At 71.1% G+C, this 55,430-nt stretch carries 42 protein-coding genes; 17 read left to right on the forward strand and 25 right to left on the reverse strand.

From position 1 onward, the window contains the following. Positions 1-83 precede the first annotated feature (83 nt). On the reverse strand, positions 84-872 hold the full coding sequence (locus ACFVZW_RS13905; protein ID WP_384520597.1) for a putative protein N(5)-glutamine methyltransferase: 789 nt from the start codon (positions 870-872) through the stop codon (positions 84-86). A gap of 189 nt (positions 873-1,061) precedes the next feature. Further along, complete coding sequence (locus ACFVZW_RS13910) at positions 1,062-1,547, reverse strand: glutathione peroxidase (RefSeq protein ID WP_384520599.1); 486 nt, start codon at positions 1,545-1,547, stop codon at positions 1,062-1,064. 129 nt (positions 1,548-1,676) lie between these two features. Between ACFVZW_RS13910 and ACFVZW_RS13915 the strand changes: the two genes are divergently transcribed. Together ACFVZW_RS13915 and ACFVZW_RS13920 are read left to right on the forward strand one after the other, a co-directional pair. After that, complete coding sequence (locus tag ACFVZW_RS13915; protein ID WP_384520601.1) at positions 1,677-2,234, forward strand: TetR/AcrR family transcriptional regulator; 558 nt, start codon at positions 1,677-1,679, stop codon at positions 2,232-2,234. Next, the gene (locus tag ACFVZW_RS13920; protein ID WP_384520603.1) at positions 2,231-2,689 is read left to right on the forward strand and encodes a DUF6463 family protein; all 459 of its coding nucleotides are present in this window, start codon (positions 2,231-2,233) and stop codon (positions 2,687-2,689) included. Before ACFVZW_RS13915 ends, ACFVZW_RS13920 begins: the two co-directional genes overlap by 4 nt. Here the strand turns inward: ACFVZW_RS13920 and ACFVZW_RS13925 are convergent. Together ACFVZW_RS13925 and ACFVZW_RS13930 are read right to left on the reverse strand one after the other, a co-directional pair. Then, entirely contained in the window at positions 2,626-3,489 is an 864-nt protein-coding gene (locus tag ACFVZW_RS13925; RefSeq protein WP_384520604.1) for an acyl-CoA thioesterase, read from the reverse strand. The two genes, ACFVZW_RS13920 and ACFVZW_RS13925, sit on opposite strands and share 64 nt — an antisense overlap. A 13-nt stretch (positions 3,490-3,502) precedes the next feature. Continuing rightward, positions 3,503-6,076 carry a DEAD/DEAH box helicase gene (locus tag ACFVZW_RS13930; RefSeq protein WP_384520606.1) on the reverse strand — a complete coding sequence of 858 codons (2,574 nt, stop codon included), beginning with the start codon at positions 6,074-6,076 and terminating at the stop codon, positions 3,503-3,505. A 71-nt stretch (positions 6,077-6,147) separates the two neighbouring features. Between ACFVZW_RS13930 and ACFVZW_RS13935 the strand changes: the two genes are divergently transcribed. Continuing rightward, positions 6,148-6,939: a metal-dependent hydrolase gene (locus ACFVZW_RS13935; protein ID WP_384520608.1), complete on the forward strand. Its 792-nt coding sequence runs from the start codon at positions 6,148-6,150 to the stop codon at positions 6,937-6,939. A 184-nt stretch (positions 6,940-7,123) separates the two neighbouring features. Here the strand turns inward: ACFVZW_RS13935 and ACFVZW_RS13940 are convergent, their stop codons facing one another. Then, positions 7,124-8,905: an ABC transporter ATP-binding protein gene (locus ACFVZW_RS13940; protein ID WP_384520610.1), complete on the reverse strand. Its 1,782-nt coding sequence runs from the start codon at positions 8,903-8,905 to the stop codon at positions 7,124-7,126. Beyond that, on the reverse strand, positions 8,902-10,752 hold the full coding sequence (locus ACFVZW_RS13945) for an ABC transporter transmembrane domain-containing protein (protein ID WP_384520611.1): 1,851 nt from the start codon (positions 10,750-10,752) through the stop codon (positions 8,902-8,904). Before ACFVZW_RS13945 ends, ACFVZW_RS13940 begins: the two co-directional genes overlap by 4 nt. 166 nt (positions 10,753-10,918) lie before the next feature. Between ACFVZW_RS13945 and ACFVZW_RS13950 the strand changes: the two genes are divergently transcribed. Together ACFVZW_RS13950 and ACFVZW_RS13955 are read left to right on the forward strand one after the other, a co-directional pair. Further along, positions 10,919-12,523 carry a peptide-N4-asparagine amidase gene (locus ACFVZW_RS13950; protein WP_384520613.1) on the forward strand — a complete coding sequence of 535 codons (1,605 nt, stop codon included), beginning with the start codon at positions 10,919-10,921 and terminating at the stop codon, positions 12,521-12,523. A gap of 220 nt (positions 12,524-12,743) precedes the next feature. Next, positions 12,744-14,087 carry a cation:dicarboxylate symporter family transporter gene (locus ACFVZW_RS13955; protein ID WP_384520702.1) on the forward strand — a complete coding sequence of 448 codons (1,344 nt, stop codon included), beginning with the start codon at positions 12,744-12,746 and terminating at the stop codon, positions 14,085-14,087. Between the two features lie 86 nt (positions 14,088-14,173). Here ACFVZW_RS13955 and ACFVZW_RS13960 read toward each other — a convergent pair whose 3' ends face one another. The 3 genes from ACFVZW_RS13960 to ACFVZW_RS13970 all read right to left on the reverse strand — a co-directional run bounded on the left by ACFVZW_RS13960 (position 14,174) and on the right by ACFVZW_RS13970 (position 19,197). After that, on the reverse strand, positions 14,174-15,589 hold the full coding sequence (locus ACFVZW_RS13960) for a Gfo/Idh/MocA family protein (protein ID WP_384520615.1): 1,416 nt from the start codon (positions 15,587-15,589) through the stop codon (positions 14,174-14,176). A gap of 202 nt (positions 15,590-15,791) precedes the next feature. Continuing rightward, complete coding sequence (locus ACFVZW_RS13965; RefSeq protein ID WP_384520616.1) at positions 15,792-18,716, reverse strand: FAD-binding and (Fe-S)-binding domain-containing protein; 2,925 nt, start codon at positions 18,714-18,716, stop codon at positions 15,792-15,794. 37 nt (positions 18,717-18,753) lie between these two features. Further along, the gene (locus tag ACFVZW_RS13970; protein ID WP_384520618.1) at positions 18,754-19,197 is read right to left on the reverse strand and encodes a MarR family winged helix-turn-helix transcriptional regulator; all 444 of its coding nucleotides are present in this window, start codon (positions 19,195-19,197) and stop codon (positions 18,754-18,756) included. 95 nt (positions 19,198-19,292) lie between these two features. Here ACFVZW_RS13970 and ACFVZW_RS13975 point away from each other — a divergent pair, with 95 nt between their 5' ends. Further along, entirely contained in the window at positions 19,293-21,128 is a 1,836-nt protein-coding gene (locus tag ACFVZW_RS13975) for an ABC transporter ATP-binding protein (protein ID WP_384520620.1), read from the forward strand. A 321-nt stretch (positions 21,129-21,449) separates the two neighbouring features. Next, complete coding sequence (gene mltG / locus ACFVZW_RS13980) at positions 21,450-22,316, forward strand: endolytic transglycosylase MltG (RefSeq protein ID WP_384520622.1); 867 nt, start codon at positions 21,450-21,452, stop codon at positions 22,314-22,316. Position 22,317: 1 nt separating this feature from the next. On the opposite strand, the gene ACFVZW_RS13985 is transcribed toward mltG, so the two are convergent. From ACFVZW_RS13985 to ACFVZW_RS13995, 3 genes are all read right to left on the reverse strand, one after another. Then, the gene (locus tag ACFVZW_RS13985) at positions 22,318-23,421 is read right to left on the reverse strand and encodes an FAD-dependent oxidoreductase (protein WP_384520623.1); all 1,104 of its coding nucleotides are present in this window, start codon (positions 23,419-23,421) and stop codon (positions 22,318-22,320) included. Positions 23,422-23,541: 120 nt separating this feature from the next. Continuing rightward, positions 23,542-24,756: an LLM class flavin-dependent oxidoreductase gene (locus ACFVZW_RS13990; RefSeq protein ID WP_384520625.1), complete on the reverse strand. Its 1,215-nt coding sequence runs from the start codon at positions 24,754-24,756 to the stop codon at positions 23,542-23,544. Then, complete coding sequence (locus ACFVZW_RS13995; protein ID WP_384520627.1) at positions 24,756-25,559, reverse strand: ABC transporter ATP-binding protein; 804 nt, start codon at positions 25,557-25,559, stop codon at positions 24,756-24,758. Before ACFVZW_RS13995 ends, ACFVZW_RS13990 begins: the two co-directional genes overlap by 1 nt. Positions 25,560-25,983: 424 nt before the next feature. Here ACFVZW_RS13995 and ACFVZW_RS14000 point away from each other — a divergent pair, with 424 nt between their 5' ends. The 3 genes from ACFVZW_RS14000 (at position 25,984) to ACFVZW_RS14010 (ending at position 30,329) form a co-directional block, all read left to right on the forward strand. Then, complete coding sequence (locus ACFVZW_RS14000) at positions 25,984-26,400, forward strand: YjbQ family protein (RefSeq protein ID WP_384520629.1); 417 nt, start codon at positions 25,984-25,986, stop codon at positions 26,398-26,400. Positions 26,401-26,519: 119 nt separating this feature from the next. Then, entirely contained in the window at positions 26,520-28,262 is a 1,743-nt protein-coding gene (gene polX / locus ACFVZW_RS14005; RefSeq protein WP_384520631.1) for a DNA polymerase/3'-5' exonuclease PolX, read from the forward strand. 168 nt (positions 28,263-28,430) lie between these two features. Beyond that, positions 28,431-30,329: an FHA domain-containing protein gene (locus ACFVZW_RS14010; RefSeq protein ID WP_384520633.1), complete on the forward strand. Its 1,899-nt coding sequence runs from the start codon at positions 28,431-28,433 to the stop codon at positions 30,327-30,329. A gap of 115 nt (positions 30,330-30,444) precedes the next feature. Here ACFVZW_RS14010 and ACFVZW_RS14015 read toward each other — a convergent pair whose 3' ends face one another. Beyond that, positions 30,445-31,092 carry a TetR/AcrR family transcriptional regulator C-terminal domain-containing protein gene (locus ACFVZW_RS14015; RefSeq protein ID WP_384520634.1) on the reverse strand — a complete coding sequence of 216 codons (648 nt, stop codon included), beginning with the start codon at positions 31,090-31,092 and terminating at the stop codon, positions 30,445-30,447. A 277-nt stretch (positions 31,093-31,369) separates the two neighbouring features. Here ACFVZW_RS14015 and ACFVZW_RS14020 point away from each other — a divergent pair, with 277 nt between their 5' ends. Both ACFVZW_RS14020 and ACFVZW_RS14025 read left to right on the forward strand, forming a co-directional pair. Continuing rightward, complete coding sequence (locus tag ACFVZW_RS14020) at positions 31,370-33,061, forward strand: ABC transporter ATP-binding protein (protein WP_384520636.1); 1,692 nt, start codon at positions 31,370-31,372, stop codon at positions 33,059-33,061. Positions 33,062-33,134: 73 nt separating this feature from the next. Then, positions 33,135-34,871: an ABC transporter ATP-binding protein gene (locus ACFVZW_RS14025; protein WP_384520637.1), complete on the forward strand. Its 1,737-nt coding sequence runs from the start codon at positions 33,135-33,137 to the stop codon at positions 34,869-34,871. A gap of 75 nt (positions 34,872-34,946) precedes the next feature. Here the strand turns inward: ACFVZW_RS14025 and ACFVZW_RS14030 are convergent, their stop codons facing one another. The 4 genes from ACFVZW_RS14030 to ACFVZW_RS14045 all read right to left on the reverse strand — a co-directional run bounded on the left by ACFVZW_RS14030 (position 34,947) and on the right by ACFVZW_RS14045 (position 39,397). Beyond that, positions 34,947-36,167, reverse strand: coding sequence for a PP2C family protein-serine/threonine phosphatase (locus tag ACFVZW_RS14030; protein WP_384520639.1), 1,221 nt, complete (start codon positions 36,165-36,167; stop codon positions 34,947-34,949). Between the two features lie 103 nt (positions 36,168-36,270). Then, positions 36,271-37,035: an IclR family transcriptional regulator gene (locus ACFVZW_RS14035; protein ID WP_384520641.1), complete on the reverse strand. Its 765-nt coding sequence runs from the start codon at positions 37,033-37,035 to the stop codon at positions 36,271-36,273. 111 nt (positions 37,036-37,146) lie between these two features. Further along, positions 37,147-38,094 carry an NmrA/HSCARG family protein gene (locus ACFVZW_RS14040; RefSeq protein ID WP_384520643.1) on the reverse strand — a complete coding sequence of 316 codons (948 nt, stop codon included), beginning with the start codon at positions 38,092-38,094 and terminating at the stop codon, positions 37,147-37,149. A gap of 130 nt (positions 38,095-38,224) precedes the next feature. After that, positions 38,225-39,397, reverse strand: a complete 1,173-nt coding sequence (locus tag ACFVZW_RS14045) for a low temperature requirement protein A (protein ID WP_384520645.1) — start codon at positions 39,395-39,397, stop codon at positions 38,225-38,227. 410 nt (positions 39,398-39,807) lie between these two features. Between ACFVZW_RS14045 and ACFVZW_RS14050 the strand changes: the two genes are divergently transcribed. Next, positions 39,808-40,608 (forward strand): hypothetical protein, encoded by an 801-nt coding sequence (locus ACFVZW_RS14050; protein ID WP_384520647.1) that lies wholly within the window; start codon positions 39,808-39,810, stop codon positions 40,606-40,608. A gap of 66 nt (positions 40,609-40,674) precedes the next feature. Here the strand turns inward: ACFVZW_RS14050 and ACFVZW_RS14055 are convergent, their stop codons facing one another. The 3 genes from ACFVZW_RS14055 to ACFVZW_RS14065 form a co-directional block, all read right to left on the reverse strand. Then, positions 40,675-41,349: a DUF4389 domain-containing protein gene (locus ACFVZW_RS14055; protein ID WP_384520649.1), complete on the reverse strand. Its 675-nt coding sequence runs from the start codon at positions 41,347-41,349 to the stop codon at positions 40,675-40,677. A gap of 116 nt (positions 41,350-41,465) precedes the next feature. Further along, a complete protein-coding gene (locus ACFVZW_RS14060) occupies positions 41,466-42,812 on the reverse strand; it encodes a nicotinate phosphoribosyltransferase (protein WP_384520651.1) in 1,347 nt (448 codons plus the stop codon). Between the two features lie 83 nt (positions 42,813-42,895). Beyond that, positions 42,896-44,866, reverse strand: a complete 1,971-nt coding sequence (locus tag ACFVZW_RS14065; RefSeq protein WP_384520653.1) for a serine hydrolase domain-containing protein — start codon at positions 44,864-44,866, stop codon at positions 42,896-42,898. 114 nt (positions 44,867-44,980) lie between these two features. On the opposite strand from ACFVZW_RS14065, the gene ACFVZW_RS14070 reads away from it, so the two are divergent. Further along, entirely contained in the window at positions 44,981-46,789 is a 1,809-nt protein-coding gene (locus tag ACFVZW_RS14070) for a sensor histidine kinase (protein ID WP_384520654.1), read from the forward strand. 7 nt (positions 46,790-46,796) lie between these two features. Here the strand turns inward: ACFVZW_RS14070 and ACFVZW_RS14075 are convergent, their stop codons facing one another. Beyond that, positions 46,797-47,405 (reverse strand): DNA-binding response regulator, encoded by a 609-nt coding sequence (locus tag ACFVZW_RS14075; RefSeq protein ID WP_384520656.1) that lies wholly within the window; start codon positions 47,403-47,405, stop codon positions 46,797-46,799. Between the two features lie 134 nt (positions 47,406-47,539). Next, a complete protein-coding gene (locus ACFVZW_RS14080; RefSeq protein WP_384520658.1) occupies positions 47,540-48,013 on the reverse strand; it encodes a VOC family protein in 474 nt (157 codons plus the stop codon). 364 nt (positions 48,014-48,377) lie between these two features. Here ACFVZW_RS14080 and ACFVZW_RS14085 point away from each other — a divergent pair, with 364 nt between their 5' ends. Continuing rightward, complete coding sequence (locus tag ACFVZW_RS14085; RefSeq protein ID WP_384520659.1) at positions 48,378-48,563, forward strand: CsbD family protein; 186 nt, start codon at positions 48,378-48,380, stop codon at positions 48,561-48,563. Between the two features lie 83 nt (positions 48,564-48,646). Here the strand turns inward: ACFVZW_RS14085 and ACFVZW_RS14090 are convergent, their stop codons facing one another. Further along, positions 48,647-49,060: a hypothetical protein gene (locus ACFVZW_RS14090; protein ID WP_384520661.1), complete on the reverse strand. Its 414-nt coding sequence runs from the start codon at positions 49,058-49,060 to the stop codon at positions 48,647-48,649. 216 nt (positions 49,061-49,276) lie between these two features. Here ACFVZW_RS14090 and ACFVZW_RS14095 point away from each other — a divergent pair, with 216 nt between their 5' ends. Next, entirely contained in the window at positions 49,277-50,146 is an 870-nt protein-coding gene (locus ACFVZW_RS14095; RefSeq protein ID WP_384520663.1) for a GyrI-like domain-containing protein, read from the forward strand. 57 nt (positions 50,147-50,203) lie between these two features. Here ACFVZW_RS14095 and ACFVZW_RS14100 read toward each other — a convergent pair whose 3' ends face one another. Further along, a complete protein-coding gene (locus ACFVZW_RS14100; RefSeq protein WP_384520664.1) occupies positions 50,204-52,726 on the reverse strand; it encodes a DUF4332 domain-containing protein in 2,523 nt (840 codons plus the stop codon). 357 nt (positions 52,727-53,083) lie between these two features. Further along, a complete protein-coding gene (locus ACFVZW_RS14105) occupies positions 53,084-53,269 on the reverse strand; it encodes a hypothetical protein (protein ID WP_384520666.1) in 186 nt (61 codons plus the stop codon). Between the two features lie 148 nt (positions 53,270-53,417). On the opposite strand from ACFVZW_RS14105, the gene ACFVZW_RS14110 reads away from it, so the two are divergent. Next, positions 53,418-55,286, forward strand: coding sequence for an APC family permease (locus ACFVZW_RS14110; protein WP_384520668.1), 1,869 nt, complete (start codon positions 53,418-53,420; stop codon positions 55,284-55,286). The last annotated feature ends 144 nt before the right edge of the window (positions 55,287-55,430 follow it).

Genomic DNA, 55,430 nt, shown 5'->3' on the forward strand with positions numbered 1-55,430 from the left:
AGACAGCCCCGCCGCCGCCCCCCGCGCCCGCCCCCGCCCCGGGCGGCCCGCGGGGCGGGCCGCCGGCCCCCCCCCGCCTCGGGTCAGTGACGCGTCGCGACGACGACCGTCGCGTACAGCTCGTCCGACGTGACCAGACGCGGCGTCAGGCCGTGTCCGGAGAGCGCCTCGACGGCGTGGCCGGCCTGACGTTCGCTCGTCTCGACCAGCAGATGCCCGCCCGGTGCCAGCCAGTCGGCGGCCTCGGCCGCCACCCTGCGCAGCACGTCGAGGCCGTCCGAGCCGCCGTCGAGCGCGACCAGCGGCTCGTGCTCGCGCGCCTCGGGCGGCAGCAGGCCCACCTCGTCGGTCGGCACGTACGGCACATTGGCGACCAGCACCTCGACCCGGCCACGGAGCGCCCGCGGCAGCGGGGCGAACAGATCGCCTTCGAAGACCTTGCCGCCCCGCGGCTCGACGTTGCGACGCGCGCAGCGCACGGCGGCGGTCTCGATGTCCGAGGCGTACACCTCGGCGCCCTCCACGGCCGAGAGCAGCACGGCCCCCGCGGCGCCGGAGCCGCAGCACAGATCGACGCACAGCGCCCCGGGCCCGGCCAGGCCCACGGCGTGCTCGACGAGGAACTCGGTCCGCCGCCGAGGGACGAAGACCCCGGGGTCGACGGAGATCCGCAGCCCGGAGAAGGCCGCCCACCCCACGACGTGCTCGATGGGCAGACCGGCGGCGCGCCGCTCGACCATCGTGTCGAGTTCGTCGGCGCTGTGGGCGGTGGAGAAGAGAAGCTCCGCCTCGTCCTCGGCGAACACGCAGCCTGCGGCGCGGAGTCGGGAGACGGTGGTGGAGCGAAGGGAGAAGGACGGGTCGATCGACATGGAAACCTTCCGGGAAGCCGAAGGGGCTCCCGTGGTCACCTCTGTCGGGTTGACCACACGGTCGTCGAGGGGGAGCACCCTGCCTGCATGGCGTTGATGGGTCCCACCTCCTCGGTCGTCCACGGAACTGCTGGAGCCGGACACATTACATGATCGGCACCGTGTGGATCATCCGGCAGGGCCGCCGACTCAGGCGGTCAGCTGCGCCTCGATCGCCGCGACGACCTCGGGGGCCTCGGGCTCGGTACGCGGACGGAAGCGGGTGATCCGCCCGTCCTTGCCGATCAGGAACTTCTCGAAGTTCCACTGGACGTCCCCGGACTCGCCCTCGGCGTCGGCGATCTGCGTCAGCTCGGCGTAGAGCGGGTGACGGTCCTCGCCGTTCACGTCCGTCTTCTCCAGGAGCGGGAACGTCACGCCGTACGAAGTGGAGCAGAAGGTCTGGATCTCCTCCGCGCTGCCCGGCTCCTGCCCCAGGAACTGGTTGCAGGGCACACCGAGCACGGTGAAGCCCTTCTCCCCGTACTCCTTCTGCAGCCGCTCCAGGCCCGCGTACTGCGGCGTCAGACCGCACTTGGAGGCCACATTGACGACCAGGACGGCCTGGTCGCGGTAGTCGGCCAGCGAGATCGGGTCGCCGGACAGCGTGCGCAGGGGGATGTCGTACACACTCATGAAGAGCTCCTCGTCGAGAATCAGGCTGCGATCACAACACGAGTGAAGAACCACTGGCAATCGCCGTCGATTCCACCCCGTCCAGGACTGGGTGCCGGCCATACCATTCCGTATGGTACGGTCGTGGCCATGGCAAGCAGACGGGACTGGCTGCAGACCGGACTCACCGTGCTGGCGCAGGACGGCGCGCGAGCCCTGACCATCGAGCGGCTGTGTGCCGAGCTCGATCTGACAAAGGGCTCCTTCTACCACCACTTCAAGGGCATCGCGGGCTTCAAGACGGACCTGCTCGCGCACTTCGAGGCGGAGCACACCAGCCAGTTCATCGCCGGCGCCGAGAGCGCCGGCGCCCCCGCCCTGAGCAGGCTCCGGCGCCTGCTCGACCTGGTCCTCGACGACAAGAGCGACGGCGACGAGCTCGAGATCGCCATCCGCGCCTGGGCCCTGCAGGACGGGGAGGTCCGCGCCCTCCAGGAGCGCGTGGACCGCTTGCGCACCGACTACCTGCGCACCCTGTGGCGCGAGCTCGACGGCCCGGAGGCCGACACCGCGCCCATGGCCCGACTGCTCTACCTGATCCTCGTCGGCGCCCAGCAGGTCGTGCCGCCCCTGTCCGCTCCCGAGCTGCGCGCCGTCTACGGCCTGGCCATGCGCCTGGCCCCGCACGACTGGGAGGACGGCCCGTGAACGCACTCGCCCGATGGGTCCCGCGGCTGATCATCGCGACCGCGTCACTCCACTTCGGCTGGGCCTTCGCCCAGCCCCACGCCTGGAGCGGCATCGCCCGCGACGGCTTCTTCCGCAGCGTCGTCGACACTGGGGCAGCCGACTACTTCGCCCGCGAGTTCAGCGTCTGGTTCATGCTCTCCGGCGTCGTGCTCCTCGCCCTGGGCACGCTGGCCCGGCACGTCGTCCGTACGACAGGCCACCTGCCCGCGCAGGTCGGGTGGTACCTCGTGGGCATCGGGGTACCCCTGTGCGTCATCTACTTCCCCGTCACCGGCGGCTGGCCGGTGCTCGCCATCGGCATACTCGGCCTCGTCGCCGCCCGCCGCACCCGGACCGCGCCCATGACGGGCTACAGCTTCCGGAACAGTCCCTCCTGCACCACCGACACCAGCAGCCGGCCCTCGCGGTCGTAGATCCGGCCGCGGGCCAGGCCGCGGCCGCCCGTGGCGATGGGGGACTCCTGGTCGTAAAGGAACCACTCGTCCGCGCGGAAGGGCCGGTGGAACCACATCGCGTGGTCCAGCGAGGCCATGTCGAAGCCCCGCGGGCCCCACAGCGGCTCCACCGGGATCCGTACCGCGTCCAGAAGCGTCATGTCGGAGGCGTACGTCAGCGCGCAGGTGTGCACCAGCGGGTCGTCTCCGAGCGGGCCCACCGCGCGCATCCACACCGCGCTGCGCGGGTCCGCGTCCGTGACCTCGCCCTTCGTCCAGCGCAGCCGGTCCACGTACCGGATGTCGAAGGGCTGGCGGCGGGCCATCCGCTCCAGGGCCTCCGGCAGCGTGCCCAGGTGGTCGCGGATCTCGTCCGCGAGCCTCGGCAGCGTCTCCGGATCCGTCATGTGCCGCGGCGGCAGCTGGTGCTCGATCCCGGCCTCCTCCGGCAGATGGAAGGAGGCGGTCAGGTTGAAGATCGTCCGCCCCTGCTGGATCGCGGTGACCCGGCGCGTGGTGAAGGAACGCCCGTCGCGCACCCGCTCCACCTGGTAGACGATCGGGACGCCCGGCCGGCCCGGGCGCAGGAAGTAGGAGTGCAGCGAGTGCACAGGCCGGTCGCCCTCCGTCGTGCGCCCGGCCGCGACCAGGGCCTGGCCGGCGACCTGCCCGCCGAAGACCCGTTGCAGCGACTCCTGCGGGCTCTGGCCACGGAAGATGTTGACCTCGATCTGCTCCAGATCGAGCAGGTCGACGAGGCTCTCGGCGGGGTTGGTCACCGTCTTCTTCTCCTTAGAGCTGTCCCACGGACGTCACACGGACGATCGCCCGCCCCTCCTCGTCGGAGGCGGCGAGATCCACCTCCGCGCTGATGCCCCAGTCATGGTCGCCGTTCGGGTCGGCGAAGGTCTGCCGGACGCGCCACAGGCCGTGCGCCGCGTCCTCCTCGATCGACAGGAGCTTCGGGCCGCGCGCGTCCGGACCCGTCCCCAGGTCCTCGTACTCGTCCCAGTACGCGTCCATCGCCTCGCCCCAGGCGTCCGCGTCCCAGCCGGACTCGGCATCCATCTCGCCCAGCGCGTCCACGTTGTCCAGGGCCGCCAGCTCCACCCGGCGGAACATCGCGTTGCGCACCAGGACCCGGAAGGCGCGGGCGTTCGCCGTGACCGGCTTGACCTGATCGGCCTTCTCCTGCGCCTCCTCGGCCGTCTCGACCTCCGGGTTCGCCAGCTGCTCCCACTCGTCGAGCAGGGAGGAGTCCACCTGGCGCACCATCTCGCCCAGCCAGGCGATCAGGTCCTCCAGGTCCTCGGTCTTCAGATCGTCCGGGATCGTGTGGTCCAGCGCCTTGTACGCGCTCGCGAGATAGCGCAGCACGATGCCCTCGGTCCGCGCCAGCTCGTACCAGGACGTGAACTCCGTGAAGGTCAGCGCCCGTTCGTACATGTCGCGGATGACGGACTTCGGCGAGACCGGGTGGTCACCCACCCACGGGTGGGACTTCCGGTACACGTCGTACGCATGCCAGAGCAGCTCCTCCAGCGGCTTCGGGTACGAGATCTCCTGGAGCCGCTCCATGCGCTCCTCGTACTCGACGCCGTCCGCCTTCATCCGCCCGACCGCCTCGCCGCGCGCCTTGTTCTGCATGGCGGCCAGGATCTGGCGCGGGTCGTCGAGGGTCGACTCGACGACCGACACCATGTCCAGGGCGTAGGACGGCGACTCCGGGTCGAGGAGGTCGAACGCGGCGAGCGCGAACGTCGACAGCGGCTGGTTGAGCGCGAAGTCCTGCTGGAGGTCGACGGTCAGCCGGATCGTACGGCCCTCGGCGTCCGGCTTGTCCAGCTGCTCCACCACTCCGCCGTCGAGGAGTGAGCGGTAGATCGCGATGGCCCGGCGGATGTGCCGCAGCTGCGCCTTGCGCGGCTCGTGGTTGTCCTCCAGGAGCTTGCGCATCGCCTCGAACGCGTTGCCCGGGCGGGCGATCACCGACAGCAGCATGATGTTGGTGACCTTGAAGCGCGAGGTCAGCGGCTCCGGCTCGGAGCCGATCAGCTTCTCGAAGGTGGTGTCGCTCCAGGCGACGAAGCCCTCGGGCGCCTTCTTGCGCACCACCTTGCGGCGCTTCTTCGGGTCGTCGCCGGCCTTGGCGAGCGCCTTCTCGTTCTCGATGACGTGCTCGGGTGCCTGCGCGACGACGAAACCGGCGGTGTCGAAGCCCGCCCGGCCGGCCCGCCCGGCGATCTGGTGGAACTCCCGTGCCCGCAGCGTCCGCACCCGGTTGCCGTCGTACTTCGTCAGCGCCGTGAACAGCACCGTACGGATGGGGACGTTGACACCGACGCCGAGCGTGTCCGTGCCGCAGATCACCTTCAGCAGTCCCGCCTGCGCCAGCTTCTCCACCAGGCGCCGGTACTTCGGCAGCATCCCCGCGTGGTGCACGCCGATGCCGTGGCGGACGAAACGCGAGAGGTTCTGGCCGAACTTGGTGGTGAAGCGGAAGTTGCCGATCAGCTCGGCGATCTTGTCCTTCTCCTCGCGCGAGCACATGTTGATGCTCATCAGCGACTGCGCCCGCTCGACGGCCTGCGCCTGCGTGAAGTGGACGATGTAGACCGGGGCCTGCTTGGTCTCCAGGAGCTCGGTCAGGGTGTCCGTGATCGGCGTCAGCCGGTACTCGTACGAGAGCGGCACCGGCCGCGTCGCCGAGCGGACCACCGAGGTCGGCTTGCCCGTGCGCCGGGTCAGGTCCTTCTCGAACATCGACACGTCGCCGAGAGTGGCCGACATGAGCACGAACTGCGCCTGGGGGAGTTCCAGGATCGGGATCTGCCAGGCCCAGCCGCGGTCCTGCTCCGCGTAGAAGTGGAACTCGTCCATCACGACCTGACCGATGTCGGCGTACTTGCCGTCCCGCAGCGCGATGGACGCCAGCACCTCGGCCGTGCAGCAGATGATGGGCGCGTCCGCGTTCACCGACGCGTCGCCGGTCAGCATGCCGACGTTCTCGGTGCCGAACAGCTTGCACAGGTCGAAGAACTTCTCCGACACCAGCGCCTTGATCGGCGCGGTGTAGAAGGTCACCTGGTCATTGGCGAGCGCGGTGAAGTGCGCACCCGCCGCGACCAGCGACTTCCCCGAACCGGTAGGGGTCGACAAGATCACGTTCGCACCCGAGACGACCTCGATCAGCGCCTCTTCCTGGGCCGGGTACAGCGTGATGCCGCGGCCCTCCGCCCATGAGGAGAAGGCCTCGAAGAGGGCGTCGGGGTCGGCGTTCGGCGGGAGCTGATCGATAAGGGTCACGCCCCCATCTTGCCTGGATTCCGGCCGGATGAGGGAACCGGCCACCGGCACGAAGATCACGGACGATACGCTGCCTTGTCGACCGGTCGTCAACTGAGCGCCGGCGCGGGAGGAATGGGGCGGGGACGAGCATGATGGGACCGGCGCACTCGCTGTCCGGAGCGGCGGCCTGGCTGGGCGTCGGAGCGGCGGCGGCAGCCGCCGGGCACCCGATGCCCTGGCCGGTGGTCGTCGTCGGGGCGCTCATCTGCGCGGGCGCGGCCCTCGCCCCCGACCTGGACCACAAGTCCGCGACCATCTCGCGCGCCTTCGGTCCGATCTCGCGGGGACTGTGCGAGATCGTCGACAAGCTCTCCTACGCCGTCTACAAGGCCACCCGCTCCACCGCCGACCCCCGACGGTCGGGCGGCCACCGCACCCTCACCCACACCTGGCTCTGGGCCGTGCTCATCGGCGCCGGAGCCTCGGCGCTGGCCATCACCGGCGGCCGCTGGGCGGTCCTCGCGATCCTCTTCGTCCATGTCGTGCTCGCGGTCGAAGGCCTGCTGTGGCGGGCCGCACGGATGTCCAGCGACGTCCTCGTCTGGCTGCTCGGTGCCACGAGCGCCTGGATCCTCGCGGGCGTCCTCGACCAGCCCGGCAACGGCGCGGACTGGCTCTTCACCGGCCCCGGGCAGGAGTACCTCTGGCTGGGCCTGCCGATCGTCCTCGGCGCCCTCGTCCACGACATCGGCGACGCGCTGACGGTCTCCGGCTGCCCGATCCTGTGGCCCATCCCGGTGGGGCGCAAGCGGTGGTACCCGGTCGGGCCGCCGAAGGGGATGCGCTTCCGCGCGGGCAGCTGGGTCGAGCTGAAGGTCCTGATGCCGGCGTTCATGCTGCTCGGCGGCGTGGGCGGGGCCTCGGCGCTCGGCTTCTTCTAGCGGCTACGGGCGGGCCTGCCCCAACTGCGGGCCCACTTCGTCCAGCGCCGCTTCACGATCGGCCGCTGAGCACTGGGCGAGCCGCGCCGGGCCGCACGCGCTCACGCGCCCGTGCGGCCCCGCCCGGCTGCCCCGCCCGCGTCTTCGGTCCGGCCGACGGGTCCGGCCCGGCGCCCCCGGGCGGTCAGCCGTGCCAGGAGCGCCATAGGGCCGCGTACGCGCCGTCCGCCGTCACCAGTTCGTCGTGGCTGCCCAGTTCGCTGATCCGGCCCTCCTCGACCACCGCGATCACATCCGCGTCGTGCGCGGTGTGCAGGCGGTGGGCGATCGCGACGACCGTGCGGCCGTCCAGGACCCGGGCCAGCGAGCGCTCCAGGTGGCGTGCCGCGCGCGGGTCGAGGAGCGAGGTCGCCTCGTCGAGGACCAGGGTGTGCGGGTCCGCGAGGACCAGCCGGGCCAGTGCGATCTGCTGGGCCTGGGCCGGGGTGAGCGCGAGCCCGCCCGAGCCGACCTCGGTGTCCAGGCCCTCGTCGAGCGCCCGCGCCCAGCCGTCCGCGTCGACCGCGCCGAGCGCCGCCCACAGCTCCCCGTCCTCGGCGCCCGTGCGGGCGAGCAGCAGGTTGTCGCGGAGCGAGCCGACGAAGACGTGGTGCTCCTGGTTGACCAGGGCCACATGCTCGCGCACGCGCTCCGCCGGCATCCTCGCCAGCTCGGCGGAGCCGAGGGTGACCGAACCGGTCCGCGGGGCGTAGATGCCCGCGAGGAGCCGGCCGAGCGTCGACTTGCCCGCGCCGGACGGGCCGACGAGGGCGAGCCGGGTGCCCGGGGCGACGTCCATCGACACGCGGTGCAGCACGTCGACCCCCTCGCGGTAGCCGAAGTGCACCTCGTCCGCGCGGACCGTCCGGCCCTCCGGCCGCACCTCCGCGTCGCCCGCGTCCGGCTCGATGTCCCGGACGCCGACCAGCCGGGCCAGCGACACCTGGGCGACCTGCAGCTCGTCGTACCAGCGCAGGATGATCCCGACCGGTTCGACCAGCATCTGGGCGAGCAGCGCGCCGGTGGTCAGCTGCCCGACGTCGATCCAGCCGCGCAGGACGAACACACCGCCGAGCATCAGTACGCCCGCGAGGACGAGTGTGTGCGTGAGGTTCACGACCGGGAAGAGCACCGATCGCAGGAAGAGCGTGTACCTCTCCCACGCGGTCCACTCGGCGATCCGCCGGTCGGAGAGGGTGATCCGGCGTGCGCCGAGGCGGTGAGCCTCGACCGTCCGGCCCGCGTCGACGGTCTCGGCGAGCGCCCCCGCGACCGCCGCGTACCCGGCGGCCTCCGAGCGGTACGCCGACGGCGCCCGCTTGAAGTACCACCGGCACCCCACGATCAGCAGCGGCGCGGCGATCACCAGGGCGAGCGCGAGCGGCGGCGCGGTCACGGCGAGCCCGCCGATCAGCAGACCGGCCCACACCACGCCGACGGCGAGCTGGGGGACGGCCTCGCGCATCGCGTTCGCCAGCCGGTCGATGTCCGTGGTGATGCGGGACAGCAGGTCGCCGGTGCCGGCCCGCTCGAGCACTCCCGGGGGGAGCCCGACCGACCGTACGAGGAAGTCCTCGCGGAGGTCGGCCAGCATCTCCTCGCCCAGCATCGCGCCGCGCAGCCGCACCAGCCGCACGAACAGGGTCTGGACGACCAGCGCGAGCGCGAACAGGGTGACGGTGGTTCCCAGATGGAGTTCGCGCGTCCCCTCGGAGAGCCGCTCGACGAGCGAGCCGAGCAGGTACGGGCCCACCATCGAGGCCGTCACCGCGACCGCGTTGACGCCGACGAGCAGCGCGAACGCCCCGCGATGGCGGCTCAACAGATCGCGTACATAGGTGCGCACGGTCGCGGCCGTGCCCACGGGCAGGGTCGTCGCCGACGTCGGGGCCGCCGGGTCGTACGCCGGTGGCGCCAGGCCGATCATGCCGACTCTCCTTCCAGCTCTGCTGCGAGCTTCGATGCGAGTGTGTCTTCCCTCGCCCGGTCGTCCCTGGCTCGGTCGTCCCCGGCCCTGTCGTCGCGGGCCGCTTCGTCGTCGGTGTCGCGGGTGACCACGGCCCGGTAACGCGGCTCGGCACGCAGCAGTTCGCGGTGCGTGCCGACGGCCACCACCTCGTCGTCCTGGACGAGAGCCACCCGGTCGGCCCGGTCGAGCAGCAGCGGTGAGGAGGCCAGGACCACCGTCGTACGGCCCTCGCGCAGCCCCCTCACCCCGGCGGCGACGCGCGCCTCGGTGTGCGAGTCGACCGCCGAGGTCGGCTCGTCGAGGACCAGCACCTCCGGGTCGGTGACCAGGGACCGGGCCAGCGCCAGACGCTGGCGCTGGCCGCCGGAGAGCGACCGGCCGCGCTCGGTGATCCGAGTCCTCATGGGGTTGCCGTCGGTGTCCACGGACGCCTGCGCGAGCGCGTCGAGGACGTCCCCGCACTGCGCCGCGGCCAGGGCGTCCGCGGGCCGGACCGCGCCGGAGGAGGGCACGTCGAGCAGCTCGTGGAGCGTGCCGGAGAGCAGGACCGGGTCCTTGTCCTGGACCAGGACGGCGGTGCGGGCGGTGTCCAGGTCCAGTTCGTCGAGCGGCACCCCGCCGAGGAGGACCGAGGTGTGCCCCTGGCCCGCTTCCGTGGGGTGGCCGCCGAGCCGGTCCGCGAGCCGTCCGGCCGCGTCCGGGTCGCCGCAGACGACCGCGGTCAGGAGTCCGGCGGGGGCGAGCAGCCCGGTGACGGGGTCGTACAGATCGCCGGTCGGATTGCCGTGCCCTTCCGCCGTCGTGGTGGTGGTCCGTGCCAGCGACAGCACCCTGGCCGCTCGCTTGGCGGAGGGCCGGGAGAAGGAGTAGGCCATGGCGATCTCCTCCACGTGGCGAAGGGGATGCAGCATCAGCGCCACCGCGCCGTAGACGGTGACCAGTTCGCCGACCGCGATCCGCCCGTCGAGTGCGAGCCTCGCCCCGTAGGCGAGCACGCCCACCAGGAGCAGACCCGGGAGCAGGACCTGCACGGCCGCGATCAGGGCCCACATCCGGGCGCTGCGGACCGCGGCGCGCCGGACCTCCTGGGAGGCGGTGCGGTAGCGGGCGAGGAACAGCTCCTCGCCGCCGATGCCGCGCAGCACCCGCAGCCCGGCCACGGTGTCCGAGGCCAGCTCGGTGGCCTTGCCGGCCTTCTCGCGCTGTACGTCGGCGCGACGCGTCGCACGGGGGAGCAGCGGCAGCACCGCGAGGGCGAGGACCGGCAGACCGACGGCGACCAGGACACCGAGGGCGGGCTGGTAGAACACCAGCCCCACGCAGACCAGGACCATCGTGAGAGCGGCCGCGGCGAAGCGCGACAGCGCCTCGACGAACCAGCCGATCTTCTCGACGTCAGAGGTGGAGACGGCCACGACCTCGCCCGCGGCGACCCGCCGGGTGAGGACGGAGCCGAGCTCGGCGGTCTTGCGCGAGAGCAGCTGTTGGACGCGCGCGGCGGCGGTGATCCAGTTGGTGACGGCGGTGCGGTGCAGCATCATGTCGCCGACCGCGATGGCCGCGCCCAGCACGGCGAGCAGGCCACCCGCGAGCGCGAGCCGTCCGCCGTCGCGGTCCACGACGGCCTGCACGGCGAGGCCGACGGCTACGGACAGCCCGGCGATGCCGAGTTGCAGCAGCAGTCCCCACAGGAGGGAGCTGACCTGCCCGCCGAGTTGGTTGCGGCCGAGCCAGAAGAGGAACCGGGTGCCCGAACGGACATCGGGAATCCCTGGATCTGCATACGGTAGATCGCGAATCTTCATGTCGTCCCAGGGCTTTCCGTCGCTTCGCCGAGTGGCGCAAACCGTGCAAGGTTCGCGCTGCCGGACCACCCGGGGCAATCGAATTTCTCGTAGAGGCACACAGAACGCGCCAAGGTCGCACGACGCCCCTGGACGCCTCGAACCCCCCGCGCTTCACTCGCGACCCATGAGACATCAGAAGATCATGAGCATGATCGGCGGGCTCGTCCTGGCCGCCGGCGCCCTGCTCACCGCGCCCCCGGCCGCCGCGGACGCTCCCGCCGACCCGCCCCCGGCCGAGTTCGGCAGCGACTGGCACGACCCGCTGACCGCAGCGCCGCCCGTGACCAAGCCTCCGACCCGCTCCTGCGAGGTCCTGCTCGCCGCGGCCCGGTTCCGTGACTTCACGCCGTACAAAGGGAGTTACGCACCTCCGAAGGAGTGCGGCACCCGCTGGAGCAAGGTCGTCCTGCGTCTCGAAGGAGAGGTGAAGGGGCGTCAGTACGACCGCCTCGGCCACCTCGCCGTAGGCGGCGTGGAGATCTTCCGCACCTCCACCCCGCAGCCCTCGCCCGACGGCATCCGCTGGTCGGTGGAGAAGGACGTCACCCGCTATCGCGACACCCTCGGCCGTCCCCAGCCGGTCGAGATGCTCATCGGCAATGTCGTGAACGAGACGTACACCGGCGTCATCGACGTCCGGGTCACGCTCACCTTCTACACGGCCCGTGGCGCTGTGAAACCCGCGGCGAACACCCCCGAACGGGTGCTGCCGCTCGACTCCACCGGCCTGACCACCCCGCGCAACACCGAACGGATCCTCGCCGAGGTGTACGCCACCGGCTCGGGCGGCGGCTGCGAGGAGTACTGGTACCTGACCGTGCCCGACGCGGCGCCGTACTCCTGCAAGGCGACCGACGGGCCGTACCGCGAGGTCAGGATCTCCGTCGACGGACGGACGGCGGGCATCGCCGCCCCCTTCCCGACGGTGTGGACGGGCGGTTGGTCCAACCCCTTCCTCTGGTACGTCACCCCCGGACCGCGCGCCTTCGACATCCAGCCGATCGTCTACGACCTGACCCCTTTCGCGGGCATCCTCAACGACGGCCGCGCCCACCGGGTCGAGGTGTCGGTCCTGGGCGTCCCCGCCGGTCAGACCGGCTGGAGCACGCCCACCAACATCCTGCTCTGGCAGGACGAGGGCCGCGCCGTGGTCACCGGCGGGCTCGACCGGTACGAGGAGTCCGCCCCGCACAACTCCTCGATGCACACGCCGGGTTCGGAGCAGCGGCTGGACACCGAGGGCGGGCACGCGCTCACCGTCGCCGGTCATCTGGACACCTCGCACGGCCGCGTCGACACCACGGTCGCCCGGACCCTCGCGCACACCTCCGTGCACCGCTGGGCCGAGGGCGAGAACCCGGACGCGCTCACCGCGCGATGGACCGACGACGAGAGCGTGACCGTCGGACGCACCACGACCCGCACCCACCGCACGTACACCATGGACGGCGAGACGACGATCGGCGCGGGCGACCGCCTGAAGACGGTGCTGGCACTCGGCGACCGCGCCCACACCGAGGTCGTACGGGGCGGAGAGCGGCTCTCCTGGTCGCGCCTCGACCACAGCTACGCCGGCGATGCCACCTACACCACCGGTGTGCCCCGCGATCAGCGCCATGCGGTCGGGACGACGTCCGACCGCTACCGGCTCCACGGCTCTCGCGGCTGCTACGACCGCACGGTGAGGACGGCGCAAGGGGCCCTCACCGAGGACCGTTTGCGCTGCTGAGCGGTGTGAGAGGGGCCGGTGACGGGTTGGTTTGGAGCAAGGTCCAAGATTTACGTGGATGTTGCATCGGGTCTTCTGTGGAATACACGGCTCCGACATAGTGGCGCGCACTGCGGAAGTTTCTTTCCGCATGACAGAAGTCCGCTACGGAGGAGTGCCCGTGCCGCACGCCGCCCCACCAGCACCGCCCGCGCCGTCCCTCGCGCGCCGCGCAGCCCGTCTGCTGCGCACCTCGCTCTTCGCGCAGGTCGCCTGCGCGCTCCTGCTCGGAATCCTCGTCGGGCGGCTGTGGCCCGAGGCCGCATCGGCCGCCCAGCCGCTCGGCGACGGATTCATCCGCCTCATCAAGGCGATGATCGCCCCGCTCGTCTTCTGCGTGGTCGTCGCCGGCATCACCAAGGCGGGCGACCTCAAGGCCTTCGGCCGCATCGGGATCAAGGCCCTCATCTGGTTCGAGATCGCCACGACCGTCGCCCTCGTCTTCGGTCTGCTCGCCGGCAACCTCTTCGGACCCGGCACCGGGATGAACATCGACCCGGCCACCCTCGACGCCTCCGCCGTCGACGCCAAGACCGGAGGCGGGGAGCTCCCCTCGACCTCCGAGTTCCTGCTGCACTCGCTGCCCGACAGCGCGGTCGGCGCCTTCGCCGAGAACTCGTTGCTCCAGGTGCTCGTCCTGTCCTGCCTGGTCGGCGCCGCCCTGCTGCACCTCGGCCAGAGCAAGGTGCCCGCCATCCTGCCCGCCATCGAGCAGGCCCAGGAAGTCGTCTTCGCCGTCGTCGGCTTCATCATGAAGCTCGCCCCGCTCGCGGTCTTCGGCGCCACGGCCCACCTGGTCGGCGAGTACGGGCTCGGCGCCCTGAGCACGTACGGCAAGCTCATCGCGGTCTGTTACGGCGTGGCGCTGCTCTTCCTGCTCGCTCTGGCGCTCGCCCTCAAGGCGCTCACCGGGATCAGCCTCTGGAAGTTCGTCCGCTACACCCGCGAGGAGATGCTCCTCGCGCTGGGCACGGCGTCGAGCGAGACCGTGATGCCGCGCATGATGCAGAAACTGCGCGCCGCCGGCTGCCGCGACGACGCGGTGGGGCTCGTGCTGCCGACGGGCTACTCGTTCAACCTCGACGGAGCCTCGATCTATCTCTCCGTCGGAACGCTCTTCATCGCCCAGGCCGTCGGTGTGGACCTCGGCATCGGCCAGCAGATCACCGTCGTCCTCGTCCTGATGCTCACCAGCAAGGGCATGGCGGGCGTGCCGGGTTCGGCGTTCCTCGCGCTCTCCGCGACCGCCGCCGCCCTGGGCGTCATCCCGGTCGCGGCCGTGGCCCTGCTGCTGGGCGTCGACCGGATCATGGACGCGATGCGCGTCGCCACGAACCTGCTCGGCAACTGCGTGGCCGTGTTCGTGGTCTCCCGCTGGGAGGGGGCGCTGGACCGCGTGACGGCCAAGGCGGTACTGAACGGTGAGATCCCCTTCGTACCGGAACAGGCCGACGAGACCGCGTCGGCCGAGAAGCCCGTGGACGCCGCCGAGCAGTCCCGGGCGGCTCAGCAGCCGGCGAGTTGAGCGACCGCGGGGCCCGGCCGGTGCGAGCCGGGCCCCGCGCGCCGTTCGCCGCCAGAGCGTGTCCGGCGGACAAGGGTCGGAACGCCCTAGACCGGCTTGACCGAGTCCACGCCCGACCGGGCCTTCTTCCACTCGCCGCGGGTGAAGTCCGGGATCGGCAGCGGTACGCCCTTGGCCTTGATCGAGGCGTGGCTGAGCGGCACCGGCGCCGTCCAGGTCGCCGCGTCGTACACGTCGAAGTCGGGGACCAGACCGAGCTGCATGCACTGCATCAGCCGGAAGATCATGATGTAGTCCATGCCGCCGTGCCCGCCCGGCGGATTCGCGTGCTCCTTCCAGAGCCAGTGGTCGAACTCCGTGGCGTACGCCGCGAAGTCGCCCCACTGGTGCCCCTTGTGGTCCGGCTCCACATAGATCCGGGCCGGATAGTCCTCGAACACGCCCAGCGTCCCGCCCAGACTGTTGATCCGGCTGTACGGGTGCGGCGTGGAGACATCGTGCTCCAGCCGGATCACCCGGCCCTTCTCCGTCTGGACCAGGCTGATCGTCCGGTCGGCCCCGATGTACGTCTCCTTCCAGCTCGGGTCGCCCGGCGGCATCTCCTTGGCGCGGTACTCGGCGAGACCGAGCGCCGGTGTCCCGAAGCTGCTGATGCTGACCGCACGGTCGCCCCGGTTGATGTCCATGTAGTTGGCGACCGGCCCGAAACCGTGGTTCGGATACAGATCGCCCCGCAGCTTGGTGTGCCAGATCCGGCGCCACGGGCCCTCGTAGTACGTGGCGGAGAACATCAGCTCGCGCAGGTCGTGGTTGTACGCCCCCGCTCCGTGCAGCAGATCCCCGAACTTGCCCGCATGCGCCATCCGCAGGACCCGCATCTCGTTGCGGCCGTAGCAGCAGTTCTCGAGCTGCATGCAGTGGCGTCGGGTCTGCTCGGAGAGGTCGACCAGCTCCCACAGGTCCGCGAGCGTCATCGCGATCGGACACTCCACGCCGACGTGCTTGCCGTTCAGCATGGCCGCCCGCGCCATTTCGACGTGGAGTTCCCAGGGCGTCGCCACATAGACGAAGTCCAGGTCGGAACGCACGCAGAGGTTCTCGTAATCGTCCTCGCCATGGGTGTACAGACCGGGGGAGGGCTGTCCGGCGGCGACCACCTTGGCGGCGGCGCGCTCCGCCTTCTCCTTGACCGGGTCGCAGATCGCGACCACCCGCACCCAGGGGAGCGCCAGGAACAGGTCGATCATGCTGCCGCCCCGATTGCCGAGGCCGACGATGCCGACCCGGACCGTGGAGCGTCCCTCGAAGGGGACACCGGCCATGGTGGCGCCTCTGCGCCGGGGCGTACGGGCGGTCTCCTCGGCGGCCGTGGCGGCCTCGGGCGAGGCGGCCGCGGCGTGGCCGGCGCCCAGGGCGCCGAGGCCGATGCCCGCTCCCGCGACCCCGGCCGTGGTCCGCAGGACGGAGCGGCGGCTCGGCGGCTGCGGTGCGTTGTCGTTCATGGAACCTCCAGTAGCTGTGTGCACGGCTGGCTCATGAATCCCGCTCAGGACCCTGGCCGTTGAGACTGGTGGTGCGCAAGGGCGCGGATTGGACTCTTGTGACGGGTAGTTGGACTCTTCCATTCCGCATGGCCGCGTCATGCGGACGACGAGGGCCACTCACCCACATGGGGCAAGGGCCCTCGTCCTGTCGCGCGGGACGTCACGGACGCGTCGCGCGCTCCAAGGCCAGGAGCACGTGCTCATAGCTCCGGCCGGTCGCCCGGTCCATACCGATCTCGCACATCCGGTTCGCCGAAAGATGCGCGTCGAAGGGGCGCGCCGTCACCTCGGCCGCCTCCCGCGCGGTGGCCGAGGCCGTCAGCTCCGGATGGAGCATTCCCCGGTCGCCGGCGAAGGCGCAGCAGCCCGCGTCCTCCGGGACCACGACCTCCTCGGCGCAGGCCCGGGCCAGCGCCGTCAGCTGCTCCTCGTCCCCCAGATGCCGCATGGAGCACGTCGGATGAACCACCGCCGAACCCACCGCACGCCGTACGTCGAGCCGCGGCAGCAGCTCGTCGGCCGCCCACACCAGGGAGTCCAGGACCGTCAGCTCGGCGTGCAACTCCCGGTTGTCGTCGCTCAGATACGGCACCACCTCGTGTGCGATCCCGAGCGTGCACGAGGAGGCGTCGACGACGAGGGGCAGCCGCCCGCCCGCCGTCCAGCCCCAGGCCGCCTCCACGATCCGGTTGGCCATCACCTCGTTGCCGCGCTCGTACCCCTTGGAGTGCCAGATCGTCGCGCAGCACGTCCCGGACACGTCGTCCGGAATCCACACCGGTCTGCCCGCCCGCGCGGAGAGCGCGACCACCGCCTCGGGGAGCGAGGGGCCGGGACGCCCCTCCGGCCCGCCGAAGATCCGGTTCACACAGGCCGGGTAGTAGATCGCGACGGCTGCCGGGCGGTGGGTCCGGGGCAGGCGGCGGCCCGCCGCACCCGGGATCTCCGGCAGCCACTCCGGTACGAGATCGGGGCGCACCGCCTTGCGTGCCAGGCCGGTCGCCGATGCCAGGAGACGGTCCCCGATCCGGTCCGCCGCGGCGACGGCGAGCCGCGCCGACGCCTCCACGGCGCGGAAGCCCCGGGCCGCGAGCGCCGCCACGAACTCCTCTCGCGGCGAGTGCCGCCGATGACGGAAGTCCTTCATCATCGCCCCGGTGTCGATACCGACGGGACAGGCCAGCTTGCATGTGGAGTCGCCGGCGCAGGTGTCCACGGCGTCGTAGCCGTACGCCTCCAACAGACTGGCCTCCACTCGGGAGCCGTCGCTCTGCCGCATCATCTCCCGCCGCAGCACGATGCGTTGGCGCGGCGTGGTCGTCAGGTCGTGGCTGGGACAGGTCGGTTCGCAGAAGCCGCACTCGATACAGGGATCGGCGACCGCCTCGACCTTCGGGATCGTCTTCAGGCCGCGGAGATGGGCCTGCGGGTCGCGGTCGAGGACGATCCGCGGCGCGAGCACCCCGTCCGGATCGATGACCTCCTTCGTCCGCCACATCAGCGCCGTGGCCCTCGGCCCCCACTCCAGCTCGAGGAAGGGCGCGATATTGCGGCCCGTGGCGTGCTCGGCCTTCAGCGAGCCGTCGAACCTCTCCACGGTCAGCTTGCAGAACTCGTCCATGAAGGCGGCGTACCGCTCCACGTCCGCGGGGTCACCGGCGTCGAACGCGAGCAGGAAGTGCAGATTGCCGTGGGCGGCGTGACCGGCGACGGCCGCGTCGAAGCCGTGCCGGGACTGCAGCTCCAGCAGCTCCGCGCAGGCCTCGGCGAGCCGGACCGGTGGTACGGCGAAGTCCTCGGTGATCAGCGTCGTACCCGAGGGGCGTGCGCCGCCCACGGCGGTCACGAACGCCTTGCGGGCCTTCCAGTACCCGGCGATCGTCCCCGGGTCGCGGGTGAAGGCGTTGCTCACCGAGGCGACGGGCGCGACCAGCTCCAGCTCGTCGAGCACGGCGGCCGCCGCCCGCTCGTACGCCTCCTGTGTCGCCGCGTCCGGCGCGCGGAACTCCACGAGCAGGGCCGCCGTCTCCTTCGGGAGCCCGGCCCAGTCGGCCGGCACCCCGGCGACGCTGACCGAGGCGCGCAGGGTGTTGCCGTCCATCAGCTCCACGGCGATCGCCCCGGCGTCGTTGAAGCGCGGCACGGCGGCGGCCGCGGCCGGGAGCGAGGGGAAGAACAGCAGCGCCGTCGAGACCTGCCGGTCCAGCGGCAGGGTGTCGAAGACGACCTCGGAGATGAAACCGAACGTGCCCTCCGAGCCGACCATCAGTCCGCGCAGGATCTGCACCGGCGTGGCACCGTCCAGGAAGGCGTCCAGGCGGTAGCCGTTGGTGTTCTTGATCGTGTGCTTGGCACGGATGCGGGAGACCAGTTCGGGGTCGGCCTCGATCTCGGCCTTCAGCTCCATCAGCCCCGCGCACAGGCGTGGCTCGGCGCGCGCGAGCTCCGCGTCGGCGGCCGGACCGGCGGTGTCCACGACGGTGCCGCTCGGCAGGACACAGGTGAGGGAGGCGACGGTCCGGTACGAGTTCCGGGTCGTCCCCGCGGTCATGCCCGAGGCGTTGTTGGCGACGACCCCGCCGATCGTGCAGGCGACGGCGCTCGCCGGGTCGGGTCCGAGGACCCGGCCGTGCCGCGCGAGCGCGGCGTTGGCCCGGACGACGGTGGTGCCGGGGCGGATCCGGGCGCGAGCGCCGTCGTCGAGCACCTCGACGCCCGCCCAGTGCCGGCGCACGTCGACCAGGATGTCCTCCCCCTGAGCCTGCCCGTTGAGGCTGGTCCCGGCCGCCCGGAACACCACCGCGCGGCCCTTGCCGTGCGCGTACGACAGGACCGCGGAGATGTCGTCGATGTCCTCCGCCACCACCACGACCTGGGGGACGAACCGGTAGGGGCTCGCGTCGGAGGCGTACCGCACCAGGTCGGAGATCTTCGACAGCACCTTGCCGGGGCCGAGGAGCGCGGTCAGCTCCTCCCGCAGGTGCCGTGGAGTGCCGCGGGACTGGAGGTCGGGGACCCGGTCCGGGGCCGGGGTCCGCTTCGTGCCCGGACGCAGGGCCTGCGGGTTCGGCTCCAGCAGTGGCATGTCACGGCTCCCCTCGGCGCTGCCTGCGCCTCCTCGGTCAGCAGCGCCGCCCCGGCACGTGGTCGACCAGAGCGGACAGCAGACCTCCGAGCACCTCGCGCTGATCGACGGTCAATGGAGCAAGGATGTCCTCTGCGGCCGCCCGACGGGCGCTTCGCAACGCGCGCAGCGTGGCGCGCCCCGAGTCGGTGAGCTCGATCCTGACCACCCTGCGGTTCGTCGGATCGGCGACGCGACGCACCCGGCCGGCCGCCTCCAGGCCGTCCACCAGGCTGGTGACGGCCCGGGGGACGACCTCGAGGCGCTCGGCGAGATCGGCCATCCGGGGCGGATGGTCGTAGTGCGAGACCGTGCGCAGCAGGCGGGACTGCGCGGGGGTGATGCCGATCGGCTCCAGTTGCTGCTTCTGGCTGCGCTGCAGGCGTCGGGTGAGGCGCAGCAATTGCTCGGCGAGGAGGCCGTCGGCGTCGGGGGTGTTCATGGGGGAACAATATCAGGACCATGTTCATTGTGAGTATAGGTAACAATGAGCTATGCTCTGATCGACTTCACTGCTCTCACCCCTCGTAGGAGCCCATGCGCCCCCATGAAGAGTCCGAATGGACACCCCCACCGCGCGACCCCGCGCAGCCGAAGGAGCCCGCGCAGATGCGCCGCATCCTGCGGCTCTTCCGTCCCTACCACGGGCGGCTCGCCGTCGTCGGCCTGCTCGTCGGCGCCTCGTCCCTGGTGACGGTCGCCTCGCCGTTCCTGCTGAAGGAGATCCTCGACACCGCGATCCCGCAGGGCCGCACCGGGCTGCTCAGCCTGCTCGCCCTCGGCATGATCGTCACCGCCGTGATGGCGAGCGTCTTCGGCGTGCTCCAGACCCTCATCTCCACCACCGTCGGCCAGCGGGTGATGCACGATCTGCGCACCGCGGTCTACACGCAGCTGCAGCGGATGCCGCTCGCCTTCTTCACGCGTACGCGCACGGGCGAGATCCAGTCCCGGATCGCCAACGACATCGGCGGGATGCAGGCGACGGTCACCTCGACCGCCACCTCCCTCGTCTCCAACCTCACCGCCGTCGTCGCGACCATCGTCGCCATGCTCGCGCTCGACTGGCGCCTCACCGTCGTCTCGCTGCTCCTGCTCCCGGTCTTCGTCTGGATCAGCCGCCGCGTCGGGCGCGAGCGCAAGAAGATCACCACGCAGCGCCAGAAGCAGATGGCCGTCATGGCCGCGACCGTCACCGAGTCGCTCTCCGTCAGCGGCATCCTGCTCGGCCGGACCATGGGGCGCGCCGACTCGCTCACCAAGTCCTTCGCCGAGGAGTCCGAGCGCCTCGTCCACCTCGAAGTGCGCTCCTCCATGGCAGGACGGTGGCGGATGTCCATCATCGGCATCGTCATGGCCGCCATGCCCGCGATGATCTACTGGGCCGCGGGCCTCACCCTCCAGGGCGGCGGACCGGCGATCTCGCTGGGCACCCTCGTCGCCTTCGTCTCGCTCCAGCAGGGTCTGTTCCGGCCCGCGGTGAGCCTGCTGTCCACGGGCGTCCAGATCCAGACCTCCCTCGCCCTCTTCCAGCGGATCTTCGAGTACCTCGACCTCCCCGTCGACATCACCGAGTCCGCGAACCCCACCCGGCTGGAGAAGATCAGCGGCGACGTGGCGTTCGAGAAGGTCGACTTCCGCTACGAAAGCGAGGCGCCCGGCCGGCCGACGCTCGACTCCGTCGACCTGACCGTCCCGGCCGGCGGAAGCCTGGCCGTCGTCGGATCCACCGGCTCCGGCAAGTCCACGCTCAGCTATCTGGTGCCCCGGCTCTACGACGTGACCGGCGGACGGGTGCTGATCGACGGCGTCGACGTCCGCGAGCTGGACTTCGACACCCTCGCCCGGGCCGTCGGCGTCGTCTCCCAGGAGACGTATCTCTTCCACGCCTCCGTCGGCGACAACCTGCGCTTCGCCAAGCCCGACGCCACCGACGAGGAGATCGAGGCCGCCGCCCGCGCCGCCCAGATCCACGACCACATCGCCTCGCTCCCCGAGGGCTACGACACCCTCGTCGGCGAGCGCGGCTACCGCTTCTCCGGCGGCGAGAAGCAGCGCCTCGCCATCGCCCGCACCATCCTGCGCGACCCGCCCGTGCTCATCCTCGACGAGGCGACCAGCGCCCTGGACACCCGTACGGAGCATGCGGTGCAGCAGGCCATCGACGCGCTATCCGCCGGTCGTACCACCATCACCATCGCCCATCGGCTCTCCACCGTCCGCGACGCCGACCAGATCGTGGTCCTCGAAGCCGGCCGGATCGCCGAGCGCGGCACGCACGAGGAGCTCCTCGAACGGGACGGCCGGTACGCGGCCCTGGTGCGCCGTGACGAACACGCGAACGTGGGAGCGGTTGTTCCCCAGAACGTGTGATCGTTCCCGCTTTCGTTGCCCAACTCCCTTGTGACGCCTGATGATTACGGTGCGCAAGCGGCGGGCTGCAGACCGCGGTCGCGCACTGTCCCACAGTTGCACCCTGCACAAGGAGAACGCATCACCATGAACGTGATCACCGACCTGCTCGCCGGCGTCTTCCACTTCCTGGGCTGGCTCGTCTGACCCTGGTTCGTCCGACTCCGCACGGCCGGTATGCGCAGTGCGAGGCGCCGTCGGCTCCCCGTCCCAGGGGGCCGGCGGCGCCGCCGCATGTGCGGGCTCCGCGGTTTCCCGGGTCCGCCGGGTTAGCGTGCGGCCATGACGCACCGGTCCTGGCAGCCCGAACACCGTCGCCGCCGCCCCCGGCTCACCCGCCGCGGCAAGATCGCGCTGCTCCTCGGCGCGGCCCTCGCGGTGACGGCCGCGATCACCGTGCCGCTGCTGCTCCGAGGCGAGGACAAGGTCGAGCCCGTCCCCGAGAAGCAGCGGACCCTGCTGATCCCCGAGGGCTATCGGGCGGGCCAGGTGTACGCGGCCATCGACCGCTCCCTCGGCCTCGCGGAAGGAACCACCCGCGGCGCGGCGGACGCCCCGGCGACCGCGCTCGAACTGCCCGCGGCCGCGGCGGGGAACCCCGAGGGCTACCTCTTCCCGGCGACGTACCCCGTGGAGGCCACGACCACCCCCGAGAGCCTGCTGCGCTACATGGTCGACACGGCGGGGAAACGCTTCGGCACCGCTCACATCGGCGCGGGCGCACAGCGCCAGGGGCTCAGCGTCCACCAGACGGTGATCATCGCCAGCATCGTGCAGGCCGAGGCCGACACCGCCGAGGACATGGGCAAGGTCGCCCGGGTCGTCCACAACCGCCTCGCCAAGGGCATGGCACTCCAGATGGACTCGACGCTGAACTACGCCCTGGGGCGCTCCACCGTGGACACCACGCATGCCGACACCAAGATCGACAGCCCCTACAACACGTACGAGCGTCCCGGACTGCCGCCGACGCCGATCGGGAACCCGGGCGAGCAGGCGATGACGGCGTCGATCGAACCGGCGACGGGCGACTGGCTGTACTTCGTGACCGTGCGGCCGGGGGACACCCGCTTCACCGCCGACTACGCCGAACACCAGGCGAACGTGGCCGAGTTCAACGAGAACCGCCGCGCGGCGCAGGCAGGGTGAATCAGCGGCTCGCCACGGGCTCCCGCTCCAGGAGGCGCCGGATCTCGGTGACGGCGGCGCGACCGGCCCGGTTGGCGCCGATCGTGGAGGCCGAAGGCCCGTACCCGACCAGATGGACGCGCTCGTCCCGTGCGGCTCGGGTCCCCTCCACCCGGATGCCGCCGCCCGGCTCGCGCAGTCTGAGCGGGGCGAGATGGTCGATCGCGGCACGGAAGCCGGTCGCCCAGAGGATCACGTCCGCGTCCACGGTCCGGCCGTCGGCCCAGGCCGCACCGGTCGGGGTGATGTGGTCGAACATGGGGTTGCGGTCCAGGATTCCCCGCTCCCGCGCGCTCCTGATCGCGTCGGTGAGCGGGAGGCCGGTGACGGAGACGACGCTCTGCGGCGGCAGCCCCAGCCGTACGCGCTCCTCGACCATGGCGACGGCCGCCCGGCCCTCCATCTCGCCGAACGGTCCCTCGCGGTAGACGGGCTCGCGCCGGGTCACCCAGGTCGTCTCCGCCGCCACCTCGGCGATCTCCATCAGATGCTGGGTCCCCGAGGCACCACCACCGACCACGATCACCCGCTGACCCGCGAACTCCTCGGGGCCGGGGTAGTTCGCGGTGTGCAGCTGTCGGCCGCGGAACGTCTCCTGGCCCTGGTAGCGCGGCCAGAAGGGACGGTCCCACGTCCCGGTCGCGTTGATCAGCGCGCGGGTGGAGTACGTCCCCTCCGAGGTCTCGACGAGGAGCCGGCCGCCCTCGCCCTCGCGGACGGCGCTGACCTCGACGGGCCGGTGGACACGGAGGGCGAAGCGCTCCTCGTACGCCGTGAAGTACTCGCCGATCACCTCGGAGGAGGGCCGGCCGTCGTCGGCGCCGGTCAGCTCCATGCCGGGCAGCGCGTGCATCCCGTGGACCTTGCCGTACGTGAGCGAGGGCCAGCGGAACTGCCACGCGCCGCCGGGCCGGGGTGCGTGATCGAGCACGACGAAGTCGTGATCGGGCGCGAGACCCGCGCGGCGCAGGTGGTAGGCGGCGGACAGCCCCGCCTGCCCGGCACCGATCACGACCACGTCGACGTCTCGTACGTCCTGCCCGCTCTCAACCCCGAAATCGTTCACGGTTCCACTAACCGCGGTGGGGTCGCGGATCTTCCCGCGCGGGGCGGTACGCTCTGCGGCGCCCGGTGCCCCCCACCCCAGAAGAGGACACCGAGCGCCTGCCGACCGGCCTGAACCGCCCTACCGGCCGCCGCCCGCCACAAGGAGCGGTGCGCCGCCAGGAGCGGAGGCCGGACGTCCGTTCGCCGCCGGCACACCGAGCAGCGGCGATGCGGGGATCCTCGGCAGCAGCCCCCGGGCCGCGAGTTCGGGGGTCACGCCCTCCCCGAACCAGTACGCCTCCTCCAGATGGGGGTAGCCGGAGAGCACGAAGTGCTCCACGCCGAGGTCGTGGTACTCCTCGATCCGGTCGGCGACATCGGCATGGGTGCCGACCAGGGCGGTGCCTGCCCCACCCCGTACGAGCCCCACACCCGCCCACAGGTTCGGCGCGATCTCCAGCTTGTCGCGCTCCAGCGAACCGCCGCCGTGCAGCGCCAGCATCCGCTGCTGACCGACCGACTCGCTCCTGCCGAGCGTCGCCTGGGCCGCGGCGATCGTCGCCGGATCCAGATCGGAGAGCAGCCGGTCGGCGGCCGCCCACGCCTCCCGCGAGGAGTCCCGCGAGATCGTGTGCAGCCGGATGCCGAACCGCACCTCGCGCCCGCGCTCCTCGGCGAGCCGCCGGATCCAGTCGATCTTCTCCTTGACCTGCCACGGCGGCTCGCCCCAGGTCAGATACACATCCGCGTGCTCGGCCGCGACCGGCCCGGCCGCAGCCGACGACCCGCCGAAGAAGATCTCCGGCAGCGGGTCCGGCGGCAGCGCGGTGAGCCCGCCCTCCACCTGGTAGTGGGTGCCGTCGAAGTCGTACGGCTGCCCGCTCCACACGCCTCGGACCACCTTCAAGAACTCGGCCGTCCGCTCGTAGCGCCGGTCGTGGTCCAGATGGTCGCCGAAGCGGCGCTGCTCCACCGAGTCCCCTCCGGTCACCACGTTGAGCAGCAGCCGGCCGCGGGTGATCCGCTGGTACGTGGCCGCCATCTGCGCGGCGAGCACGGGCGAGATGACACCCGGGCGGAACGCCACGAGGAACTTGAGCCGCTCGGTGTGCTGGGCGAGCGCGACCGTCGTCAGCCATGCGTCCTCGCACCATGTGCCGGTGGGGGTGAGCACGGCCTCGAAGCCCAACTGCTCGGCCGCCTTGGCGATCTGTGCCAGGTACTCGATGTCGGGGGCGCGTACGCCGGTCACGGTCCCGGACCGTTTGATGCCGCCGTCGGTGTAGGCATGCCGGTCGACGAGGGTCCGGCCGTCGCCGCCGGTCGGCAGGAACCAGTGCAGATGGACGGTCATCAGGAGGAGGCCTTTCCGTAGCTGCGCGCCGGGGTGGTGGACGGCGGCAGGTTCTTGTCGAAGCGGTGGTCGACGTGGTCGGCGAGGCCGAACACCCTGGGAATCAGCTTCAGTTCGGCGAGCAGGCGGGAGCGCAGCGCGGCGAAGCCGGGGTCATCGGGGGAGCGGGGACGATCGAGGGCGACGGCTGCGTCGTACGCGATGACCCCGTCGCGCATCACCAGCGCCCGGTCGGCGAGCAGCAGCGCCTCGTCGACGTCGTGCGTGACGAGCAGCACCGCGCAGCCGCGCCGCTGCCACGACTCGACCACCAAGCGCTGCGCCTTGATCCGGGTGAGCGCGTCGAGCGCGCCGAACGGCTCGTCGAGCAGGAGCAGATCGGGTTCCCGTACGAGAGCCCGGGCGAGCGACGCCCGCTGCGCCTCGCCCCCGGAGAGGGTCCTGGGCCACGCCCCGGACCGGTGGCTCAGCCCGACCTCCTCCAACGCCCGTTCGGCGACGGCCCGTTCGGGCTTGCCCGGCAGCCCGAGGAGGACATTGCGCCACACCCGCTTCCAGGGCATGAGGCGGGGTGCCTGGAAGGCGACCGCCCGGCGTTTGGGGACGAGGACGGTCCCGGAGATGTCCCGGTCGAGCCCGGCCAGGACGCGCAGCAGGGTGGACTTGCCGCAGCCGCTGTGCCCGAGGAGCACGGTGAACTCCCCGGCCTGCAGGGTCAGATCGAGGTGGTCGATGACCGGGCGCCCGTCGAAGGAACGGGTCAGGCCCTGGATGGTCACTGCCCGGCGCAGGTCGGTCGCCATTGCAGCGGCAGCCTTTCGAGAGTGCGGACGACGGCGTCGGCGATCAGCTCCCCTGATTCGGGAGGCGGAGACGGCCTCCCCAAGCTTCGAAACAGGGGATATGTCGGGCAAGGATTCGGGCGGGGTGCGGCCGACCGTCATGAAGGGGGCTCCGAGGCAGGAGAGGGGGGTACGCGTCAGCGACCGAGGGCACGCCGAGGGCGCGCGCACGGGTGTCAGCGCAGGTGGTGGCTCAGGGGTGAGAGGGCGTCAGCAGCCGCGAGGACACGCGGCGGAGGCCACCCGCAGCAGGTCGATGTGACCGCGCGTGGTGAGCAGGGCTGTACGCAACATGGCGCGAACGTAGCGACTCGTTCCGGTGCCGGTCAACGGTGTCTCGGAGCGTGGACGCGCAATCTCGTGGTACGAACGGCAGGATGCCCCCATGGCATTCACCACCACGGTCCTCACCCTCACCACCGGCACCAGCGAGACGGTCACCGACCTGACCTCGGCCTGCACCCAGTTCCTCGACCGCGCGGCCCAGGGAGGCGACGGCCTCCTCAACCTCTTCGTCCCCCACGCCACGGCCGGCCTGGCGATCCTCGAAACGGGCGCGGGCAGCGACAAGGACCTCCTGTCCGCCCTCCACCACCTGCTCCCGGCCGACGACCGCTGGCAACACCGCCACGGCTCCCCGGGCCACGGCCGCGACCACGTCCTCCCGGCCCTGGTCCCGCCCCACGCGACGGTGCCGGTGATCAGGGGCGGTCTGGAGCTGGGAACGTGGCAGTCGATCTGCCTGGTGGACACGAACAAGGACAACCCCGAACGTCAGGTGCGGTTGACGTTCCTCGGGTAGCGGCGGACGGGGCCGCCCCGGGCGTCGTGCTCGTACACCGTACGACCGGCGCGGCGTCGGTCCGAGGCGTCGGCTGCGCCCGGCGTGCCTGCCCGGCGGGTGCGGGGCACTCTGGAGGCATGGCCCGAGCCAATGACCAGGTCGAGGCGCTGCTCCAGGAGTACGCCGAGTTCATCGCGATCCGGGGAGGGGAGGCCTTCAAGGCGAGGGCCTACGAGAAGGCCGCACGTGCCGTCGGAGGGTATCCGGAGGACGTCTCCACCCTGGACGCGAAGGGGCTGCGGGAGATTCCGAACGTCGGCAAGTCCGTCGCCGACAAGATCCTGGAGTATCTGCGGACCGGCCGTATGTCCGTCGTCGACGAGGCCCGGACGGCCGTGCCGGCAGGAGTGCGCGAGCTGATCGCGATCCCGGGGCTGGGGCCCCGCAAGGCCATGGTCCTGTACGAGGAGCTGGGCACCACCACCGTCGACCAGTTGATCGACGCCATCCACCAGGAACGGCTGCGCGACCTGAAGGGCTTCGGGGAGCGGACCGAGGAGAACATCCTGCACGGCATCTCCGTCCTGCGGAAGGCAGGCGAGGGCCGGATCCTCGTGAGCGCCGCCATGGACATCGCCGAGCAGCTCGTCGCGGAGCTCTCGGAGATCCGCGGCTGCGTCCGATGCACGTACGCGGGGTCCCTGCGCCGAATGAAGGAGACCATAGGCGACATCGACATCCTGGTGGCGGCGCGCCGGTCGGCCCCCTTCATGGACGCCCTCGTCGCCCTTCCGTCCACGGCCGAGGTCATCGCGCAGGGTGAGAAGAAGACCTCCGTGCGGACCGTCACGGGTCTCCAGGTGGACCTGCGGGTCCTTCCCCCGGCCTCCTGGGGCGCGGGGCTGCAGTACTTCACCGGCTCCAAGGCGCACAACATCCGCACGCGCGAACTCGCGGTGCGCCAGGGCCTCAAGCTGTCGGAGTACGGACTCTTCGACGCCGAGAGCGGCGAGAGCCTCACCTCCGCGACGGAGGAAGCGATCTACGAGAGGCTCGGACTGCCCTGGATCCCGCCGACGCTGCGCGAGGACCGCGGAGAGATCGAGGCCGGGCTGCGCGGCGAACTCCCCGAGCTCCTCACCGAGAAGAGCATCCGAGGCGATCTGCACACCCACACCGACCTCACCGACGGGCTGGCTCCGCTGGAGGACATGATCGCCGAAGCCGCGGCCCGGGGATACGCCTACTACGCCGTCACCGACCACGCCCCGAACCTGTCCATGCAGCGCATGACCGACGAGAAGATTCTCGCCCAGCGCGAGCGGGTACGCGCACTCGACGGCGTCCACCACGGGATGCGGCTGCTGCACGGCACGGAACTCAACATCGGCCCGGACGGCTCCTTGGACTGGCCCGACGAGTTCCTCGCGGACTTCGACATCTGTGTGGCCTCGGTCCACTCCCACTTCACCCAGAGCAGGCGGGAACTCACCCGCCGGCTCATCCGTGCCTGCGAGAACCCGTACGTCGCCGTCATCGGCCATCCCACGACCCGCCGGATCGGCAAACGCCCGGGCATCGACGCCGACTTCGACGAGGTCTTCAAGGCATGTGCGCGGGCGGGCACCGCTCTGGAGATCAACGCGCATCCCGAGCGGCTCGACCTGTGCGACGAGGACATCCTGCGCGCGAAACGGTACGGCGTGAAGTTCGCCGTGAACTCCGACGCGCATGCCATCACGCATCTGCCGTACATGCGCTACGGGGTGGCGACGGCACAGCGCGGCTGGCTGACGACGGACGACGTCATCAACACCTGGCCGCTGACCAAGCTGCGCCGGTTCCTGGGCAAGGGAGGCCGGCGCAGGAAGGGCGGCTGAAGCGTTGTGGTGGCCGGTCAGTCCGGACGCCTTCTCAGCGGCGTCGCGGCCGGATTAAGATTGCTCTGCGTGCCGGTCGACTCGCGGTGTGTGGTGCAGGGGTGTTGTCGTCCATGACCGGTTTCGCATCTCGTCATCGGATCCGTGACTCATGGAATTGGGTGACCCATGCCGCCTCGACTTGTCGGCCATCAAGGCTCTCTGGCAGGACAGAACTACCCGATCGGCGCCACACCGGTAACCCTGGGCCGCAACAGCGACAACAGCATCGTGATCACCGGGGGGAACGTCTCACGCTTTCACGCCGAGGTGCGCCGCGAGCGCCATGGATTCGTGCTGTACGACAGCGGCAGCAGTAATGGAACGCGAGTCAACGGGGTCCGTGTGACCTCGCACGAACTGCAGCCCGGAGATCTCGTCGAGATAGGAACCGAGACGTTCCGCTTCGAAGCGGCCGATGCGATGGAGACCATCCTCGACCTCTCCGTGCTGCGGCCGCTCACTCCTTCCAAGGCGACGCTCGCGGCAGGGCCGGTGCTCAAGGTCACGGTGACGGGTGGCGGTCCCGTCGGCCTGAGTTTCGCTCTGCTCCTGGAACACCTCATGGGGCAGCGCGTGGCGATCACCGTGTACGACGGCCGGTGGGCCCAGGACGGGGCGAAGGTCGTCTGGAAGGGCGAGGGGCAGGGCAACGTCAGGCGGCAGCAGGTCGTCACCGTGCAGAGCCGCCAGTACCTGAACCTCCCCGAGGAGGTGCAGGGGCGGCTGTTCCGCGGCGACGCGTACTCCGAAATGTGGCCGGTGGGACCCGATTCGCTCCGTGGCTACAACCCGAGAAACCTGCGGATCGCCTACATCGAGGACACCCTCCTCGAATTGGCCAACGAAAAACCGGATCGGATCCGGCTGGTCCCCGAGGCGTTCGACCCGGCCGAGTACCACAAGGCCGAGTCCGGGGACCACGTGCTCGCCGTGTGCGAAGGAGGTCGCTCCCGAACGCGGGAGCATTTCACCGACAAGTTCGGCAACGCCGACAAGTCCATCTACTCGCTGCACGGTCAGCACATTCAGGATGTCGTCCTGGGCCTGCGCGTCAAGTCGACTCTGACGGACCCCATGACGGTCCTGCTGACCGTGGCTCAGAACCGCTTCCTCCTCAATGCCCTTCGCGGCGAGGGGTTCCTGAACATGCGGCTCACCGATGCCGAGGCCGCGGAAGTGGTCGGCATCGATCCGGTGCGGCATGTGTTCGAGGATTGCATCGCCTCACGCCCGTGCGTCATGGGGCGGGACGATCACGGTGACTTCCAGTGCTCGACGCACAGCACGCTCTTCCTGCCCGCGATGGTCAGGGGTTCGGCCCTGTGGAAGCGGGTGTTGCAGGGGCTCGCGCTGTTCGGTGTCGCCGAGAGGGATCTGAGCGCCGTCACGGCCTTCCGGCTCGACATGGTGCAGCGGCCCAGGTTCACGACCCGGCTGCGCTCGGCCACGTCGACCTCCCCGGGGACCTACGGGTTCCTGCTCGGCGACGCCGCCAACGCCATCCACTTCTGGCCGGGCCGCGGGCTCAACAGTGGACTGGGCTCTGCCATCTCGCTGGCTCGATCCCTCAACGGCGCATGGACCGGAAGGCCGTTCCGGGACGCCGACTTCGCACGCCACGAGGCGGCCATGTCCATGCTGCAGTACCGGCACAAGAGCCGAGCCTGGAACACGATGATCACCACCGACGAGAAGGGCGTCAGCTGCGCGATCAAGGAGAAGATCGCGCAGAGCATCGAAGAGTCGGAAGGGAAGGACCTGGACAGGAACGCGGACACCGACGCGCTCATGGAACGGCTGCGGGGGATCCGTGACCGGTTGTCGTCACGCGTTCCCGGCATGCCCGACGACCCGACGCTCCGGGACCACCTGGAAACGCTCGACTCCGGCACCCTGCGGACCCTGTTGGAGAGCGGGGCGTGGGACACACTGATCGTCGGGGGCGAAGAGGTGGACATCGACATCTTCTACCGGCAGGACGCGCCGGCCACGACCGCTCCCGAGAAGGCTTCCGCCGCGACGTGATCATGGAACGGGTGCCGGGCCGAACCACCCCCGGCACCCCCGGCGCGCGCATGAACGTCGTCACCACCTGTGCGGGGGTGAGGGCTTGCCCGGGTGAAACGGGCATCGACCGCCCTCACCCCGTGGCCGAAGTGCCCGCGAGTTCCCTTTCGAATCCGGACAGCAGGGCGGCGAGAGCGAAGTCGAAGCGGGCCTCGGCCGCGTCCTCGCCCGCCTCCCGGGCGGCGGCGACCAACAGCGGGTACGCCGTCGGGTCCAGCGAGGCCAAGCTCCCCGCTCCGTCGATACGGCCCGCGTGGGCGGCGGCGTGCCCGACGGCGAAGCTGGTGAGCGAGTAGAGGACGTCCAGGGTCCTGGGGAGGGAGAAGCCCGCCTCGTGCAGCATCTCCACCACGGCCTCCAGTGTCCCCAGATTGCGGGGCGTCAAGGCGGGCCGGGACAGCAGCAGCGGCGCGGCATGCGGATGCGCGCCGAGCGCGGCGACCAGCGCGCGGGCGTAGGCGCTCAGATCCTCGCGCCAGGTGCCGGCGCCGAACTCCGGGGGAACGGCCTCGGCGACGACCTGCTCGATCATGCCGTCCAGCAGGGCGGTCTTGTTCGGCACGTGGTGGTAGAGGGTCATCGCCTCCACGCCCAGCTCGGCGCCGAGCCGCCGCATCGACAGGGCCTTGAGCCCCTCCTCGTCGACGAGTCGCAGCGCCGCCTCCAGGACGGCCTGCCGAGTAAGCCCCGCACGCTGCCCGCGAGCCCTGTTGGCCGCCATGGCCCCCTCTTCTCCGTGCCGGAAGCACCACGGACCGATTGACGATTCTTACGCTGTAAGTATAACGTCCCGCAGCAGTCTTACGTCGTAAGAATCAATGGGTCGGAAGGCCCGACGGAGACGAGGGGACGAGCGCACGATGACCATCACCGAGCCCTCCGAGGCGAGGAATCAACCCACGCGGCCACCGGACCACGCAGGTCCTGCCCAGCACCGGCCCCCGGAGGGGCGGGGCACGGCAGAGCTGCTGCGGCCGTACGCAGGGGGCTTCGCCACCGTGATCGTCTTGCAGGTCATCGGCGCGGTGGCGGGGCTGGCACCGCTGCTCGCGGTCGTCGAGCTGGGTCGACTTCTGCTCGAATCCGGTCCGGTGGACCATGACCGCGTCCGGCTCGTCGTGGTCGCGGGCTCTGTCGGCCTGCTCGTCAAGCTCCTGCTGACGGCCGCAGCGGCGGGCATCGGCCATCTGCTCGACGGGCGCGTGCAGTTGGAGTTACGCCGGCAGCTGGCCGCTCGCCTGGGTCGAGTGCCGATCGGCTGGCTGGCCCGCCGCCATGGCGGTGAGCTGGCGAAGCTGGTGGGCGACGACGTCGGCGCCGTGCACCCGTTCATCGCCCACACCCCCGGCGAGCTGGCCTCCGCCTTCGTCGTGCCGCTGGTGTCGCTGGTCTATCTGTTCACCATCGACTGGCGGCTGACGCTGATCACGCTGATGCCGGTGGTCGCCGCGGTGGCGCTGGTCCCGCTGATGATGACCCCGGCCCGGCTGCGCGAACAGGCCGACTTCGACACGGCGATGGCGCGGATCGCACGCTCCGTCGTGGAGTTCGTCCAGGGCATCGCGGTGGTCAAGATCTTCGGCGGGGGCGAGCGCGCCCATCGCGAGTTCCGCGCCGCCGCCGACGACTTCGTCGCCGTCTTCCGTCGCTGGGTGCACGGGATCTCCCTGCCTGCCGCGGGGATGCAGCTGGTTCTCTCGCCCCCGTTCGTGCTGCTGACCGTCCTGATCGGCGGTGCGGCACTGATCACCGGCGGGGGGATGGCCCCGGCCGACGTGCTGCCGTTCCTGCTGCTCGGACTAGGACTGACCGCCCCGGTGGCGGCGCTCGGACACGGCTTCGACGAGCTGCAGTCCGCACGCCGCGCGGCAGGCCGGATCCGCGAGGTGCTCGCGGTGCCGCCGCTGCCGGAGCCGGACCGCCCGATCGCGCCGCGCGGCCACCGGGTGGAGCTGCGCGACGTCCGCTTCGCCTACGAACCGGGCCACGACGTGCTGCGCGGGATCGACCTCGTGCTGGAGCCGGGGACGGTCACCGCGCTCGTCGGACCGTCGGGAAGCGGCAAGTCCACGCTCGTCCGACTCCTGCCGCGGTTCGTCGACCCGACGAGCGGCTCGGTACGTCTCGGCGGGGTCGACCTGCGCGACCTGGGCAGCCGGGAACTGTACCGGCGGGTCTCCTTCGTCTTCCAGGACGTCCACCTGCTGCGCGCCTCGGTCGCGGACAACATCGCGCTGGCGGTCCCCGACGCCCGCCCGGACGAGGTGGAACGCGCCGCCCGTCTGGCCAACGTCCACGACCGCGTCCTCGAACTGCCGCGAGGGTACGGGACGGTGATCGGCGAGGACACGCGGCTGTCGGGCGGTGAGGCCCAACGGATCGCACTCGCCCGCGCGTTGCTGGCCGACACTCCCGTCCTGGTCCTCGACGAGGCCACCTCCTTCGCCGATCCGCTCACCGAGCAGGCGATTCGCCGAGCCCTGGAAACGCTGCGGGAGGACCGAACGGTCCTGGTCGTCGCGCATCGCCTGGAGACGATCGCCGGCGCCGACACCGTCGCCGTCCTGGAGGACGGAGTCGTCGTTGAGCACGGTACGCCGGGCGAACTGCTCGACACGCCTGGGAAGTTCTCCGCGCTGTGGCGCTCCGGACATGCGGCGGGCCCACCCGGAGGGGGTGAGCGGCCGTGACGCCGCACGGCCCCGACGATCCGGCGAAGACGAGTCCGCGAACCCCCACCCACCAGCGAGGAGTCGAAAGTCGATGATCCGCGTACTGCTGCGCGTACTGGGCCACCAGTACGCCCGGCCGATGATCCGCACCCTCGCCCTGATGGCCGCGACAGCGGTCGTCGAGGGCCTGTCCTACTCCCTGCTGGCACCGGTGCTGCGGGCACTGCTCGGGGGCGCACCGAACGACGCCTGGCCCTGGCTGGGCGCGTTCGGCGCCACGGTGGCGGCCTATGCGGTGCCGCGCTACCTCGGCGACCTCTCGGGGTTCCGCGTCGGTGCCGCGCTGCTGCACGGCGTCTACCACCGCCTCGGCGACCATCTGGCCCGGCTGCCGCTCGGCTGGTACGGCGCGGCACGGGTGGGCGAGGTGTCCGTCCTGGCAGGTCAGGGCGTTCTGCGGGCGATGAGCGTGCTCGCGCACCTGCTGGCGCCGGTCGTCTCCGCCGCCGTGACGCCGCTGACCATCGTCGTCGTGATCCTCTTCCTCGACTGGCAGTTGGGCCTTGCCGCGCTGGCCGCCGTCCCTGTCGTGGCGGCGATCCAGGTCCTGACCGGGCGTTCGGCGGCGGCCGAGGACGCGGAGCGTGCCGCACGGGACCACGAGGCCACCGGGCGGGTCATCGAATACGTCCGGGCCCAGCCGGTGCTGCGCGCCGGCGGCCGGAGCGCCGAACGCTTCCGTCTCCTCGACGACGCCCTGCTCCAGGTCCAGCGCGCCTCCCGCCGGTCCACGCTGTCCGCGCTGCCCGGCGCGTTGGGCCTGACGCTGACGGTGCAGGCGGCGTTCACCGCGCTGCTGGTCCTCGGCGCGTACCTCGCGCTCGGCGGAAGTATCGGGGCCGCGGAGCTGCTGACGGTCCTGGTGCTGGCCGCACGCTGCGCGGAGCCGCTGCTGTCGCTTGCCGACCTCGGCGGCAGGCTGCGCGGCGCGCGCGGCGAACTGGCCAGGCTCGACGCGGTTCTGCGTACGGAACCGCTGCCGCAGGCCCCCGACCCGGTCGAGCCGGTCGGCCACGCGTTGGAGTTCGACTCGGTCACGTTCCGGCACGAGGGGCGCACGGTGTTCGACGGCCTGTCGCTGTCCGTCCCCGAGGGGCAGCGACTGGCCGTGGTGGGGCCGTCCGGTGCCGGTAAGAGCACCCTGCTGCAGCTGCTCGCGCGGTTCTACGACGTGGACGCGGGCGCCGTGCGCATCGGCGGCGCGGACGTGCGCGCGATCCGTACCGAGGCGCTGATGGAGCGGTTCGCCGTCGTCTTCCAGGACGTCTACCTCTTCGACGGCACCATCGAGGACAACGTCCGCCTGGGCCGCCCCGGCGCCACCGACACCGAGGTACGGGCAGCCGCGGCCGCGGCGCGACTGGACGAGGTGATCGAGCGCCTGCCGCAAGGATGGTCGACCACCGTCGGAGAGGGGGGTGCCCGTCTGTCGGGCGGCGAGCGCCAGCGCGTCTCGATCGCCCGGGCCCTGCTGAAGGACGCGCCGATCGTGCTCCTCGACGAGATCACCTCCGCGCTGGACCCGGTCAACGAGGCCGCCGTTCACGCCGGCATCGAGCGCCTGATGGCGGGTCGGACCGTGGTGATGGTGGCGCACCGGTTGCGCACCGTCCGGCATGCCGACCTCATCGTCTTCCTCGACGCCGGGAGCATCATCGAGGAGGGCGGCCACGACGAACTGCTGCGCCGAGGCGGCCGCTACGCCGACTTCTGGCAGCTCACCCAGGCGTCGGCGCCGGTCCTGCCGATCGCGGGCCGGGGTGCGTAAGCCGGGATGTCCGGACGAAGGCCGGCGGACCGACCCCGGACAACGCGGACCAGGCCCTGATCCGCCGGACACGCCCTAGTCCCGACTGCTCCGGGCTGGGCCGTGCCGAAGGCTCTGGGCGTCGATGACCTCTCCCTCCATCGCGGACGCCGCTCGAAGCATCACCGCTTCGGGAGCGGTGGGCTTGCGGAGGAGGAGCAGCGCCGCGTCGTCGTGCAGTCGGCCGCCCACGTGCGCCAGCAGTTCGTCGTGGAGCGCCGCGAGGGTGCGCGTCGGTTCGTCTGACACGTGCTGCGCCAGTCTCTCGGAGAGCGGGTAGAACCGGCGGCCGCGGTCGCGGGCCTCCGTGACCCCGTCGGTGTAGAGCAGCAGCTGATCGCCGTCGGCGAAGGGCAGCTCGTGCAGGGCGGGGATCTCGCCCGTGAGGGCGCGCAGACCGAGGGGCGGGGCCGGATGGGCGGGTTCCACCGGCACGACCCTGGATCCGCGGACCAGCAGCGGAGGCGCGTGTCCGCAGTTCACGACCTCCAGCACGCCTGGACGGGGGTGCCCGGCGACCACGGCGGTGACGAAGTCGTCGCAGCGGAGGTTGCGCGCCAGACTCCGCTCGATCCTGTCGACGACGGCGAGGAGGTCGGGCTCCTCGTAAGCCGCCTCGCGGAAGACCCCGAGCACCAGAGCGGCGACCCCTACGGCCGGCAGCCCCTTGCCTCGGACATCGCCGACGATCAGCCGGATTCCGTACGGGGTGGGCACGAGGGCGTAGAGATCTCCCCCGATACGCGCCTCCGCGGCCGCGGCGCTGTAGCGGACGGCCACCTGGAACGGGCCGACGACGGCCGGAACGGGCTGGAGGAGGGCTTGCTGGGCGGCCTCGGCGACCGAGCGGACGGCAGCGAGGACCCGCTCGCGACGTCCGCGCAGCGCGCTGGCCAGGCCACTGGCGAGGGTGACGGCCCCCAGGGCGGACAGCGCGGCCGCCAGCTCATGCCCCGGCGCACCGTCACGCATTCCGAGGGTCACGCCCAGCACTCCGGCGAGGAGGCCGACACAGAGGACTCCACGAGGCCCGTTGGTGGTGGCGGCCAGCGCGGGCCCGGCGGCGAGCAGCGGCAGCCAGGTCAGCCCGGCTCCGCCGAGGAGGTCGACGACCACGATGACGGAAACGATCAGCACGGGCAGCACGGGCGTACCGGAGGCGAGCTGCACCAGGACGCGCTTACGAGTCACCTTCCCTGGGGCGACTCCGTGCTTCCTGGGGGAACGGGCCGGCCCGTGCTCTCGGGTGTGACTCATGTGTTCGCCCGTAGTCCTCACCTGTGTGCGGAGCATGCGCTCCATAAAATGTCCGTTAAGTACAGGAAAGGTGCTGGGCTCAGGCGCCACAAGGGCATGATTTTCAGATAGTGAGTGAGAGGCCCCTGGTCACGCGACTCGCGGCCGGCAGCAGCCGCGTCCGGATCTCCTCGAGGCGGGAGAGCCGGTCCGCCCGCAAGGAGACGCCGAGCGAGCCGAGTGTGTCCCCGCTGTACACGGGCACCGCGACGCAGACCGTCCCGAGGGAGTACTCCTCCATGTCCGTGACGGCCGGCGCCAGAGGGGAGTGCTCGAGCCGTCGGAGCAGTTCCCCGACGTCCGTGATCGTCCGCGGCGTGAGATCTGCCAGATGGTGCCGGGAGAGATAGTCCCTTCGGGACTCCTCGTCCAGCTCGCGCAGCACCGACTTGCCCAGCGCGGTGGCGTGACCGGCGTCCTCGAACCCCACCCAGAGGTCGACCCGGGGTGCCCGAGGGCTGTCCACGATCTCGGCGACCCGGATCTCGCCGTCCTCAAAGAAGGTGAGGTAGGCGGCGGTCGCGAACTCGTCGCGCAGCGCGGCGAGCGTCGGACGGACCCGGCTCAGCAGCGCCTGCCCACGGCCGGCGGTGTGGAGCGCCTGCATCTTGTCGCCCAGGATGAACCCGCCGTCGTCCAGCTTCCGCAGGTATCCGTCGTGGACCAAGGTCCGCAGCAGGTGGTAGGCGGTGGCCAGGGGCAGCCCCGTCTCCCGTGCCAGCTGCTTCGCCGGCGCGCCGTTCCCGTGTGCGCTCACCGCCTCCAGCAGGCGGAAGGCCCGCTGCACGGACGTGATCAGCGTAGGGGCGGGGCCATCATGGGCAGCCATACGACCAGCGTGCGCCGGGTGCGTGAGACAGGCAAGATTCCCCGGCTCCGCGCGGGCATCGACCCCGCCGGCGCCTCCGGCGAGAAGGGTGGTCCGGAACGATCTTGGCCTTCAGGAGCGGGGGATCTTCGTGTGATGGGACGAGAGCCAGGTCCTGAAGTCCTGGAGCCCGGGGTTGAGGGCCCGTACGGCAGTCAGGTCGCGAGCTGCGGTGAAGTGCTCCTCGCAGTCACGGTAGAACTGGAACATGTTGCCCACCTCGTCGGCGCCCGGGAAGCCCTGGGCACGGTAGGCCTCCGGGGTCAGCGGCCGGTACGCGATCGGCACGCCGACCTGCTCCGTCAGCTCGGCGGCCATGGCGCCGACCTTCAGGTGTTCGCCCGCGATGCTCACCGTCGCGCCGATGAGATCGGTGCCGCGCTCCAGGACGGCCAGTGCCGTCCTGCCGATGTCCACGAAACTGATGCCGGACAGCCGGCTTTCCCCCATCGGAAAGTTCAGGACCAGAACACCGTCGTCGGCCCGCTGCGGGGCGAACGTGTCGAACAGGTTCTCCCAGTAGAAGGTGGTCCGCAGATACGTCGTCGGCACGCCGGCCTCGGCGAAGTACACGTCGGCCTCGGCCTTGGCGTCGAAGTGCGGGACCTTGTAGGAACCCTGGAGGGTGGGCATGCGGGTGTCGTCGCGCGGGATGCAGTCCCGGGTGTCCTCCAGCGTCGACCAGACGGCGTGCTGGACCCCGGCGTGACCGGCCGCCCTGGCGAGCGCCTCGGCCTGCGCCTTCTCGTGCTCGGCGTTCATGCCCTCCCAGAAGTCGGTCACCAGATACGCGCCGTACGCGCCCTCGAAAACCGGCCGCAGGCTCTCCTCGTCGTCCATGTCGGCCCGGACCACCTCGGCTCCGATCCGCCTGAGCTCGATCGCGGGCTCCAATTCCGGGTGGCGGGTCACGGCACGCACCGCGAAGTCGCCCTCGCCCTTCCCGAGGATCGCCCGTGCGAGAGATCCGCCTTGGCGCCCGGTCGCGCCGAACACGGTGACGACGCGCTTCTCCGCCATCGTCCCCGCCTCCTCCGTTCATGTACTGCCCTCGTTGCCACCTCCCGCGTCCGCCGGAGGAGGCTGCGACGCGACTACCCGGTCGAGCGCCGGCCAAGCACCCCTCTGCCCGGCCGACGGGGGCCCTGACCTACCCGAGGGCGGCCGCGCGGCGGCGCGCCAGGACCTTGGCGTACAGCAGATGGACGATGGCCTCGGCCGCGAGCAGCAGTACCACCAGCCAGGGCGCGAGGGTGTCCGCGCCGAGGACGACGAGGAGGGGGATTCCGATCCCCGGCACCGCCCAGACGGCGACCTGACGCACGGGCCGGCCGAACCTCAGGGCGATCAGGGCGTGCGCCGCGTGGTACATCGCCAGGCCCCCGCAGAGCGCCCACACCGCGCCGCGGGCCAGGTGGTCGTGACCGGACTCCTCCACCGCCGTGGCCAGTCCGGCGGCCATGGAGATGACGGCGGCCGTGACGAAGAAGTGCAGGAAGCCGGCCACGTCACGGGCGAGCAGGTAGGCGTCCCGCCCGCCGACGGCGCCGATGACCCGCTCCGCGGCGGTCGAGGCGAAGTCGAAGTACGACCACCAGAGCGCGGCCAGCAGGACGAACCCGAGCACCGCCACCACACCGGCCGCGGCGGTCCAGGTGTGGTCGGTGGAGGTGATCAGGGCCAGTACGGACTCGCCCAGGACGATGATCACGAAGAGTCCGACCCGTTCGACCAGGTGGCCGGTGTGCAGCCGGCCCGGGACGCCACGGCCGCGCGAGGTGAGCAGCAGGATCATCTCCGCGATCAGCAGGCCGGCCCAGACCGGGTAGATCCAGGGCGCCGGTACGGCGGCGGAGCCGGCCCAGAGCAGTCCGGAGAGCAGGCAGTACGTCAGCGGACGCCAGCGCGGGATCTTGTCGGGCGCGGGGAAGCGGGTGGCGGGCCACCACAGCGCCAGCAGCACGAGGCGCGTCCCCGCGTACCCGAGGGCGTACGCCGGGGCCCGGTCGCCGTCGGCCTCCGGCACCGCGGCGGCCATCACGGCCAGGCAGAGCATCGCGGCCAGCATGGCGAGGCGGCGCCGGGCGCTGTCGTCCTGGAACAGATTGGCGGAGACGGTGAGGTTCGCCCACATCCACCACGGCGGGAAGTAGAGCGCGAGGAAGACGCCGAAATCACGCCAGCTCGGATCGCCGTGGAGACCGTGCGAGAGCTGGGCGACGAAGGCGACGAACACCAGGTCGAAGAAGAGCTCCAGCCATCCGGCGTGCCGGGGCTCGGTCGGGGGCGCGGGGGACGGAGCCGTGGTGTGCGGAGTGCTCATCGGGCCATCCGGAAAGGGCGGGTTTCGACTGCGACACGGACTGGCTGCATCAGATCACGGATCAGCCCTGGTCGCCGCCGAACATGCCTGGGCGGAGCCCGCGACGACCCGATGCGGGGCACGTCGACGATCAGCGGCGCCCTTGACCCGCGGATCCACGCACCCGGGGTTCCGTGCCGGGTTGTCGGCACTCTCACGGACGGCCTTTCCGGTCGTGAGCCTCCGCCCTTGAGTCGATCGCGCTCCTTGTCGTCCAACGTCTCCCGGCGGGCGAAGAGTTCGGCGGCGGCCCGGCCGATCTCGCCCTCGGCGGTGCACGGTGGTTCCGGTGGACTGGCCTCCGCTTCCCCCGCCGTGGCGGTATCTTCACGTCACGTACACAGGATCAACACAGAGCACGAGAGGGCACCTTGAGCCAGCAACACCCCGGCCCGCCGCACCAGCCCGACCAGCCCCCGGCGTGGGGGCAGCCTCGGCAACCGGGGCCCTACGGGCCGCCGCCCCAGAAGAAGAAGCTGTCCACCGGGGCCATCGTCGGAATCAGCCTCGGTGGCCTATTCGCCTTCCTCGTGATTCTCGGCGCCGTGGCCGGGGGCGAGGAGACCGCGGACGGCAAGGCGGCGGCGCAGAAGCCGACGCCCACCGCCCCCGTCACCTCCGCGAGCACGCCGGCCGCCAAGGCCACCGTCCCTGCCGGGCCGTCGTCCATCGAGCCCGGCAAGAAGGCGGAGACCGGGCGGCTTCCCGACTTCGTGGGGAAGGGGCTCCAGTACGCCCAGGACGAGGCCCAGTCCCTCGGCTTCTACCGCCTCCGCTCCCACGACTCCCTCGGCCGCGGCCGCAACCAGGCCTTCGACCGGAACTGGAAGATCTGCTCCCAGACGCCCGCTCCCGGAACGCACAAGACCGACGTCACCATCGACTTCGGCGCCGTGAAGCTCGAGGAGAGCTGTCCGAAGAACGACATGGGAGCACAGCCCGACGCCGAAGCGGGCGGCACGATGCCCGACTTCGTCGGCAAGTCCGTCAAGGTCGCTCGTGGTGCCCTGCCCTCCAACGCGAGCATCACGGTGAAGGACGCCGCCGAGGACCGCATGGTCCTCATGGAGTCCAACTGGAAGGTGTGCGCGCAGAATCCCAAGGCGGGCGCCGGACTCGACGGCCGGCCCATCACCCTCACAGCCGTGAAGTTCGAAGAGAGCTGCCCCTAGGGGTGTCCGGCCCGGCCTGGTCGACGGCCCGGTGCCCGCGTCCGCCCCTCGTCGGCGGGTGCGGGTTCACCGCCCGTCGGCGGGCCAGGGCTGCTTCTCCGTCGTCTCCTCGCCCCCTTGGTCGAGCCGGAACGGCGGGTACGCGTCCGTCATCAGGCCCGCGTAGGCCGCCACGCGGAGTACCCAGCGGTTGAGACCGACCACCAGGACGAACAGATCGCGCGGATACCGGCCGGTGAACGCGAGGGCGATGGCCGCGAAGAGGGTCAGCAAGGTGATCAGACCACCGCTCCACCAGCTCGCCCTCATGCCACCGGCGAAGATGGCGATCACGAGGTAGTGCGGGATGGCGAGCAGCCACCACTTGACGAGGACGAGACCGCGCGAGAGCCGTTCCGGGTACGCGATGTCCAGCCGCGCCGGGTAGTCGGGCTCCGGACCCAGGCTGAAGGGCGGGTAGCGGTCGGTGCCGAGTGCGCTGTACGAGTAGTAGGAGACGCGCCAGGACCAGCGCAGCACCCCGAGATTGAAGTCGAACAACGGGCGCGGATAGCGCTCGGTGAAGAGGATGGCGAAGAACGCGATCACGGTCACGATCAGGAACGCGAGCCAGAGGAAGATCAGCACGATCCAATGGGGGATCACCAGCACCCATTTGACCAGCCACAACCAGCGGGACAGCGGGGTGTCGAGCCGGGCCGTCACCGTGACCGGAGGGTAGGAGGAACGGGAGGTGTCCATATCGTCACTTCCTCGCCGGACCGGTGGTTTCGTACGGGGGCCGGTCGGCGCCCCACCTTCAGGATCACCCCGTTCCGCCCTTCGGCCCACCGGAGCGGGAGCCGGGGGATACGCCCCTACGGCCCCGCCTGCTGCCCGCCCGCCGGCCCCGCCTCGATCCGGTGGCGTACGACCGTCGTCAGGACCGCGAGCCGCGTCGACGCCGCCGGCACCGGGGCGGCAGGGTTCTCGATGCGCCGGGCCGGCTCCGGGAGCTGGGCCAGGTCGGCCTCGAAGCGGGAGCGCGCGGCGTCCAGGGTGTCGGGCGGCTCCGTACGGAGCCCGCCGCGCATCACGGTCCGCAGCAACGGCTCCGTACCGTCCGGCGGCTCCTCATTGGCCAGGCCGACGACGTCCCGGAGGCCCGGACCACGGAAGACCTGCTTGGGGGCGGGCGCCGTCACCTGCGTGGACGCGAGCCTCATGACCGGACGCCCCTCGTACTCGACGAGCTTGTAGGACGCATCGAGATACGGGGCGTCGGCGGCGACGCCGATCTTCGCGCCCACGGCGAAGACGTCGATCGGTGCCCCGTCCCGTACGAGCGAGGCGACACCGTACTCGTCGAGCGCACCGCCCGCGATGATCCGGACGTCCCGCAGCCCCGCCGCGTCGAGGGTGGCCCGGGCCCGGTGGGCGCGCGCCCCGATATCGCCGCTGTCGATACGGATCGCGCAGCCCGGACCGCGCCCGAGGTCCGTCAGGACACGGGCGGCCGTCGCCACCCCACGGTCCGTGTCGTAGGTGTCGACCAGAAGGGTCACCGGGCCCGGGTGGGTGCGGGCGAAGGCCCGGAAGGCGTCCTCCTCCGAGGCGAAGGACTCGACGTACGAGTGGGCCATGGTGCCGGACGCGGGAATGCCGTACTGGGCGGCGGCGGCGACATTGCTCGTGGCGGCGAAGCCGACCAGCGCGCAGAGCCGTGCCGCCTGCAGACCGGCCGCCGGTTCGTGGGTCCGGCGCGAGGAGGAGTCCACGAGAGACCGCCCGGCGGCGGCGAGCACACACCGTGCCGCCTTGGCGGCGACCGCCGTCTGATGACAGAGGAGCGCCACCAGATACGTCTCCACGAGCCTGGCCTGGGGCAGCGGCGCGGTGACCTCCAGCAGGGGCTCACCGGCGAAGACGAGCCGCCCTTCCGGGACCGCGCGGACCTGGCCGTCGAAGGACAGCCCGTTCAGCGGTTCGAGCTCCTCGGCCGGCCGCCCCAGGGCCTCCGCGAACGCACGCACATCGGACCCGCCCACCCGGAACCGCGAGAGGTGGTCGAGCGCGGGTTCGAGCCCGGCGGCCACGAGGAACCCATGCCCCGGCGGCAGGTCGCGTACGAAGAGGCTGAAGGTGGCCGGCGCCCGCATCTCCTCCCGCAGGTACGAGAGCGCCATCGTGACCTCGTACAGCTCGGTCGTGGTCACCAGGGACATACTTCGAGGATGCGCGGCCGACCTGCGCGCCGCACGCGCAAGGGACGCACGACGCCCGATTGCCGCACGAGGTCACCGGCCGGTCAGGCGAACGGGAACCCCACCAGGTGGTAGTGGAGCAGCATGCCCGTCGTCGCGATCGCGGCCGCCGCCGTGATCGTGAACAACAGACGGCCGGTGAAGGTCCACCACCCGCGGAGCCAGGCCGCGACCGCCCCCGCCACCACGCCCAGGGTCGTGGCCACCAGTGCCGCACCCAGCACTGTGACGGCGGACAGGAGCGGCGCCCCCAGGGGGATCATCTCCATCATCGCGTTGCCGTCCACGACGACCGCCGCGAGAGCGGCCGTGAATGCCGCCGCGATCAGGCCGGTCACCGCGGCCGTTGCCCGGGTGGCCCGGGCGGCGGGCGGATGCGGGGTCCGGCCACGGGTGCGCCGTAGCAGGGCGGTCGCCGGGAACGCGATCGCACCGATGACCAGCCCGCCCACGCCGAAGGCGAGCAACCCCTTGTGCAGGGCGGGGGATTGACGCCAGGTCAGTTTCTCGTACGCCGTCGACGGCATCGCCGACGAGACCAGTACCCCGCGCTTGGTGAAGGCGAGCGTCGCACCATGGCCGCCGCGCTCGCGGAAGAGGCCGTCCCCGAGGGCGAGCCAGCTCTGCTCGGGCTGGTCGGGGTCGAGGGAGAGACCGGTGGTGCGCAGTCCGTTCGCGCCGTCCTTCTCCACGGTGACCGACGAGACCAGGCCTTCGACCGCCATGAGGCTGGTGCGGCTGACCCGGGCGGGGCGGTACGTGCCGGTGTACGAGTCGAGGGCGGGGTCGGTGCCGGCAGCGCCTGCGGCGCCCGGGGCCGCGGTCGCCGGGCGCTCCGGGACCAGGGCGTCCACGATGCGATGGATCAGGTCCTTGCCGTCCCAGGCGGCCCGGCCGTCCTCGCCGTCGCCGTTGAAGACGACGAACACCCCCACGTCATGGCCGGGGACAAGGAGCAGGTTCGAGTGGAAGCCGGGGATGTCGCCGTCCTTGAACCAGCCGGTCCGCCCGTCGCGCCGCCACTCCTCGAAGCCGTAGCCGAGGCCGGGCAGCCGGGGGTCCTGCCGGTGGTGCACCTGCTGCATCAGACGGTTCGCCGGAGCCTCGCCGGCGAGCTGGTCGGTCATCCAGCGGCCCATGTCGGCGGCGGTGCTGACGGCCCCCGGCCCGGTCGGGCTCCACGCGCCGTACTGGCCCTTGTCCGCGGTCCAGCCGGACGTACCGCTGGGCCGGTAGCCGCGGGCGAGACGCGCCGCTATCGGCTCCGGCTGAGGCTGGGCGAACGTCGAACTCGTCATGCCCAGCGGCCTGAGGATGCGCTCGTCGACGTACGAGGGGAAGGGCCGGCCCGAGGCCTCGGCGACGAGCTGGCCCGCGAGCGCGTAGCCGTAGTTGTCGTACGAGGCGATCGTGCCGGGGACGCGGATCCGGGGCGGGCGGCGCGTCACGAGGCTTTCGGCGAGCGGTTCGACGTCCTGCGCACGGGCCATGCTGCGGCCGACGAGGTCGCTGTCGAAGCCGGCGGTGTGGGTGAGCAGTTGGTCCAGGGTGACGGGGTGTCCGGGAAACGTGTCGGGGACGGTGACCGCACGGAGGTGGTCGTTGACGTCGGCGTTCGGGTCGATCCTGCCCTCGGTGACGAGCTGGGAGGCGGCCTGGGCCGTGAACAGCTTGGCGAGCGAGCCGAGGAAGAAGGTCGTGCGCCGGGGGTCGACCGGCGTCCTGGTGGCGATGTCGGCGACGCCGTAGCCCTTGGTCAGGACGGTCCTGCCGCCGGAGACGACGGTGACGGCCGCACCGGGGATGCGGTCGTTCGCGAGGTAGCCGGCGACGGCGGTGTCGACGAGGGAGTCGAGAGCGCCGGTGCGGGAATCGCGGGCGTCAGGGAGGGCATCGGCGCTGGGCGGAACGGCCGCGTGAGCGGGTGTGGGGACGGAGACCAGCGTGGCGGAGGTGATCGTCATCGTGATCGTGGCGGCCATCGTGGCGAGGGCCCGTATCGGCGTCGTACGCATAGGTCGACGATCTCGTCCGGACGTGGGCCCGCGGCAGTGCGAGCCGCACCGGTCTCTGTGTATTTCACATGGGTGGGCCGGGTGCGGTGCCCGGCTTGCGTCTACCGTGACCCCATGAACGCCCGCCAGGCCGACCGGATCGCCGACGGCTCCGAATCCGGTCCGACGCCCGCGGTCGTGTCCGTGGTCCTCGTCGTCGTCATTCTCGGATTCTCCTTGGAACCCGGTGTCCTCCAGCCGCGCCCGGCCGCCGTGCCGATGCTGCTGCTCCAGATGATCACCTGCCTGCCTTCGACGCGGCGGCTGCGCGGGGCGTGGACCCTCGCCGCGCAGATCCTGCTCGCGCCCTGGTCCGGCCTGCCCGGCTTCCTCGGCGCCTCCGTGCTGCTGGTCGTCGAACGGCCCGTCCGCTGGGCCCTGTTCGCGGTCGTCGTCATCGCCGGTGGGCTGCTCGCCCCCGGCGACGGCGGTGTCCATTCCGTGCTCAACGGCATCGGCAACGCTCTCGCCCACGGCCTGATCATCTACGCACTCACCCGGCTCACCGACCTCTACGCCGAACTCCGCGCCACCCGCGACGCATTGGCACAGGCACGTGTCACGGCCGAGCGGGAGCGTGCCGGGCGGGACCTCGACGCGGTGCTGGGAACGGCCCTGGCGGAGATCGTCCGGCTGGCCGGAGGGGGAACGCGGGGAGCGCGGCAGCTGGTGACGGTGGCGCGGGCGGCGACGGATCGCGTACGAGCCGCTCCGTCCGCGCAGTCCGCCGACGGCGCGGACATTCCCCTGGGCGCCCTGACACCCCGGCTCGCGTGGCCCATCGTCGTCGCCACCCACATCGAGTACCTGATCGTGGGCGCGGCCTTCCTGCTCGACGACGGGGTGACGGGCGGGCGATTCGCCGCGTACGCGGCCGCGTTGACGGCCGTCGTCGGTCTGCAGGCGTACCACTCCCTTCCGCGTCCGCCGGGGGTACGTCCCCGGTGCGTGGCGTGGACGCTCGGCGCGCAACTCGCCCTCGCGCTGGGCGTACTGGCGGCTCCGGACGGGCCGTACCCCCAACTGGTGGCGTTCGCGGCGGCCTCGGTGCTGATCGTCCTCCCGGGGCGCATCGCCTGGCCCGCGGCAGCGGCACTGACTGCCCTGGTGGCGGTCGTGGCGCTCGTACGGACGGACGGCCCCGGAGCCCGGGGCGCCGCGGTCCTGGTCCTCGACGTCGTGGTGATCGCTCTGGTCTTCCACGGCCTGGCTCTGCTCACCGGGCTGGTCCACCAGGTGCGGGAGGCCCGCGGAGCGCTCGCCTCGCTGGCGGTGGCCCGAGAGCGTCGACGCATCGCCCGGGACGTCCACGATCTGCTGGGCTACGGACTGTCGGCGATCGCGCTGAAGGGCGAGCTGGCGGCCCGCGACCCGGACCCGGTACGAGCCGGCGGCCATCTCGCCGACGCGGCGGCGCTGGCGAGCCGAGCACTCGCGGACCTTCGGGCGATCCCGGGGGACGGCACGGAACTCACGCTCGCCGAGGAGGTGGACTCCGCCCGGAAGGTGCTGGCCGCCGCGGGCATCGCCGTGCGGGTGCGGGGCGAGGTGGAGCACGTCGGAGACGCGGCGGCGGCGCTCTTCGCCACGGTGCTGCGGGAGGCGGTGACGAACGTGCTGCGGCACGCCCTGGGGGCACGACGGTGCGAGGTGGAGGTCGGCGCGGGGCTGTTGCGGGTGGCGGACGACGGCCGCGGGCCGCTGGCGGAGGGAAGCACCGCGGCGGCCGGCGCCGGCGGCAACGGGCTGGGGAATCTGCGCGAGCGCGTGGCGGCGTTCGGCGGGCGGCTGGAGGCCGGGTCGGCCCCGGACGGCCGCGGCCACGTCCTGACCGTCCGGCTGGAACCCGAGCCCGTTTCCGGGCCCGTCTCCGTCGGAGGATGACTCCGCGTCATCCCAGCCAGCCCTCCTCCCGGGCGATCCGCACCGCGTCGAGCCGGTTGCGGGCTTCGAGCTTGGTGACCGCCGCGCCGAGGTAGTTCCGTACGGTGCCCTGGGTGAGGTGCAGTTCGCGGGCTATGCGCTCGAGTTCCGCGCCGGTGGCGGCCAGCCGCAGCACGTCGGTCTCGCGGGGGGTGAGCGGACTCTCCTTGGCGGTGAGCGCCGCGGCGGCGAGCTTCGGGTCGATGACGTGTTCCCCGGCGGCCACGCGGCGGATCGCGCCCGCGAGCTGGTCCGGCGGGGCGTCCTTGAGCATGAACCCGCCGACCCGTGCGGCGAGTGCGGACCGCAGCGCCTCCGGGCGGCCCAGCGCGGTGAGGATCATGACCCGGCACTCGGGAAGCGCGACGGAGAGGTCGCGGGCGGCGGAGAGCCCGTCCGTGCCGGGCATGTCCAGGTCGAGGACGGCGACGGTGGGCCGGTGGGCGAGGGCTGCGGGGACGACGGCGTCCCCGCGGGCCACTTCGGCGACGACATCCATGTCGTCCTCGAGACCCAGCAGGGCGACCAGCGCCCCGCGGATCAAGTGCATGTCCTCGGCCAGCAGAATCCGGATCATGGTTCCTCCCCCGGAAGGATCGTATCGGCTGCCGAGGGGGGCGGTCCGACGTGCGTTCAGCCGGAGGGTCGCCGTGGCGGTCGTCCCGCGCGGTCGTCGTTCAACGCTGTGAGCCGGGGCTGGGGTCGGAGGGGTCAGGATCCGTCCGCGGCCGCGAGCAGTGCGGCGACGTCCAGCTTCCCCATGGCGAGCATCGCCTTCATCGCCCGCTGGGCGCGTGCCTCGTCCGGATCGGTGAGGAGCTCCTCCAGGACGGACGGCACGACCTGCCAGCTCAGACCGAACCTGTCCTTGACCCAGCCGCACGGGCCTTCCTGCCCGCCCTCGGACAGCTTGCTCCAGTAGTAGTCGACCTCCTCCTGGTCCGCGCAGTCGATGAGGAAGGACACGGCCTCGTCGAAGGTGAACTCGGGGCCGCCGTTGATGGCGGTGAAGTGAGTGCCGTCCAGGACGAAGTCGACGGTCAGCACGGTTCCGGCCGGGCGGGGGCCGGCCTCGCCGTAGTAGGACACGTTCTTGATCTCAGAGTTGGGGAAGACCGAGCAGTAGAACTCCGCGGCCTCCTTGCCCTGCGTGTCGAACCAGAGGTTGGGGGTGATCCGGGGCATCGCGTTCTCCTGATCTCGCGTGACCGCCGTCCGGCGGCCCGGGAATCATGGCTCCACCACGCCCCGAATCCACGCAACCAGCCCCTGCGCCCCCTCAGGTCCATGCGGAAGAGGGAAGCCAGGTGCCGATCCGGCGTCCTCCGTCCACGGTCGCCCCCTACACCGGCCGCGCGCCCTGGCACCACGCCAGCGTGTTCCGCGGCGGGCGGCGGCGCCGACCGGCGGTGTGGAGGCCCTCGGGAGGGGTGCGGCCTGCTTCGCCGTCATCTGCGGAGGTGGGCGCCGACAGGCGTCGGCGAGCACACCGGCTCGCCCGGGCCTAGCGTGGATGTGCAGCCGATCCGCCGGAGAAGGGGTTACGGCCATGAGCAGCGCCATGGACAAGGCCAAGGGCAAGCTCAAGGAGGTCGCCGGAAAGATCACCGGCAACGAGCGGCTTGAGGCAGAGGGCAGGACCGACCAAGCGAAGACCAAGATCCGCGAGACGGTGAAGGGCGTTCGTGAGCGTGCCGAGGGCATCAAGGACTCACTCAAGCGCGACCGCTCCTGATCGAGCCGGCCTCGGAGAGCTCGTGCGGGGCTGGCCGGCTGTCGGTTGTCGCCAGCCCCACCGGCGTCCCGTGGCAGTCCGGGTCAGGGCATCTCGTCGGGGTCGCAGCTGGCCCGGCGCAGCCCGATCGTGCGCAAGGCGCGCATCAGGGCTTCGGAGTCGCCCTCGCGTACGACGTGGACGGCTCCGTCAACCGCGAGGGCGGACATGGCTCGGGGCACGCGGTCGGCGGCCGTCCGCAGGACCACCCCGCTCGGCGGGTCCAGCGCCCGCACCCCGCGGAACATGCGGAGGACCTCCGGGGCCGCGTCGAGGCTGTCGAGCCCGGCGACCAGGGACAGGACAGTGATATCGGGCAGCAGGACGCGGGCGTGCGCGAGACCGATCGTGGGGTCGTGTGCATGTGACACGACCCGGAAGTGCGGGTTGCGCTGGATACCCGAGCGCAACAGTTCCAGCTGCTCACCGTCGGGCACGCCGACCACCAGGACCGTCATCACCCCACCATCCTGCTTTCCGGCACACCGCGAGGCGACCCGAGACACGGAGCCGGGGCGGCACGCCGACTCGTGAGGAGCGTCCGGGGGGGCGTGCGACCAGGCGGAACTCGCTCCGCACCCGCATGAGTGCGGCAGCACATGATCGGATCGGACCGCAGCGGTCGGGTACAGCAAGGGGTTCTTCCGGCAGGGTTGACCTCGAAAGGAGGCCTCGTGATCTCGGTACTCAACCGGCTTGTCGATCTCGTCGAGGAGCGCCTCGCGGAGGAGCTCGACGTCAACGGATTGGCCAGGGAGCTCGGCACGACCGAATACCACCTGCGCCGGATGTTCTCGTCGTTGGCGGGCATGCCGCTGTCGGAGTACGTGCGCCGGCGCCGCATGACCGTGGCCGCCGCCGACGTCGTCCGCGGCGAGGACGATCTGCTCAGTATCGCCGTCCGGCACGGATACGGCTCGACCGAGGCGTTCGGACGCGCGTTCCGCGCGGTCCACGGCGCCGGTCCCCGTGACGTGCGCCGCGACGGAGGCCCTCTACGTACACAACCACGGCTCAGGATCCGTCTGACCGTCGAAGGGAGCATCCCCATGGACACCCGCCTCGTCGACCGCCCCGCGTTCCGGCTGGTCGGACACGCCGCCCGGGTTCCGCTCATCCACCAGGGCGTCAACCCGCACATCCAGCAGCACATCACCGCACTGCCGCAGGAGGAACATCTCCGGCTGAAGGCCCTCGGCGACACCGAACCGGGGGGCCTGCTGCAAGTCTGCGACGACCTCGACCCCGACGGCACGGAGGGTTCCGAACTGACCTACCTGCACGGGGTCGCACTCTCCCGGGACACGGCGTCCCCCGACGACCTCGACGCCATCGAGGTCCCGGCCGGCAGGTGGGCGGTCTTCCGCACCGCCGGACCGCATCCGCAGGCCCTGCAGACGACCTGGGCCGCGACCGCGACCGAGTGGTTCCCCTCCAACCCCTGGCGTCTCCGCCCGGGCCCCTCGATCGTCGCGGTCCTCGACCGCGCGGACGACTTCAGCACCGCGACCTGCGAACTGTGGCTACCGGTCGAACCGGCGTGAGGGACTGGGGTCACGGAGAGCGTTTCGTAGACCCTGCGGCGAGGACATGAGCTGTGGTCAGCGTTGCCAGGGGCGGCGTTTGCGTTGGACGGCTGTCAACCACGACTGAGGCTTTTCGACGCCCGCGAGGCTGGTCAAGTTCTCTTCAGTGGCGCGGTCTTGAACCTGACGCAGGAGTTCGCTCTCGTCGCGGCGTACCGCTTCACGCAGTGCTTCGCAGGAGCTGATGCCCGCGCCGAGGATCAGGTGCAGCATGCGGGGGTCGCCCAGGTCCTCGTGGACTTGCGCAAGCAACGCTACGTCGCGCATCTGCTGGATGCTCACGGCGGAAGCCTTCAGGTGTGCGGCCAGCTGCGCCTGTAGCCGAGTGGTGTGGGTGAGGCGGGTGACTTCGCCGGCGGTGGTGATCCCCGCTTCCTGAAGCGTCACACGATGTGGGACGAACGCGGGCAGGTCAAGGAACTCCTGGGGCGGCAGGGCACGTACCAGCTGTCTGAACCTTCTGTCGGAACGCAGCTTTCGAAAACACGGGTCCGCGGCGGCGTCCATCCTGTCGTCGTCCGTGACGAGCGCGAATTGCAGATCGTCCAGCGCGTACTCACGCTGCTGCTTGCGGATCTCGCGAGGCAGCCGGCGCAGTTCGGCCAAGAACATGTGCAGGCACGCGTGATCGTAGGTCAGCCGTGGTGACGGGTCGGAGCCCTCGTGGGAATGTTCTTTCGGGACTCTGTACAGGTACACACCCTTCAAGGCGCCGATACAGCGCAGAAGGTTCACAGCGAGCGGGCGCATCGCCTCGGCTTGTCCTTGCAGCTGCTTTCGGTTCCAGGATGTCGAACACAGGCGGTAAAGCTCGTCCGCGGAGTTCCTGGCGTTCTGCAGATAGGCCTCCACATGGGTGCCTTCGTCCCGGGAGGCCATGTCGGCATTGAGCCACTGGGTGGTGCGGCTGTACAGGACGCGGATCTTCAGCGGCACCCAGCCTTCCTCTTCATCGGGCTTTTCTGACAGACCTGATCGTTCGTACTCGTTGTCCAGGGTCCGCGCGAACGAGGCAAAGTTCGTCTCTTCGTGCGGGATGTTCGCGTAACCCGCCCACAGGTACTCGAAGCGTGCCAGCACGTTCCCTGGATCCTCGTCGGTGGCCCGGGACAGGAGATCCACACGCTGCTCGCTGCGATTCTCGTTTCCCAGAAGCGACTTGCTCTTCGCGATGACTTGCAGCGCGACGCTCTTCCACTTCCGGGCCCCGCACAGATCCTCCTTCAGTTCCTGGTGCACTTCGCTGAGGTGCACCAGGACGAAGGCGGCAGCGCCGGTGAGCATCTGCGCTCTTGTCCGGTCCTGGTCGGTGTCCAAGGGGAGTCCGAGTTCCATCCTGCTGAACACCGCGCTCTCCGCGTGCCGCCCGTTGCGGGAGACAGCGGTCGCCACCCTGTTGTCGTCCACGAGTGTCACGCGTGCCCGCCAGGTGAGATCGGGCCGAAGGGCGAAGAACAGACGCGACAGTGCCCCGACGACGTGGCCGGCGGGCAGCACGCTCAGTTCTTCAGTGGGGATCTTGCTCAGAGAGGTTGTGGCCAGAGCGGAGGTGGCCCGATTGAGAGCCTTCGGTGTTTCCGTGCCGAGCCCCTTCATTCGGGCCAGCAGGTAGTCGGTGGCGGCCGCGTTCACGTTCCCGTCGGGCTGCTGCACTTCCACCTGGAGGCGCAGGTTCTGCCCGAACGCCGTCGAAGTCAGGAGAACGCCGATCAGAGCGAGAGCGATGTGGGCCGCCATCAGGCGCGTCTCGTAAGCGATGGGGACCATCAGAATCACGATCGCTGCCACGACCACAAGGCCGAGTGAGACGACCAAGGCCAGCCAATCCAGGAAGCGGCTCTGGCGTGTGCCCCACCACACCAGCAGGCCTGCACCTACCCCGATCGCGAGAATGACCAATGCTGCGATCCAGCACTGCATCCACGTCGGGGTGAAGGGATTGAACATGGCGAAGAGAGGCGTCATGATCGCCGCGCCGACCAGCAGAGAGAGGCCGACGCCCTTCGTGATGCGCCGTACCCCGGTCGGCCAGGCGACTGAGCCCACTTTCACCCAGAGCCATGAGGACAGACCGGCGAGCGCACCGAGCGCCAGGAGCCCGATCGCGCTGAAGAGCACGAGTCTGCCCACGGGGAGGACCCAGTCCCCATAGAACCGATTCCAGTTCGATGCCGCCGTCGGCAGGGGGTGAATCTCCAGGTCCGCCACCTGAGCGATACCTGCCACGGCGCCCGCGTTGGCCGCATCAAGTCTCAGTGCGGCGCGGAACATCCGCTCCGCCCGGTCCAGGTCTCCCGAGCGAATCAGTTGCTGACCATCCGTGACGTGCTCCGCCGCGGCCTGACGCGCTGCTGCCACGAGTGGTAGGCCCTTAACGGCACAGTTGCGCTCGTCGTCGGCCGGCTTCACGGATTCGTACAGCTTCTTCGCCCGGTCGAGTGAGCCGGCTTTCAGGTGCCCCTCGGCGGCAGCGCAGACCTTGTCCGCCGCAGGGTTCGAGGGAGCGGCACCCACCACCATCAGGACGGTGAATGTCACGACCGATGCGGTCCGGCACACGCGTGTCCACATGCCCGCAAGTCAACCGACTCACGGGGGAGAAGGCTCCTTGAACGTGGTCGAGACAGGTGTCATCGGCCACCTTGGGGCGATGTGGCTCGGAATCGAAACTCCCAGACAGGAGCCCTATTGGGCCCGTCGCCATGGGGCGCGCACTGGACTGGGGGAGTGGTGTGCCCGGTCAGGGGGCCAGCCGGGTCACAGCGGGAGGAATGGACGGCAAGCACTGCCGCCGACAGGGGCAGGCGGGATGGCCCACTCAAGGTTTGTCGCAGATCCTTGTGAGCCGGCCGGCTGGGGGAATCCTGAATCCTGGATCGCGTGGTCGATCGCGGATCATCCTCGTAGGACGACGGCACCGACGCCGTCGTCGCCGCCGGGGTCGAAGCCGGCCGACCGTGTCGTGTCCAGACTGTCCACCTTGGACCACAGCGGCCAGCTCGCAGCGTCCACCAGCAGCTTCCAGACGATGTCCGGCGAGGCGCTGGTGGTCACGGTGACGTCAGTGGTGATGGTCGCCACAGGCGACGCCCGGGGGTTTCGAGGCCGGCCGTAAGGGGTGCGTGAAGAGGGGGCCGGTGGGCGTATGGACGGCGACAAGGAGTCTGGGATCCGTACCCGGCGGCCCTCAATCTGTTCCTCGACCTGCTCACTCGGAGGAACCAGCACCATGGCCATAGACACGGGCAAGCCGACCACGGCGGCAGAGGGCACCGGCACGGAGGAACCTCCCGATACCGGAGCCGGTGACCGGCACAAGCTCACCGCGCTCCAAGGGCTCGCCGCGCTGTCCCTGGACGCGATGGCGTCGGTGGCGTACGGGCCGGAGTCGATCGTGCTCGTGCTGGCGGTCGCCGGAGCGTACGGGATGGGCTTCACGCTCCCCGTCACGCTCGCGATCGCCGCGCTCCTCGCCGTGCTGGTGGCCTCGTACCGGCAGGTGATCGCCGCGTTCCCGGACGGCGGCGGCTCGTACGCCGTGGCCAAGCGGCACCTGGGACGGCGTACCAGCCTCGTGGCCGCCGGCTCCCTGATCCTCGACTACGTCCTGAACGTCGCGGTCTCCGTCACCGCCGGTGTCGCCGCCCTGACCTCGGCCTTCCCGCAGCTCTACGGTGAGCGGACCTGGATCTGCCTCGGCGTCCTCGTCCTGGTCACGGCGGTCAACCTGCGCGGTGTCGTCGACTCCGCCAAGGCGTTCCTGCTGCCGACCGCCCTGTTCGTCGGCTCGATCCTCGCGATGATCACGGTCGGCCTCTTCCGCGACGGCCCCGTCAGCACCGCCTCCGCCGAGGGTCATGCCTCCGCGCTCGGCGAGGGCGCCACCGCCGTCGGTGCCCTGCTGCTGCTCAAGGCCTTCGCGGCCGGCTGCTCCGCCCTCACCGGTGTCGAGGCCGTCGCGAACGCCGTACCGTCCTTCCGCGCCCCGGCCGCCCGCCGCGCCCAGCGCACCGAGGTGGCCCTCGGCGCCCTGCTCGGCGTGATGCTGATCGGCCTGTCCATCCTCATCGGCCGTTTCCACCTCCAGCCGGTCGAGGGCGTGACCGTCCTCGCGCAGCTCGCGGACGCCTCCTTCGGGCACAACCTGGCCTTCTACGTGGTCCAGTTCGCGACCATGGTGCTGCTGGCGCTGGCCGCCAACACCTCCTTCGGCGGCCTGCCCGTCCTGATGAGCCTGCTGGCCCGCGACAACCACCTGCCGCACCTGTTCGCCCTCAAGGCCGACCGCCAGGTGCACCGCCACGGAGTGCTCGCGCTCGCCGTCGTCTCGGCCCTCCTACTGGTCTTCTCCGGCGGCGACACCAACACCCTCGTCCCGCTGTTCGCGATCGGTGTCTTCGTCGGCTTCACCATCTGCCAGGTCGGCATGGTCCGGCACTGGTACGGCGAACGAGGCAAGGGCCGGCGCGCGAAGGCCGTACTGAACGGATTCGGCGCCCTGTTGACGGGTGTCGCGGCCGTCGTCGTCACCGCCACCAAGTTCACCGAGGGCGCCTGGCTGATCGTCCTCGCCCTGCCGCTGCTGGTCCTCGGCTTCGAGCGGGTCCACCGCGCCTACGGCCGGATCGGCGAGCGTCTGGAGCTGGGCCGGGTCCCCGAACCGCCGCAGCGTGCCCACTCGCTGGTCGTCGTTCCCGTCTCCGGACTGTCCAAGCTGACCTGCAAGGCGCTCACCGCGGCCCGTTCGCTGGGCGACGAGGTGCTCGCCGTCACCGTCACCCACCCCGCGCCCGAGGACCGCCGGGCGGCCGAAGCCCTGCGCCGCGACTGGGAGTTGTGGAGCCCGGGTGTCGAACTCGTCGAGCTCGACTCGCAGACCCGCGCCCTCGGCCGCCCCGTCTCCGGCTATGTCCGTGAGCTCACGGCCGCCCATCCGGCCTCCCAGATCACCGTGCTGATCCCGGAGACCGAGCCCGCGCACATCTGGCAGCGCCTGCTCCAGAACCAGCGCGGCTCCGTCGTGGCGCATGCCGTGCGCCGCGACACGGACGCCGTGATCTGCCGGCTCCGCTTCCGCATCACCGACGACGCGAGCTGACACCGCCCCCACCGGCCGCCCCGCCAGCCACCCCCAAAGGAGGCGGGGCTTACCTTGGGCCGGCGGAAACGCCCCCCAGGACGTCTCAGGTATCCGTCAGAAGAAGGCGAGAGCGCCTACGTCCCCAAACCGCCCGCCCCCCCC

It is taken from the genome of Streptomyces sp. NPDC059567 (assembly GCF_042735655.1).
Taxonomy (GTDB): domain Bacteria; phylum Actinomycetota; class Actinomycetes; order Streptomycetales; family Streptomycetaceae; genus Streptomyces.

Coding starts and splice junctions, on each gene's coding strand:
- ACFVZW_RS14010 (WP_384520633.1), top strand. CDS start 28,431: ATGCCGCCTCGACTTGTCGGCCATCAAGGCTCTCTGGCAGGACAGAAC.
- ACFVZW_RS14035 (WP_384520641.1), bottom strand. CDS start 37,035: ATGGCTGCCCATGATGGCCCCGCCCCTACGCTGATCACGTCCGTGCAG.
- ACFVZW_RS14060 (WP_384520651.1), bottom strand. CDS start 42,812: ATGTCCCTGGTGACCACGACCGAGCTGTACGAGGTCACGATGGCGCTC.
- ACFVZW_RS13915 (WP_384520601.1), top strand. CDS start 1,677: ATGGCAAGCAGACGGGACTGGCTGCAGACCGGACTCACCGTGCTGGCG.
- ACFVZW_RS14070 (WP_384520654.1), top strand. CDS start 44,981: ATGAACGCCCGCCAGGCCGACCGGATCGCCGACGGCTCCGAATCCGGT.
- ACFVZW_RS14110 (WP_384520668.1), top strand. CDS start 53,418: ATGGCCATAGACACGGGCAAGCCGACCACGGCGGCAGAGGGCACCGGC.
- ACFVZW_RS13910 (WP_384520599.1), bottom strand. CDS start 1,547: ATGAGTGTGTACGACATCCCCCTGCGCACGCTGTCCGGCGACCCGATC.
- ACFVZW_RS13990 (WP_384520625.1), bottom strand. CDS start 24,756: ATGACCGTCCATCTGCACTGGTTCCTGCCGACCGGCGGCGACGGCCGG.
- ACFVZW_RS14015 (WP_384520634.1), bottom strand. CDS start 31,092: ATGGCGGCCAACAGGGCTCGCGGGCAGCGTGCGGGGCTTACTCGGCAG.
- ACFVZW_RS13945 (WP_384520611.1), bottom strand. CDS start 10,752: ATGAAGATTCGCGATCTACCGTATGCAGATCCAGGGATTCCCGATGTC.
- ACFVZW_RS14000 (WP_384520629.1), top strand. CDS start 25,984: ATGGCATTCACCACCACGGTCCTCACCCTCACCACCGGCACCAGCGAG.
- polX (WP_384520631.1), top strand. CDS start 26,520: ATGGCCCGAGCCAATGACCAGGTCGAGGCGCTGCTCCAGGAGTACGCC.
- ACFVZW_RS13935 (WP_384520608.1), top strand. CDS start 6,148: ATGATGGGACCGGCGCACTCGCTGTCCGGAGCGGCGGCCTGGCTGGGC.
- ACFVZW_RS13950 (WP_384520613.1), top strand. CDS start 10,919: ATGAGACATCAGAAGATCATGAGCATGATCGGCGGGCTCGTCCTGGCC.
- ACFVZW_RS14025 (WP_384520637.1), top strand. CDS start 33,135: ATGATCCGCGTACTGCTGCGCGTACTGGGCCACCAGTACGCCCGGCCG.
- ACFVZW_RS14030 (WP_384520639.1), bottom strand. CDS start 36,167: ATGAGTCACACCCGAGAGCACGGGCCGGCCCGTTCCCCCAGGAAGCAC.
- ACFVZW_RS14085 (WP_384520659.1), top strand. CDS start 48,378: ATGAGCAGCGCCATGGACAAGGCCAAGGGCAAGCTCAAGGAGGTCGCC.
- ACFVZW_RS14080 (WP_384520658.1), bottom strand. CDS start 48,013: ATGCCCCGGATCACCCCCAACCTCTGGTTCGACACGCAGGGCAAGGAG.
- ACFVZW_RS14065 (WP_384520653.1), bottom strand. CDS start 44,866: ATGCGTACGACGCCGATACGGGCCCTCGCCACGATGGCCGCCACGATC.
- ACFVZW_RS14045 (WP_384520645.1), bottom strand. CDS start 39,397: ATGAGCACTCCGCACACCACGGCTCCGTCCCCCGCGCCCCCGACCGAG.
- ACFVZW_RS14090 (WP_384520661.1), bottom strand. CDS start 49,060: ATGACGGTCCTGGTGGTCGGCGTGCCCGACGGTGAGCAGCTGGAACTG.
- ACFVZW_RS13960 (WP_384520615.1), bottom strand. CDS start 15,589: ATGAACGACAACGCACCGCAGCCGCCGAGCCGCCGCTCCGTCCTGCGG.
- ACFVZW_RS14055 (WP_384520649.1), bottom strand. CDS start 41,349: ATGGACACCTCCCGTTCCTCCTACCCTCCGGTCACGGTGACGGCCCGG.
- ACFVZW_RS13975 (WP_384520620.1), top strand. CDS start 19,293: ATGCGCCCCCATGAAGAGTCCGAATGGACACCCCCACCGCGCGACCCC.
- ACFVZW_RS13940 (WP_384520610.1), bottom strand. CDS start 8,905: ATGATCGGCCTGGCGCCACCGGCGTACGACCCGGCGGCCCCGACGTCG.
- ACFVZW_RS14075 (WP_384520656.1), bottom strand. CDS start 47,405: ATGATCCGGATTCTGCTGGCCGAGGACATGCACTTGATCCGCGGGGCG.
- mltG (WP_384520622.1), top strand. CDS start 21,450: ATGACGCACCGGTCCTGGCAGCCCGAACACCGTCGCCGCCGCCCCCGG.
- ACFVZW_RS13970 (WP_384520618.1), bottom strand. CDS start 19,197: ATGAACACCCCCGACGCCGACGGCCTCCTCGCCGAGCAATTGCTGCGC.
- ACFVZW_RS13965 (WP_384520616.1), bottom strand. CDS start 18,716: ATGCCACTGCTGGAGCCGAACCCGCAGGCCCTGCGTCCGGGCACGAAG.
- ACFVZW_RS13995 (WP_384520627.1), bottom strand. CDS start 25,559: ATGGCGACCGACCTGCGCCGGGCAGTGACCATCCAGGGCCTGACCCGT.
- ACFVZW_RS13905 (WP_384520597.1), bottom strand. CDS start 872: ATGTCGATCGACCCGTCCTTCTCCCTTCGCTCCACCACCGTCTCCCGA.
- ACFVZW_RS14040 (WP_384520643.1), bottom strand. CDS start 38,094: ATGGCGGAGAAGCGCGTCGTCACCGTGTTCGGCGCGACCGGGCGCCAA.